This window comes from Heminiphilus faecis (genome assembly GCF_008728965.1).
Taxonomy (GTDB): Bacteria; Bacteroidota; Bacteroidia; order Bacteroidales; family Muribaculaceae; genus Muribaculum; species Muribaculum faecis.
Genome location: NZ_VSMC01000007.1, coordinates 1 through 57,671, shown reverse-complemented (window position 1 = coordinate 57,671; position 57,671 = coordinate 1). Strand labels below are relative to the sequence as shown.

Genomic DNA, 57,671 nt, shown 5'->3' with positions numbered 1-57,671 from the left:
TATCGAGGAGAGTGACGAACACTATGAGAGCGTCATGAACTGGATGCTCAATTCGGCCTCGATAGGCAATCTGCTAAACGATGCCAAAGACATAGGCGACATGATATTTCTTGAAGAGGTGCCATCGGCACGCGAACACCTGTCAATGGTAGTGGATTCGCTCAAAGAGCGCCGTCCTATCAAGTTTTCTTATCAGCCGTATACCCGTATCAATCCCACCCGCGACATAATACTTGAACCGTACTTCCTCAAAATATTCAAACAGCGCTGGTATCTGACTGGACGCAATATCAAGGAGGACACGATAAAGACCTATGCGCTTGACCGCATGATTGAACCGTCGTTGCAGACGACGACTTATGCCATTCCCGAAGACTTCGATGCCGAAGCCTACTTCCACGACAGCTACGGCATAATATTCGACGAAGGACAAGTAAAGCGAGTGGCTATACGTACCGACACGCGTCAGGCAAAATACTTCCGCTCCGTACCGCTGCACCATTCACAGCAGGAGGTACTCCATGACAGCTATTCGATTTTCTATTATAACATCAAAATCACTCCCGACTTCGTTCAGGAACTTCTGTCTTACGGACCTAACCTTACTGTGCTCGGTCCGCCCGAGCTATGCGGCATAATGGTCGATTCGCTTCGCAGAACCCTTGACAACTATATGAAGCCGTCAACATCTTCAAAAGCCTGACCCACCTTTATAATCAGTGTGCCTCCAGCCAGTTCTTACCGGTACCGGCCGACACCACAAGCGGCACACGCCCTTTGTAAGCTCCCGACATGAGCCGGGTCACAATCTCCTGTACTTGCGCAAGTTCATCGGGTACTACGTTGAATATCAGTTCGTCATGAACCTGCATTATCATCTTTGACTTCAGTCCTGTCTTGGCAAACTCGTCGGCGATATTGACCATTGCCAGTTTTATTATGTCGGCCGCCGAGCCTTGTATGGGAGCGTTGACGGCATTGCGCTCCGCATATCCGCGCACTACAGCATTGCGTGAATTTATATCCGGAAGCATGCGCTTGCGCCCCATTATGGTCGTCACATAACCTTCTGACCGGGCCTTCTCTATTGCATCATTTATATAGTCCTTTATATGTGGATAGGTACGGAAGTAACCGTCTATAAGCTCTTTGGCCTCATATCGCGGTATGCGCAGTCTCTGAGCGAGACCGAATGCCGATATACCGTAAATTATACCGAAATTGGCGGTCTTGGCACGGCGACGCTGCTCCTCGGTGACATCCGGCAGATTCACATGATATATCTTGGCTGCAGTCGACTGATGTATGTCTGCATTGGCCACAAATGCCTCTATCATGTCTTCGTCACCGCTTATGTCGGCTATGACACGTAGCTCTATCTGCGAGTAGTCGGCACTCATGATAAGGTCACCCTTGTCGGCTATAAACGCCCGTCTTATCTCACGTCCTTCTTCGGTACGTATAGGTATGTTCTGGAGATTTGGACTTACCGATGATATACGCCCCGTAGCGGTAACGGTCTGGTTGTAAGTGGTATGAATTTTTCCAGTGCGCGGATTAACGAGCGACGGCAACGCATCGACATATGTGGCAAGCAGTTTGCGCATACCCCTTATGTCAAGTATCAGCTCGACTATAGGATGGGCGTCGCGATACTTTTCAAGTATCTCTTCTGTTGTGGAGTAGGCCCCGCGCTTTGTACGTTTGGCATTAGGATCGAGCTTAAGCCGCTCAAACAACACACTGCCCACCTGCGTCGGTGAACTTACGTTAAACGCTCCACCCGCAAGTTCATATACACGGCGCTCCATCTCATGAAGACGGGCGGTGAACTTACGCGACAGTTCGGCAAGTACAAGCACATCCACTCTTACTCCGGTCCACTCCATATCGGCAAGCACCTTTATCAACGGCAATTCGATGTCGGTCATAAGATGATCGAGTCCCGAAGCGGCTATGTCGGCGGATAGCTTGCCATAAAGACGCAGTATGACATCGGCTGTTTCACAGAAAAGCATTATTTCTTCACCGGGCACTATCTTTCCCGCCGATTTTCTGCGTCCCGGCTCTTCCTCAGCATATTCGAGAGTCTTATAATCAAGATACGCGAGAGCCACACGCGGCAGCGAATGGTTCATTTCCGGTTCAAGCAAGTAGTGGGCCACCGAAATATCGTAGTACGGTGATGTCCAACCGATGCCCTCTCGACGCAGCAATATAATGTCACGTTTTACGTCATGGCTAACGACAGTAAGTGAAGGTGTAGTAAATAACGGCGTTATGGCATCCAATATCTGCCGTCGCTGATCAGGAAATACCGGCATGGCTATATATCGGGCTACGCCCGTTTCGGCAGTGACAGCAAGGCCCTGCCATGACGCGGTCATGGCCTCGGCACCAGCCACATAGAACGCCACACCTATACATGACGATTTTATAACCTCGCCTACAAACTGCGATACATCGTCAACAGACGAAAGTTCACGGTAGGAAACCCGCACATCAGCCAATGATGTCGTCGAAGCATCCTGTGTAGTGACAGCCTCGTCGATATTGTCAAACAACGACGGCATAACGCCGTCGCGTTTAGAAACTGCCGTATCTTTAATATTCTCATTCTCGTCATCACCCGATACGGGACCAAGTTTTTTAAGAAACGTGCGAAACTCGAGTTCTGTAAATACTTTACGCAAGGTATTAAGATCACGGTCACCGAGTTTCAGGGCATCCAAGTCAAGATCCACCGGCACATCGGTCTTAATCGTGGCAAGAAACTTCGAGAACTTTATCTGCTCGGAGTTATCGGTTATCTTTTTCTGCACCGCACCTTTGAGGTCATCGACATGCTTTATAAGATTTTCAACGCTTCCCCATATCGATATCAGTTTGGAAGCGGTCTTCTGACCCACTCCCGGACATCCGGGTATATTATCCACAGCGTCACCTTCAAGAGCGAGTATGTCTATGACCTGCAACGGAGTGTCTATTCCGTACTTGTCGCATATCTCCTTAGGACCGCATATCTCCATGTCGCTTCCGCGCTGTCCCGGCTTGAATATGAATACATTGTCGGTCACCAGCTGTCCGTAGTCCTTGTCGGGAGTCATCATATAGGTTGTAAGCCCGCTTTGCTCGGCCTTACGCGACAAAGTGCCTATCACATCGTCAGCCTCATATCCGGGCACCTCCACCACAGGTATGCCGTAGGCTTTTACTATCTCCTTGATATAAGGAAGCGACATCGTTATATCCTCGGGCTGCTTGTCGCGCTGCGCCTTATACTCCGGATACGCCTCATGGCGAAACGTAGGTCCCGGCGGGTCAAAACACACCGCTATATGAGTCGGATTTTCACGACGAAGCACCTCGTCGAGAGTGTTGACAAAGCCGAAAACGGCAGAAGTGTTGAAGCCATGGGCCGTAAGGCGTGGCGCCCTTATCAGTGCATAATAAGCACGGTATATCAATGCATAAGCATCAAGTAAAAACAGTTTGTTGTCAGCCATCAGGATATGTATATTAATATATCGATAATAAATTACAGCATAAATATAGCTATAAATTGTAACTTTTACTAATTTTGCACAACAATTTGCCGACATGACGATTTTAGACAACATCCAGCATACAATCGCACCTGAACTACGACAGCTTAACACGCGCATGGTCGATACGCTGTCCACATCCAATGAGATGATGAACGAGATAGTCGGCAACTATCTTAAGACAAAAGGAAAACAAATACGCCCCATACTTGTCATACTAAGCGCGAAACTGCTTGGAGACGTAAATGAAGTGACCATATCGGCGGCGGCGGCGATTGAAATGCTCCACAATGCATCGCTAATACATGATGATGTGGTCGATGACACCCACACCCGGCGCAACCGTCCCACAATAAACGCCATATGGGACAATCATATAGCCGTACTCACAGGTGACTTTTTCACTTCCTGCTCGCTAAGACAAGCTGTAGCGGCCAATGACCTGCGCATAATAAACACTATAGCAGACCTCGGACGCACACTGTCACTCGGCGAGATAGACCAGATAAGCAAGGCACGCCGTCACATACTTGACGAAAAAGCCTATCTTAATATAATAGGTAAGAAAACAGCATCGCTTTTCGTGGCATGCACAAAAATGGGGGGATATTCAGTCAACGCCTCCTGCAGTGACATAGACCGGCTTGGACGCTTCGCGTGGTTATTCGGCCAATGCTTCCAGATACGCGACGACATATTTGACTATTTTGCAGATGACAGCATAGGCAAGCCTACCGGCAACGACCTGCGCGAAGGCAAGGTCACACTGCCTCTGCTATATGCCCTCTCGCGCAATGATCTTCCTGAACGCGACAATATGTACAGGCTCGTTTGCAACGACTCACTCAGTTCAGGCGAGATAGCCCGTCTTATCGACTATGCCAAAGCCGCAGGCGGCATCGACTATGCTTATCGGCGTATGGAAGAGCTCCGCAACGAGGCTGTGGGCATAATCATGGAGTTTCCTGCATCGGAAATCCGCGACACTTTTGTGTCAATGTTTGATTACATCATTGCCCGAAACATGTGATTGCATCATCCTCATCCATAAAAAATGAGCGGCATAATGCATTTTTTAGCCTTAAATGTTGCATAATAAAAAATTTGAGTGTAATTTTGCATCGCAATTTCCGAAAAGTCGGAGATAAATTAATCTTTCAATGCTTCAATAGCTCAGTCGGTTAGAGCATCTGACTGTTAATCAGAGGGTCGTTGGTTCGAGTCCATCTTGAAGCGCAAAGGAAGGCAATTAACATACAAAGCTTCAATAGCTCAGTCGGTTAGAGCATCTGACTGTTAATCAGAGGGTCGTTGGTTCGAGTCCATCTTGAAGCGCAATTCCTTCCTAAGGTCCGTTCACAAAATGAACGGACCTTTTTTATGCCAATACAATCCTACTTTGACCTAATCATCTGCAAAGCAGGTCGAAATGTAAAAATAGGCAGAGTAGACTAACAATTAAATCGTGAATTATCGACTTCCGACCGATACTTTCTTGGAATTACCTCCGCACCTCACCACATATAAACCCGGAGTAAGCGATATCACGGTCTCATCCGGCGAGGCCTTTGTTTTGGCCACAAGCACTCCGCGCAGATCATATATCTCAACCACATCGCCGGCGACACCGCTCACAACAACGGCAGAAGCACGGCTGCACACTCTGAAGCCCTCATCGGCGATGATGTCTGATATACCTGTAACGGGCCCCTCGTTGCTATACACATATTTGCCGTCGGAAGTTACGGTCAGTGTCACAAAACACTGTTCAGACACAGGACATAACATACGCTCCCATCTGCCGGCCATACCCTTCCAAGCAGGATACACTTTGTAGCTTCCCGGCTGCAATCCGTTTACAATTGACACCGGCAAACCGATATTATAACCCGGCAGACTGCCGGTAGCCATATCAGCCGCGCCCCAATCTATCGACCCAGCAGTAACGAATACACCCGCACCCACGGCATTTGACTTAACGACCTCGACACCGAGCTCGCCCTTGAACGACTGCGGATAATAATTAAATACACCGTCAGAAGTATTAAACTTGTTATCGCCATAGGTAAACGCACCCCCGCTCAATATATATCCGTTACTTTTCCCTGTGCCGGAAGCCGCCGGCTTTATACCTACAATTATATCCTGACCATAATTAAATCCGCCGACATTGCCGCCTGTGCCTTGCCCTTCTGGATTAAGGGCCGACAATGCGAAATAATCGTCATAATATCCGCCCCAGCCCCAGTTGATATGAAACAGCCCATCGGCTCCGTACCCGTCACAGACAAATGCATGACCGGCACCGGCATCATTGGTACCGGAGTATAACACTGGACGGCCTTCCGAAATCTCTCTATAAACGATATCTTCCCATTCCGACGCATAATAATAATCACGCAACAGCATGCGCGTCGCACTGTCATACTTGAAATAATTAATCAGCGCATAAGGCACCGCAAATGAATATGCACCGCTTTCATCAGGCGAATATTTCATATGCACACCTACTCCGCAAGCAAGCATAAGGTTGGCTACAGCCATTTTCTGCGAAAATCCCGGATTACCCGCTGAATAATCGTCAAGCATATTGGCCCATGCAAAAGTAGTGGCGCTGTAATTAAACTGCACCTTTGAAGCCACTCCGTTCAGCTTAATAGTATACGAATATGTTCCAGCCCCGGTACCCTGCGGCCAGTTATGATAATTAACAATCTGTGCCATTGCCGTAGCCACGCAACCTGTTACCGACTTCCGGCCGAGAGACAAAGGGCATTGGTCATTATATGGAGCGGTCTGATTCCATATAGTCGTGACTAAAGGAGCCACCGTGTTACGCTCCGCACTCTCCGTGCGTTCAGGTTGCCGGATCAGCACCGCGCTGTTTTCATCCTGATTACATAAAAACGCGGCAATCTCACGAGCATACTCACCAAGCCACCATTTCATGTTAGGAGGAAGAGAATCCACATCAAATTTACCTACCGAAGCATAACCCAATACAGGACGCAATCTGTCGTCACCCGACACAATCACATAGCCGTCATCAGTACCGCGGTCAAAGACATAATATGCCGTCTCGTCAAGAACATCATCAGATACTGAGGCAGAATATACAAGCTTCATTTCAGCTATGGAGCTTCGCGAACCGTCATTTTTCACCAAATTATTTAAGACAAATCCCTCGGCAAGGGCTGTTGCCTCATCTACCGTAAGCTGACGCGCATAAACATTGATAGCAGCCGACAACAACACCGGCAAGGCCACTCCAACTAAAAGTTTTTTCATACTTCTTCCTTAAAATATACTAATCCACGGCAATATATATTGATTTCCGGACTATATATACGCAAAAGTAATGAATTTTTCTTAACATCGCTTGTCATTATTGAAAAAAGCAGTAACTTTGCAACGGGTAAGTCCTACACGACCAGCTCCCCGGGAACTCCGCCAGGCCTTGACCGGAGCAACGGTACCGGGTTGTAGCGGTGCGATGTAGTAAGCTTGCCCTTTTTTTGTATCCATACCCAACGGGGCCATCCGTCAAAACATACGTAGTACAGGCTGACCATATAAACGTGGCGTGCATTTTCACTTCGGCCCATCGTGGAAGCCATCAGACACAATCTTTAACTATTGCTAATTAAACAATAGTCCGATATGCAGCGTTTTACAGGCAAAGAACTGAAAGACAGCGAGAGATAGTAATCTCAAAACAGACGGATGAAATCGCCGTCGTCGATGTCTGAGTATACAGATATGAACAACGCGGTTGGCCGACGAGTCAATCGCGTTTTTTCAATCAAACAGTTCCTTCAATACCGCAATTGAATTAACCGATGACAGCGATGCGTAGTGCAACGTATAATAACGCATGACCACCTCAAGAATACGACGGCGCTGAACGCGGTTAAACCTGAAGTGCCTTATATTCTCCCAGTTCATACGCGAAAGTACATATACCGCAGCGGCATCGTCACCTTCCAGAAAATCGCGGTGAAGCGGTAGCGACACCCTGAACACACCGTCAACCATGTCAAACACACGCCCCGGAGCATAGGTAGACATATCAGGTTCGATACCTGTAAACCTACCGAGCCCATACATAAAAGCGACTGGAAAATTGGCGGTCGTCATATCATCAGCAGCATCAAGGACACCTGTTGCGTGAGCTATATAACTGAACAGCATGCTATCTTCCTGACTTTCACGAAGTATAACTCCGAGGACCTCCGCAAGAAACATCGCTACCGCCACCTTGACCGGATGACTGTATATATCATGGAGAGGCATGGACTGACGTACTTCGCGCATACTCAGAATATCACGCCCCGGCTTCACATCGGCTACGCACTCAAACAAAGACATAGGCATAGTCAATGCCCGCTGCCGCGATGCCTCCCGCGACCTACCGGCAGACACAAGCAACGACACACGTCCCTGCTCATGGCTGTAAACCGTGACTATATTATGGCGGTCACTGTACCTGACCGTGCGCAGCGCTATGCAATGAAGCGATTTAAACATCAGAAAATTTACTCTTAAGACAATGCCAATCGATGAAAAAACGATATGTCTCACAAATTTAGCAATTTCTATTCTAATCCGACGTGGCTTTTGTATGAATTAAGATTTATTGCTAAATTTGTTATGACGCCCTATTTTCATACATATTTATAAATAGATAACGAGTGTAATGACTCCACAAAACATACTTGACATAAATACTCGCGACGATTTCCGCAAATGGTTAAGCGAGAATCACGACACGGCAAAAGAGTGCTGGATAGCGGCAAAGCGCGGCAAGACTCCGCCCGAAGACACTTTATGGTATATTGATGCGGTAGAAGAAGCACTCTGCTTCGGATGGATTGACTCAACTCTTAAAAATGTAGACGGAGTAGTGCTGCAACGATTCGGCCCACGGTCAAAATCAAGCAATTGGACGGAGCTAAACAAAGAGCGTTGCCGCAGACTCGAAAAACTTGGCATGATGACCGATGCAGGCCGTGCCGCATGCCCCGATCTTGACAAAGAGTTTGTAATTTTGCCGGAAATTATCGCGATTTTCGAAACAGATCCCGAGGCGTGGGCCAATTTCACTTCATCGCCTCCATTATATCAGCGCGTAAGAATCGACAACATACAAAGGACTAAATCACGTAGGGAGCTCTTCGACAGCAGACTAAAAAAACTGATTGAAGCAAGCCGACAAGGCTACTTGATTGGAGACTGGCACGATTACGGCAGACTGTTGGACTACTGATTTGCACGGTTTATTCACTCTGTCCGGGCTAAAAAAGGGCCAAAATGAAAGCTATATAGACATAAATGAGTGATTTATTGAAAAATATTTGCGAGAGAAAAAAAAAGTATCTATATTTGCACTCGCTTTTGCGCCAAGCGCATTATCGGCCCATTCGTCTATCGGTTAGGACGCAAGATTTTCATTCTTGAAAGAGGAGTTCGATTCTCCTATGGGCTACCAAAATTATAATAACAACAAAACGAACTTTTTATAATGGCAAATCATAAGTCATCTATTAAGAGAATCCGTCAGACAGAGTCACGTAGACTCCGTAACCGCTATTACGCAAAGACTGCACGCAACGCCGTACGTCGTCTTCGCGCAATAACTGACAAGACAGAAGCTACTGAAACTTACAACAAAGTAAGCTCACTGCTTGACCGTCTTGCAAGAAAAGGTACTATCTCCAAGAACAAAGCCGGCAATCTCAAGAGCTCACTCGCTCGCCACATCAACAAGCTTGCCAACGCTTAAAAGGAGTATGTGTCCGCTCTGACGGAAGCACAACCTTTTACGGCCCATTCGTCTATCGGTTAGGACGCAAGATTTTCATTCTTGAAAGAGGAGTTCGATTCTCCTATGGGCTACCACAATCTCTACTTTGCTACCGGAAGCCACCGACGCTAATTGTCGGCGGCTTCTTTTTTGAATACAATCATAACACGGCGCAACATTATAACCCGGACCAGCGGGCGCACACAGTAAACGGATCAGCGGATTTGCTACCTTTTTAATAATTGTTTTTTATGTTATCCATATTACAAATGTGTGAACCTCATATTATGCTACTTTGTTGTGAAAAGTATAATCTTAATTAATAAAAACAATGGCACACGACAAGAAAATCACAACTGAAACAGCAGAGTATCCCACAAATGAAATGCCGGGACTTCAAGACAGCAAATATGAGGAGGCGACTCTCAAAAACGTAAAGCAGGAAGTAAATGAGCTCAATAACGTAGGAGCTCCCGGCGCTAAAATCCAAAAGTAAGAACTTACATCTGTCAAATCGGTATCTACGGCAAATACGAGCCGATGCCGATTCAATAAAAGCCGTGACCATAACGAGGCCGCGGCTTTTATCGCATATAGGGCCTACCCCTACAGAGTAAGCCCTATTTTGCGCGTGTGCATCTTCATAGATTAGCAATTATCAAATATATGGGTCTTTATTCGTTTGCATGTAAAACAATTCAAATACAGCTTTGTCACATACATACACCCATAATTGAGATTAATTCACACATGCCACTTAATTTAACGCCTGTTTAACGCAAATACGCGGCAATATGCCATTATATTGCCAATCTACTCGATGTCAGAAAGTATTTTTATAATAGCTTCGGGCGAAGCATCCTTCAAGATGACCTCATTGCCCGGCGAAAGCAGATACAAAGCAGGCATCTCACGGAAAGAATACAGCCCGGCGTCCTCAACCGATTCATCGGTACGGGCCGAGACCCATGTCGGTGGTATAGATAGTGCGTCAGCCGGCATATCGCTCTCGCTCGTGTCAACGGCCAGTATACGCAACGACTTCTCGTCAAGCCGACGGTTGACCGGCTCCGAACGTGATAAAAAATCAATCACCTGATGACAATGACGGCACTCGGGGTCATAAAACATAAGTATCGTATATCCGGCCCCCCACAGAGCATGAAGCGTGGACTCACGCCCGTTACTATCGGTATAAGGAAAGTCACCGGCAATGGTGCCCGGCAGATTCTTCGATACATCATCCATCTGATAACGATATCGTATAAGCCGCGCCTCATCAAGCACCTTGTCTTCGAGAAAACGGTTAAGAAACACTACATACAGCCTGTCATCCCTCATAGGCGACTCCGTGTCGTTAAGATACATAGCCGCGATATCAGCCATAACTTCATATGCCTCCGGATTATCACGCAACTTCTCAAACATAACATCGACAGCAGTATTGACAGAGGCCGCCGACGCATGAGGAAATACGCTGACAAAATTTACGAAATTCTGCTCCATAGCCGGTCCGTCGGTCACCCACACACTGTCGCTCCAGTCCATGCCGTCCCAAAAATGACACAATACATATCCCGCACGGTCCTCCGGAACCGTTATCTGCTTGGGAACCTCCGGCAAAGGCAACTCACGCACTCCGGCAAGCGAACTCAAAGACACCGATGCAAGCATCGCAGACACTAAAAATCTACATAATACGTTCATAAATATCATAAGTCAGTATGGATGCAAATTTACAATTATTTCATATCAATAGCTACATATTCATATAGACACTACAAAAAAATAAAAGTTAATTTGCATACGTGGATTTATGCCTACGCTTCCTAAAGCATCAGAACATAGAGCACAAAAGTCTATCTGAGATAACGGGAGAAGAAATCCCAAAGAATTCTGGCAGTGGCGACATCTTTGTCAGCCCAAGAATGCTTGCCGCCTTCAATTTCGTAAACAACGACGTCGCAGCCCGAAGGAGAGTCGCCATATACAGTACGTGTAACAATCCGTTCAGGGTCTCTCATTGTTGGAAACGTATCAACCGACATGGTCGTGCAACGGTTGCTGGCTGCCACGGCCGCCACGGCGAGAGGCACTGGTATATATGCACCCCAGCCTCCCGTGTTAAGGTGGTCGCCCTGCCACATGGAGGTCTTATCGGCATTGCCGTGAATTTCAAGAAACGGCACAGGCAAAGACAACGAATGGTTATTGTACAGCCACTCAAATGTCAGCCCGGCGACAGAACCGTAGGCCCGAAACAGCGATGGAGCGGTATAAGCAAGCTGATAGCATAGGTCGCCTCCATTGGACATACCGGCCATAAACACATTTTCGCGGCTAAGATTGAACTTAGATGTAACCTCGTCGAGAAGATGACGGAAAAAGTCGGCCTCGTCTATAACCATACTCTCCTGAGGCGGATAGCCTACCTTCCAGCCGTCCTTGCCACGCGAGTCGGGCATACCGTCGGGATAACACACGGCAAAGCCGCAACTGTCGGCCACGGCATTCATGTCGCGTCGCCATCGGGTCTTTGACCCGTAACCGTGGGTATAGATCACAAGCGGAGCACCCTCTCCTATACAGTCGGGCAGATACATACTGTAGGTACGCACCGTATCGCAATAATCCATCTTATATTTGACAGGGGCATCGGAAGCATATAATGCAGAAGCGGCAAAAATAAAGGCCGCAAACATAAAAAGCCGAGACATCATAAAAACCAAATTATTGATAAATAAACAAAGATTGAGATTGCGGCACACAAAAACGTCGAGACCGCAATCTCAATCTCAAACCTAACACATCCTAATCCCTAATCTGTAATAAAAAAGAACATCTATTTCTTACATTCTCCATCACAGCCCTTCAGCATTTTCTGAAGCAGCTCAGGCTCGTTGGTAGTTATAAAATCCACACCGCGGTCTATGCACCACTTCATATCTTCGGGAGCATTTACCGTCCACACGTTGACAAGCAGCCCCAGATCATGACACTGTGCTATCCATTCGGGATGCTTCTTCATGACCTTGATTGAATAGTCGATACCGGCACCACCCATAGCTTTGACCTGCGAGGGTATATAATCGCCATTAAGATAGTATACACCAGTGCCTTTGGGAGCATGTTTGACGAAATACGTGAAGGCATCCTTGGAAAACACTATGTAATCGACTTTATCACCGAGACCGTATTTTTTCACAAGCGCAAGTATGGCCTTGGCTGCGGCACGCTCCATAGAACGGCTGTCATGGGTTTTAAGCTCACACACTATGCGGGTATTCAGTTTGGACGCCTTGGCGAGATACGCTTCAAGCGTAGGCACATTCTCTCCGTTGGCAAGTTTTTGCGCAAGCACCTTTTTCGAGGAGGATGTTTCAATATGCACTCCGTTGACATCGGCATCATGATTCACGACAAGAACGCTGTCGGCAGTCATCCACACATCAAATTCCGAAGCGAAGCAGTGTATCGAGTCGGCCTTTACCAACGCACGTATAGAATTCTGTGCAGAGCCGTCGGTCTTCCAATATCCGCGATGGGCTATCACCTCTGGTTTTGCAGCCGTTGCCGAAAGGGCCACACAAGCCATCGCCAAGCCTAAAAATAAATGTTTTACCATAACAACTGATTTTTTTATATTGATTTATTATTTAATGTAGACACATATACATTGCCGAATGGATCGGTAGCCCTGAAGCTTACCATGCGCCATCCGTCAGAGGGTTTATAAAGAAACATATGGTCATTGGGGTCGGTAGGACGGGCACCTCCATGATTGGCCGGAATGCGGCCTTTTACAAGCGATTTGCGCACGTCGGGGTCCCAGCACTTCCCCCCGGACTTCTCGGGAATCAGCCGCGCCTCATCGGGCAGGCGCTTCCATCGCCGGCCGTCCTCGCTGACCTCGACAGTCCAATTATCATGCCAGCAGAATATATTGACGAGAATACTGTCATACGGTTCGCCCTGCTTTCGGCGTGGGTTCCACAACACGGCGTCCTCCGGTGGATAAATTTTCATCTGGTAGTCACGGTCACAGCCCGCTCCTACATAATATTTATCAACGAGCCTGTTGCCCTTGAATTTAAGAGCCGCATATCCTCGAGGCGAGCCGTCATGACACAAAGGATACCAGAAAGCCCCCATGACCGAGCCAAACGTAGTTTCGGTAATATTGGGCGCTATCGTGGTAGTAAAGTTATAGTGACTGTGTCCGGAAAGTATCTGTACATCCTTGAAACCGCGCACGAGGTCATACAAGGGCTTGTTGCTTGACACATGACCGGGAACGTTGCGGCGGGCGGTAGGTATATGAACTCCGATTATTATCATCTTGTCCTTCGGCACATAACTCAGATCCTTCTCCAGCCACACAAGCTGCTGCGGAGTCACATAGTCGGAATAGTCGTTACGTCCTTTCTCTGCCCTGTAATAGATATCGTCAAGCACCACAAGATGACAGTCGCCTATATTGACCGAGTAATATGTAGGGCCAAAAACGTCTCTGAAATCACGGTCGCTCTTCTTGTCATCCTTCACATGCTCGTTATGATCATGATTGCCTATCACGGCAAATACCGGCACGCCTGTAGACCCTATACGCTTCTTATAGTAGCCCAACAGCGAAGGTGTGTTCCAGACCAGATCGCCAAGTGTTATGCCGTAGACGTCGTCACCGAGCGTAGCCACAAACTCCATCAGCGGCGGCATTATATAACGCTCGAAGTCGCAGGTATCGCCTACTGCTACCTGCGGGTCGGCCATGGCAAGAAGTGTCCACTCTTTTTTCTCGGGTACTGATGTCAGCGAGAAGTCGTGACGGGCCACGGCATCCGGGCCGTATGTTATAGTCTGGTAAAATGCCGGAGCGCCATTGGCATCAACAGGCACTTTGCAATCGGACGGAACCGATAGAAACACATGCTGACGACCATCAGTAAGCATGCTGTAATACCCGTCAGCATCGGTAACGGTGACATTAATGCCGTCGCTGACCACCACTCCATTGCGGGGCTTCCCGTCAACCGTAACGCGGCCCATAAGATTGTCGCACTGCCGAAAAGCAGCTGTCTGCAGTGAAACAAACACAACTAACGCAGCCAGCAGTACATATCGTATATGATTATATAGTGTCATTTCAGGTTACTTTCTGTTGGTTCAGTATAGACTTATCAAAACGAAACAATAAAGTTTCATGGCGCAACGAAATTACATATTTATACACAATAAACAAAATAAATTTAGTTAAATAAATCCATCCTCGCACAACAACAGAAAGCCGCGGATAAAATCACGCGGCTACATAATATTTTCCAAAATACAAGCTTTCGGCACGTGCGGATAAAAGTCCGCACGCGTTCAATTAGAGGTATCGAGAATCGAGCGAAGCTCCTCGTCGGTAGCGGTCAGACGGCTGCGACACTCGGCGAGCAATTCTGTGGCACGCCTTGTATAGCATGCCAGCAGGTCAATATCAAGAGCGTCGCTCTGCATGCGCTTCATTATATCTTCAAGTTCAGCTATGGCCTGATTGTAGGACAATTCCTTGACAGGCACAAATTCGGGAGTTTCCACCATATTTATTACTAATGTATTGTTATTGTTTTACCGACACGATTGTTCCGGATGCCACCATAGTCTCAAGCACAGCACCGGCCGGCACTTCCGCGGCATCGGTCACGGCATGCCCGTTGTAACGCGTCACAGAATATCCGCGCCGCAGAGTTGCCTCTGGCGACAGCATGTCGAGCATCTCGCCGAGCGACTGCAACCGCGCACAGCGTCGTTCCATCACGGCAGCGAGCACAACCGGCAATGACGAGGCTACGGTATCAAGCCGCGAAAGCTGAGGACGTATACGACGGTCCGAAAGCTGCCCTACCCACATCATGCAACGGTCGAGTTTACCCCGCTGTCGGTCAACGACAGCCGAAGGCAGCGAAGGCAACGCACCTTCAATACGTCCGAGCTGCTCCTTGGCACCCGAGAGCCTGTCACCGGCAAGTCTTACAATCTCCCTGCCGATAACTCCAAGACGTTCCAGCTCGTTTTTGCCCCGCTCAATCAACCACTCCGCAGCTGCCGTAGGTGTTTTCACCCTCACCCCGGCCACATAGTCGAGTATCGTCACATCGCGTTCGTGACCTATGCCCACGATGACAGGAAGCGGAAATTGCGCCACATTGGCCGCAAGTTCATAATTCTCAAAGCCCAGAAGATCACTTGTGGCGCCTCCGCCGCGTATTATAACCACGCAGTCCCAGTCATCTTGCGACGCAGCAATATCGCCCAGCGCGGCTATGACTGTAGGTACCACACGGTCGCCCTGCATCATTGCCGGAAAAAGTTTTGTCACAAAACGAAGACGCAAAGCATTATCAGTCAGCTGCTTCATAAAATCGCCGTAGCCCGCCGCTCCTTCGGCCGATATAACGGCTATACGCAATGACGGCACGGGCCAAGGCAGCTCACGGTTCATATTGATTATACCCTCGCTCTTCAGCCGTGCAATCATCTCGTTGCGGCGACGCACTATGTCGCCCATCGTGTATTCCGGATTCACGGCATTTATGACCAGCGACATACCATAGACCGGATGCATGGACACCGATGCACAAAGCATCACTTTAAGTCCGGTACGAAAATCCTGCCCGGTAGCGGTCAGAAAACGCTGGCGTATGTCTACAAACCTGTTGGCCCATATGGCACCGCGCGCTTTCGCCACAGTAGCACCGCTTGCGGAGTCCTTCTGAAGCAATTCCATATAGCAATGTCCGCCACGTACAATGACGTCGCTCAATTCGGCGGTAATCCACACATTCTGTGTGGCACCCGTCATAACGAGCGACGCTATGCGTTTGTTAAGTTGCAGCAGTGTCAGCGACTCCATCAACAGCAGAAAAGACGGTTACTTACCCATCGGCTCCATCATCTTTCCCGTCCAGCGATACTTAAGTACGGGGTGTATTGAGGCCGACACCATCTTGTAGACATCGGGCGACAGAAATTCCTGAAGATTGTTGGTCAGAGTAAGCACGGCAGTAGCATTATCGTAATCATACTTTGCAAGCATAAACGGTATGAGAGCAGCGACATTGGATGCATCCTTATCGCCGTCGGAAGTAAGCCATGCGTCAAGGTCCGGAGCCTTGAACAGAGGGGCCGACATCTTCTCCCAGCGACGATTGTAAAACGATATATGGCTGTCATGAGCCGGAGCCGCCACAGTCTGTATGACCGCAATTATCGAGTCATTACCATAAGGCAGTATGGATATCTGATAGGATGACGCGTCGGTCATGGCTATCTTTATGTCATCCGGCGTCAATGCGGTCACACGCGACTTGCCCTGCAGGGCATTCTGTGTAGGAGTGGCCGAGCCGCTGTTGAAGTAATCGATCATGTCAAGACGTGCGTTCTTGTCAAGCAACGGAAACAACGGTGCCGGAGCATCGGCAAAAGCGCCTGCAGCCGTAAGCCGTGCCGATGCATTCTGCATTCCGGCCAACGACATAACCATGACAACGGCTATATTTATCAATCTTTTCATAATTGTCAGTGTTTACGGGAACCTTTCTTTCCTTTTTTAATGAATTTATCAAAACTTCCTCCGTTCTTATCCTCTTTCGAGTCGCGTTTGCGCCGTGAAGCCCGCGAATAATCTTTCTCCGGATCGGCTATCTCGGCGTAAAGTTTATGTCCGACAAAATCGAGGCCTGTCATGCCGTCCACTACCCTGCGAGCATCGGACTTTTTCACGTCAAAAAGCGAATAGCCCGGCATGAGGTCTATACGTCCTACATCGACTCGCGCTCCGTGTATGGCATGGTTAAGTATATCTATAAGATTTCCGGCATAAAAGCCGTCGTTCTTACCGGCGTTGACATATATACGCGCCATTCCGCGGTCGGCAGTACGGCGGTCCTTTTCTGCCGCGGTGCGCGGACGCGCCGGCTCTTTCTTCTCCTTTTTGGTTTTTTCGTCGATAAAATCTATGACCGGAGCATCTTTATAATACTCAAGCAGGCGGTTGAATTCAAGCGACACCACGCGCTTAAGCAGGTCCTCCTGCGACAACCAGCACAGTTTTCGGCTTACACCGGGTATATACTTCGCTATCTCCTCATCGTCGACCTTTACGCGCTCTATGCGGTCAGCAAGATTATACAACTGTTTCTCTATGATATGCTCAGGGGTAGGCACCTCCTTGCGTTCAAAGGTCTTGCCTATCTTCTTCTCTATGTCACGCAACTTATTGCGCTCTCGCGAATGAATAATGGCCACCGATATGCCGGTTTTACCTGCTCGGCCCGTACGGCCGGAGCGGTGGGTATAGGTGGCTATGTCATCAGGAAGTCCGTAGTTTATGACATGGGTAAGATTGCTCACGTCAAGACCGCGTGCAGCCACATCGGTAGCCACAAGCAGCGACAGCACCCCGTCACGAAATTTCTTCATCACCTGATCGCGCTGTGCCTGCGACAATTCTCCGTGCAGCGAGTCGGCGTTGTATCCGTCCTGTATAAGCCGGTCGGCAATCTCCTGAGTATCCTTACGGGTGCGGCAGAAGATGATGCCGTATATATTGGGGGTATCATCGGCAATGCGCTTAAGCGCAAGATACTTGTCGCGCGCGTGAACCATATAATACACGTGTCTTACATTCTCCGATCCGGTATTTTTCTCTCCCACCACAAACTCCTGCGGGTCATGCATGTATCGCTTGGCAATCTTGGCGATTTCATTGGGCATCGTAGCCGAGAACAGCAGCATCTTGCGGTCATCGGGCACATGTGAGAGTATATCGTTTATATCATCGATAAAGCCCATGTTCAGCATTTCGTCAGCCTCATCGAGAATAACGGTATGCACGTTGGAAAGATCCACAACTCCGCGTTTCATAAGGTCGAGCAGACGTCCGGGCGTGGCCACAATGACCTGAACGCCCTGTCGGAGACTGCGTATCTGGCTCTCAATGCTCGATCCTCCGTATACAGGCAGCACCCTTACAGCCGGCATGTACTTGGAAAAGTCGGCCAAGTCACTGCCTATCTGCAGGCACAACTCTCTTGTGGGAGCGATGATCAGCGCCTGAGGCACATTGGCCGAGGGATTAAGGCGCTGCAGCACCGGCAATCCGAAAGCGGCCGTCTTACCCGTACCTGTCTGGGCAAGCGCCACCACATCACCGTCCTCATTAAGCAAATGAGGTATAACCTTTTCCTGTACCGGCATGGGGTGTTCAAAACCCATCTCTTCAATGGCCTTGCGCAGATCACCGCGCACTCCCAATTCTTCAAATGTCTTCATTTTTCTGTTTTTTTGTTTTTACGACCTACTTCTCACGCATGTAAACGTTGATCGGCGTACCTGTAAAGTCCCATTTCTCTCGAATCTTGTTTTCCAGATAACGTCGATAGGGTTCTTTGACCCACTGGGGGAGGTTACAGAAAAATATAAATGTGGGAATTGGTGACTCCTTTAGCATGGTCACATATTTAATCTTGATGTATTTGCCTTTATTGGCCGGGGGAGGATAAGCGCCTATCACCTCCTGCATGTACACGTTGAGCTGCGAGGTGGGTATTATGCGTTCACGGTTTTTATACACGTCCACAGCAGTCTCGATAACCTTGAATATCCTCTGCTTGGTAAGCGCCGAGCCGAAAATGATGGGAAAATCGGTGAACGGAGCGAAGCGGTTGCGTATAGCCGCCTCGAAATGGCGTATGGCCTCCTGCGACTTGTCCTTGACAAGGTCCCATTTGTTGACACACACCACAAGCCCTTTCTTGTTGCGCTGAATAAGCGAGAATATGCTTACATCCTGACTCTCTATGCCGAGCGTGGCGTCAACCATGAGTATACATACATCCGACGCCTCGATAGCCCTTATGGAGCGTATCACGGAGTAGTACTCTATGTCTTCGTTGACTTTGTTCTTCTTACGTATGCCGGCAGTGTCGACAAGGTAGAAGTCGAAGCCGAATTTATTGTAGCGCGTGTATATGGAGTCGCGGGTAGTGCCGGCTATATTAGTCACAATATTGCGGTCCTCGCCTATAAACGAGTTTATAATCGATGACTTTCCCGCATTAGGGCGCCCCACGATAGCGAATTTAGGTATCTTCTCCAGTTCCTGCTCTTGGGAGTCATCCTCGGGCAGGTCCTTGACTATCTCGTCGAGCAATTCACCCGTACCCGACCCGTTGGCCGACGATATCGAGTATGGCTCGCCGAGGCCCAGCGAATAAAATTCGGGAACATTGAAGCGCGACTCCCCGGCATCGGTCTTGTTGGCCACAAGTATCACCGGCTTCTTGGAACGGCGAAGTATGTTGGCCACATGATCGTCGAGGTCGGTGACTCCGTTCATGGCGTCGACCACAAAAAGTATGACGTCGGCCTCTTCGATGGCAAGATACACCTGCTTGTTGATCTCGCTTTCAAAGATATCCTCCGAATTTACGACCCATCCGCCGGTATCGACAATCGAAAATTCCTTCCCGCACCAGTCTACCTTGCCGTACTGACGGTCACGGGTAGTACCGGCTGTATCGTCGACAATCGCCGTGCGTGTCTGTGTCAGTCGGTTGAAAAGCGTCGATTTACCCACATTCGGGCGTCCGACTATTGCTACAAGTCTTCCCATAATTATCTTTTAAACTGCAAATTTAACATTTTTAGCCCAATAATCTTCATTTACCGGGTCGATTCTCATGTCGCACCTTTATAATCACCGGTGTCAGACCTCTTCACTTTAAGCGGAGCACTGAACATAGTCGTGCCGCGCCGGCTGTTGTAACGCTGTACCAATCCGGTTATATACACCGTAAAAAGCGGAAACATCATCATACCCATACCGGCAAGTATCACGGCAAGTATCTTGCCCGCTACTGTCACCGGGTATATGTCACACCCTATAGTTGTAGCGTTCATACACGCCCACCATAGAGCGGCCCCGTAGTCAGGCACCATATTGTTGACCGGCTGCTCCTTTTCAAGAAATATCAGGCTCGCGAAATAAATCACTGACAACATTATGGCCAGATAAGAAAACAACAGCGACGACAATCTATTGGACGTCATGTAGCCTATCACTATCGACAAAGCGAGCGCCCCGCGCACCAGCGGCACAAAACGCAGGAAATACAACACCTCCCTCGAAAAATCAATATGCCACAGGCTTATAATGTTGAGATACGGTATCGACACCATGAAGAAAAACCAGCGCTGACGCATGTATCGCCATTTGTCATCAGCCATAAACAACTCTATAAAAAAGTCGGTCATAAACACCACACATACCAAGAGCTGAAAACGCATATAACTTTCGTTTTTCAGGAAGTCCACGCCGGTGAAAGTATCGATGGATATGTAAACGATAAGACCGAGCGACAGCAAAAACACCATCACATACAGCACCGTCTTTATATATCGTGTATCCCTCGTCGAAAGCTTCATGACAATACATACGTTATACTCTTGTATAACAATCATCATGCGGTTTTTGATTAAATAAAGATAGTATCGGTTTTACACAATACAATATTGTCTCGTAACGGTATTTATTCTTAAATTTGCGGCGCCAACAACCGAGCAGACAATGGAACAAGACCTCATAAAGCATCTGAACGCGGGCGACCGCCATGCATTTGACAGGCTCTACGGCCTGTATGCCGGACGCATAATGTCGTTTTGTATGAAGTACCTTAACTCGGCCGAAGATGCCGAGGACATAGTGCAGGATGTATTCATAGCGCTGTGGAACAATCGTAACAAGCTGAAAAACACCACAAGCGTAAAACCGTTTTTATACACCGCCGCCCGCAACCGCATAATCAACATATACAGAGCGAAGGTCAATTCGCCACTTTACGAAGACTATGTGGCCATACGGGATGAGCACGCACAGGAAGCATCGGGCTCGTCAGCCATTGAGTACAAGGAGTTTGAGCATATAGTCATGGACTGCATCAACTCCCTGCCCAAAACCCAGATGGCGGTAGTGACACTATCGCGTCTGTACAACATGCCGGTCGATGAAATAGCCCGAAGGCTTCAGCTTCGTCCACAGACCGTAAAAAACGCCCTGTCAAGCGGGCTAAAGACCCTGCGTCAGCGCCTGCTGCCTCTGTTGAAGTATGACTCTGTCATAATTTTCGCGTTTTTAAAAGTATTTATCGACAATATACGTGTCTAATAATATAGGAGTCCGAAACCAAAATTCAATATATCGCATGTCAATGGATGAATTATTTAACAAACTGAAAAATGACCGGCTTACGCCCGACGACCTCAGGCGTCTGAAAAGTCATATCAACTCTTCGTCCAACGATGAGCTCGCACAATACCTGAGTGAAGACACAGGCGACAACGCGTGCACCGATGACGATATGCTGCGCCGTATAAAAAAGAGAATAGACTCCCGTATAGATACGGATCAGCTTAAAGCGCGGCAGATACGCCGTTACCGCATAGCGCTAACGGCTGCATCCATACTGCTGCCTATATTCATAATAGCCTCCGCATATCTTTATTTTTCAGGGCGTGACATACCGGACGGCTCATCGGCCATGTGTTCCGTAAGCACGGCCGCAGGCGAAATATCCACCGTGACACTGCCCGACGGTACGGCAGTGACGCTAAACGGCGACAGCCGATTGGAGTTTCACGCTGATTTCAGCGTGAAAAAGCGCCGTCAGGTCACCTTTCACGGTGAGGCATACTTTGACGTGGCCAAGGATGCCGACCACCCGTTTGAAATACTCGCTCCCGAAATGACCGTAGAGGTTCTCGGCACAAAATTCAATATCGTAGCCGGCGATAGCGGCCACCCGTCCTCACTGACCCTTGAAAGCGGCAAGGTAGCCCTTACCGCTACAGGCTCGGATGAGAAAGTGACCCTGTCACCCGGTGAACGGGCCACACTGACCCCGGGAAGCGACAAATTCAGCGTAGACACCGCCGCTATCGACGGTAGCACACAATGGATGGCAAAAGAGCTGATTTTTGACGATGCATCGCCCGAAAGCATAGTGGCCGTGATAGAAAACCATTATGGCGTAAAACTAAATCCCGCGATTAAAAATAAAATCAACGAAAACTTCTCCGGAACCCTACCGGGCGGAAGTTTGTCGGAAACACTCGAAACACTCAGCTACATATACGGCTTCGACACATCAAACCCTACCGTAGAATAAAAACGCGACAACGCTTCTTGAAACCGATACGGTAAATTTCACATATGCAAGAATCACAAAATATGTTATAAAACATATAAATTTGTTGGTATAATAAACATAGGTCCGTGTCTTAACAACAGTATTCCCGATGGGATACCTATAATGAACCAAAACCTAAACCAATTATTAAACCAACAAGACAACTCATGAAAATGCAATGTGAAATCAGACATTGGATTGTAGCTATCATTATCGCTATGACGGCCGATTTGTGTATGTTCGCACAAGGCAAACCACCGGTAGCGACTATCGAGGCGCAAAACTCCACAGTCGAGCAAGTACTCCGATCCATTGAGTCGCAAACCTCTTATCGCTTTGCTTACAAGACAGCCCTTCTAAAACAGCTGCCCAAAGTCAACCTCAAATGTAAAGACACTCCGGTAAAAAATATTCTGGATAAAATTTTTGCAAACACCGCGGTGAGTTACCGCATAGTGTCGCCAAAGTCCATAATCATAGAAGCCAAGACAGCCGACAAGACTCCGGCAACGGCTCCCAAAAATATATCGGGCACCATAACCGGACCCGACGGAGAGCCTCTTATCGGAGCCACAATCATGGCCGATGGAGCACAGCAAGGCACAATAACCGACATAGACGGCAAGTTCAACCTTAGCGGGATAAAGGAGGGCCAGAGCGTAAGCGTGGCCTATGTAGGCTTTACTCCCCTGACCTTTACCGTCGGCAAGAACAATGTGTACAACTACAAGATGCAGGAGAACACCGAAAATCTTGAAGAGGTAGTGGTGGTAGGCTATGGCAGCATGAAAAAGCGCGACCTTTCGGGAGCTGTAGGTCAACTTAAAGGAAGCGACCTCATGAAGGGCAATCCGACCGACTTCGGCCGCGGACTTCAGGGTAAAATAGCCGGTGTCGAAGTGACACAAAACGACGGTGCGCCCGGCGGCGGTATCAGCATTCAGGTGCGAGGCGCCAACTCGTTCAGCACAAGCTCACAACCGCTCTACATAGTGGACGGTGTACCGTTTGACACCGGATCAGACCCGTCCCGCTCCGAAACCAACTACGACAGTAACAACAACAGCAACCCGCTGGCATTCATCAACCCTCACGACATAGAGTCGATTGAGGTGCTCAAGGATGCCTCTGCAGCAGCCATATACGGCTCGCGAGGAGCCAACGGCGTCATCCTCATCACCACCAAGCGCGGCGAAAAAGGATATGACAACGTAGAGTTCTCCGCCAACTTCTCGTTCTCTAGAATAGGCAAAAAAGTATCGACACTTGACCCGGTGACCTATGCCCGCTACCGAAACGAGCAGATGGAAAACGGCGCCATATACAACAACCGCCCATACTCCGACCTGCCGTTTCCCGGACAATGGTACTACAAGGAGGATGAAGACGGCAACATACTGTCAGGCGAGTATTCACCCGCTCCCGACGACTTTCTAAATCCCGAATGGTACACCGACGAAAACGGATTCAAGACATGGGTAGGAGGATCGGACTGGCAGGACCTCATATATCAGAACGGATTCTCTCAGGAATACAACATCACGGTATCGGGCGGTTCAGACCGAGGATGGTATTCATTCTCGGGCAACTACCTGAACCAGCGCGGAATAATAAAGAAGTCGGGCTTTACCCGATACTCCATACGCGCCTCGCTGGGACGCAAGATCAACAGCTGGCTCGACATGGGCACCAACATCAACTTCACAAATACCGATACCGACTTCTCCCGAACCAACTCCTACGAGTACGGTGTGATACGCTCCAGCCTCGTGTTCCCGCCCAACTACGACCCGCTGCACATGGACGACGTACCTGAAGAGGAATACAACTGGCTCGCATCCAACCCCTACGCCTACATCAATGACTCATACGACAACATACGCGCCGTAAACGTATTCACCTCATCGTACCTTGAGGCCACCATACTGCCCTGTCTGAAATTTCGCCAGAATATCGGTATCAGCTACTCGGGCCGTGACCGTGGCACATATTACGGACGTCAGACTCAGGAAGGATCGGGCAGTTTCGGAATAAACGGCAAAGGCTCAAAAGCCGACAACTGGTACAACAGCATAACAAGCGAGTCGCTCATAACATTTGACAAGCGCTTCGGCATGCACTCCCTCAACGCTGTAGGCGGATTCACGGCTGAAAAGATAAGCTGGGGCAGCAAGTCAATGTCAGCCACCGACTTTCCCAACGACAATACTCTGTATCATGACATGAGCCTCGGCAAAAACCAAGGCAAGCTCGAGAGCGACCGTGGCGAGTCGACAATGGCCTCATTTCTCGGACGCGTCAACTATATATTCAACGACCGCTACATACTCACGGCATCATACCGTGCCGACGGGTCGAGCAAATTTACCGAAAAGAACAAGTGGGCACATTTCTTCTCGGCGGCCGTGGCATGGCGACTTAGCGAGGAGAAGTTCATACGCGACCTCGGCCTGTTCAGCAACCTCAAGCTGCGACTAAGCTATGGCGAGACCGGCAATCAAAGTATAGGCAGCTACCGCACACTGCCCATGCTGTTTGCGGCCCAATATCCGTTCGGAGGCTCGCTATCAAACGGGTTCGCCAATGTCGAGTGGCGTGGCCCGGCATCAGGCGATCTGCGCTGGGAGACCACCCGTCAGTTTGACATAGGTATCGACATGAGCTTCCTCAACAACCGCATCAACTTCACAGCCGACTACTACCGCAAAAAGACCCGCGATCTGCTTCAGGAAGTCATCATAGCCCCGTCCAACGGCTTCAACCGCAAGATGGTCAACAGCGCCTACGTAACAAACGACGGTCTTGAACTGAGCGGCAGTTTCGTCATACTCGCCTACACTCCCGTAAGGTGGAACATGAAAGCCAACATATCGTTTAACCGCAACAAGATCGGAGGACTTCCGTTAGACCAGTACGCCACCCGCCTGTGGCACGCGGCCGACCAAGTGTTCATACAGCGCAACGGCTACCCCATAGGCGCCATATACGGCTACGTGGAGGACGGTTTTTACGACAATCTCGCCGAGGTAATGGCCGACCCCGATCCGGCCATACGTAAAAAAGGGCTGGCCATGGTAGGCGAAATAAAATACCGCGACCTCGACGGACAGCCCGGCATCACCGCATCGGACCGCACTATAATCGGTGACACCAACCCCGACTTCGTCTACGGCATAACCAACAATTTGGAGTGGAAAAACTTCACCCTCAGCATCTTCTTTCAAGGAAGCTACGGCAATGACATATTCAACGGCAACCTGATGGACGTTCAGATGGGAAATATCAACAACATTCCGGTATTCGCCTATAATGAACGGTGGTCAAAAGACAATACATCAGGCGCCCGGTGGCCCAAACCGGTTCAGGGCTACGAACGGGAATGGAAAATCTCTGACCGGTATGTCGAGGACGGCTCCTACCTTAAGCTGAAAGACCTTACCATCGGATATAACCTTAACAATCCGGTAAAAGGCATAAAGGGCATAAAACTTTACGCCAGCGCGTCCAACCTTTTTACAATCACCAAATACCGGTGGTTTGACCCCGAAGTAAACTCATTTGGCTCCGACGCATCGCGCCGCGGTGTAGACTGCTACTCATATCCGTCAAGCCGCACCTATTCGGTTGGCCTGAATGTGTCATTCTAAAATTAAAAACTACAACACGATGAAATCAAACAATCTCATACTGCACACAGCACGCGCGGCTGTAGTCATGTTTTCACTTATTATGGCCTATGCCTGCTCCGATTTTCTGGAAGAAAAGCCTTATGCCTTCGTAAAACCGGGTCAGGTCGGCGACAGCAACGAGGCGGCCCAGCAGTGGGTGACAGGCACTTACAGCAAAATGCTCGATGATATGGCCCGCTGGAGCTACTTCCCCCGTGTACTTGAGATGGACTGCGACTACACAAGCGGTCCCGACTGGGCATTCTCATCGGTAGGAGCGGGCAACTTCCAGAGCGACGAGATTATCGACAGTTTCTGGAAAGGCTTCTATAACCTCGTATTCCGCACCGCATATTCCGAACATTATATAAGCCTGATGTCAAACGTCGACAGCGATGTCAAAGACAACTGCATAGGCGAGATGCGGTTTCTCAAAGCATTCTCTTACTTCATGCTCACACGCGCATATGGCGAGATACCTCTGTTCTCGACACAAGAGAGCGTGGCGGTGATGAACGATGGCGAATCACTGAACAAACCCCGCGCCGCCATCAAAGATGTGTATGCCGAGATAATACGTCTTCTTGCCGGCGAAGGCGAAGAGCACGGAGCCATAGACCTGCTGTTCAGCAATACCGATTCAAAATTTGTAGAAGGACATGCATCAAAAGGCGCGGCCGCAGCGCTTCTGGTAAAAGTGTACGCTACAATGGCATCGGCGTCAATGCCGGCCGGAACGGAAATAACGGTAAAGACCGGTGAGGCATATCATTACGACGCTTCCGGCGTAAAAGCTCCCACAAGCATCGTGAACCGCACATTCGCCAAGACCGCCGTGGCAGGATACGACTTCGACTGGCAGGAGTGCTATACTAAAGCCGCCACTTATGCCGAGAATATAATAGAAGGCCAATACGGCAACTACAGCCTGCTGCCGTACGACAACCTTTGGAAGCGCGGCTTCTACAACAAGACCGAGCACATGTTCATGCTCTGCTCGGTAAGCGGCGATGAAAAATACGGCACCCACATACACCGCTACTTCAGCGGACAGCAGGACGGCGCCGGCAACGTAAGCAGCGGTATGTGGATAGGAAGCCGCTGGCACTGGTATCAGCTCTTCGAGTCGACCGACTATCGTGTGCTCAAGGGCGTAAAGCACCGCTTCCGCTATACCGATGACGTGTCATGGAACGGCGGCAGCTACTATCCCGGCACCACCGAGTATGAACGCATGGCCAAAGGATACACCGATGATGACGGAACTGTACATAATCCGGTGGCGCCATATAACGACGGAGTAAGCTACGGTTATGAATTCGGGTCAAGCCGCTGCATGGCGTTTACCACAAAGTACGATGACGTCACCGATCCGAAAATAGAGCGCACCGACGCCTACTGGCCTTTCCTGCGCTACGCCGACGTACTGTTACTATATGCCGAAGCCAAGTGCGAGCTTGACGGGGGCGTTTCGGCCGAGGCTGTAGCACGTCTTAATGAGGTACGACGCCGCAGCAATGCCACCGAAGCCACCGTGTCGGGCAACGGAGCCATTACATCGCAGGCTGCGTTACGCTCGGCCATCATCGAAGAGCGGGCCAAAGAGTTCGCCATGGAGGGCGACCGACGCTGGGACCTCATACGCTGGGGCATATATCGATGCCATGAACGCTATCGGCGGCATAAACAGCGACGGTTCACAAACCCGCTACGATGAGAACAACATATATAAATACCGCGAGAGCAAACATCTGCTGTGGCCGTTGCCCGTATCGGAGATAGACAGCAACACATCGATAGCCACCAACAACCCGGGCTGGTCATAAAACAATCATTAACCACAAGCACAAATACAATGTACAGATACTATTTCAAACTCTTGTGCGCAGTCATCGGCATAATGACGGTGACAGCGTCATGCAACGATATTGTCGACTATAACGACAACTACGATGACGGCATGACCTCTTACGGACCGCCCGTCATAACCGGGGTCTATGACGCAAATGACACCGAACTGACAGAACCGCTCGAAGCGGCCGACTTCGGACGCTTCATAATGCTGCGGGGCAAGAATCTGAGTAATATAACTAAAATAATGCTTAACGACATCGAGATAGTTGTCGATGACGTCTATGCCACCTCTACCGGCGCATGGCTCGAAGTACCCGCCAAAGCGCCCGAAGTGATAAGCAACAAGATATATTATACGACAGCCCTCGGCAAGACAGAGTATGACTTCACGGTCATCATACCTGACGTGCAGATAAAAGGACTGTATAACGAGATGGCTCTTCCGGGGTCGCTTGCCAAAGTATCGGGAGCATACTTCGACCTGCACGGGTTCGGACGCAAGGAGACTTCCAAAGTCATCATGAACGGCGAGGAACTTGCCGTACAGGACGTCACCGACTCCGAAATGACAATAGCCATACCAGAAAACGCGACACCGAACTCGACCATAAGATTTGAATGGATCGGCGTCAACGGACAGTCAGCCGTCACTGTTCCCTATGCCCGCAAAGACGACCTTATATTTGCCGACTGGACCGGCATGTACTGGGGCGACGGAGTGTTGGTAAGCCAACCTGAGGCCGGTCAGCCTCCCCTGCTGTGCGGACCATACTTCTACATAAAGAAACCGTTCGGCGCATGGGAGTGGTACACGGTATTCGGCGCCGGGTTCGGAATAGCCGATGACATAGCCGACAATCCTGAGGACTACGTATTTAAATTCGAGACATGCTCCAACATGAACACTCCGTTCCCCGACTGCGGCGACTTCGGCTATCTTATCACATTTGTCAACGACACCAATAAGTATTGCTGGAATCCGTCGTCAGAAAAGAGTTTCAACACGTTCGGCGAATGGTGTACGGTAAGAATCGAGTTCGCTGACCTTGTAGCCACGCAGAAGCCGGCCGGATGGTGCGACTTCCGCATGAATTTCCAGCCTTCCATGGAGGTGGATATAGAGCATTGTTTCAGCGGATTCCGCATCGAAAAGAAATTAACTGACTGAACGCCATGAAGCATATTACTATAGGGTTGTTTTTGCTGACTGCCGTCGCCGCACAGGGCGCCGGCGGTCAGGACATGGTGCTCGACATAGACCTTTCCTCGCGTCAGGCCGAAGTGTCGCCTGCCATGTACGGTATCTTCTTTGAAGAGATAAACCATGCCGGCGACGGAGGGCTGTATGGCGAAATGCTCATGAACCGCAGCTTTGAGGAACGTGTGATGCCCGAAGGCTATCATGTAGAAAACGGAGCTCTCGTGCCACCGGTGGTAGACAATTATATCACGGGCGAACCCACGACCAAAAGTTACCGGTGGGGTGATGACCCGTTTCCGGGCTGGGAGATAATAAAACGTGGCAATGCCGCGGCAGAGGCCCGTACGGTTACGGACAATCCCAATTTCGCCACCGCGCCCACATCCCTGCGCCTGACTGTCAAGAATCCCGGAAAGGGAGTGGCGCTTGTCAACAAGGGCTATTGGGGAGTTGCATTACAAAAAGACGCCCGTTACCGTCTGCGCATGTATGTACGCACTGCCGACGGCGGCAAGGATATGACTGTCAGGCTGACCGGAGCTTCGGGCGAGGAGCTCGGCAGCGTGCCCGTGACACTCGACACCGACGGGGAATGGCACGAATACAAAGCGGTGCTCCAAGCATCAGACACAACCTCCGACGGCCGTCTGTCAATAGAACTTCCCGGAGCCGGCACCTACTACTTCGACTATGTGTCGCTGTTTCCTGAAGACACCTACAAGGGCCGCGAGAACGGCATGCGCAAAGATGTGGCTCTCATGCTCGAAGAGCTGCACCCCGGCTTCGTAAGATGGCCCGGAGGATGCGTGGTCGAGGGCATAACGCTCAATAACCGGTTTGACTGGAAAAAGACTCTCGGCGATCCGGCATCACGCCCCGGAGAGTATGACACATGGGGCTACCGCACCACTTACGGTTTCGGCTACAAGGAGTTTCTCGACTTCTGCGAGGACCTCGGAGCCAAAGGCATGTATGTGTGCAATGTAGGGCTCGCATGCTACGGTCGCTCAGGTGAATACTGTAGCGACGAGGAAGCGCTGTACTACATACAGGATGCATTGGATGCCATAGAATACGCCATAGGCGACACCGACAGCCGATGGGGCGCCGTGAGAGCGGCCGAAGGACATCCCGAGCCGTACCCGCTCGCCTACGTGGAAATAGGCAACGAGAACTTCGGCCCGATATACGACCGACGCTACAATATGTTCTACAAGGCCATAAAAGAAAAATATCCTGACCTCACACTGATATCCAATTACGGCCTTGAAGGAAGCGAAGGAGCCGACACGATCGAAATGGTCGACCCGCACTGGTATGTGGAGCCCAAGCACTTCTTCAATACCACACGCCTCATAGACAACTACGAGCGCGGGAAACACGACATATATGTCGGTGAATATTCATGTAACCAGAATGTAGGAGGCGGCAACATGTTGGCGGCGCTAAGTGAGGCGGCATTCCTCACAGGCATAGAGCGTAACGGCGATATAGTGAAAATGGCTTCTTACGCACCGCTAATAGAGAACCGCAACGACCGCGCATGGCCCGTAAACCTTATATGGGTTGACAATGACCAAGTAGTGGGCAGGTCATCGTACTACGTGCAGAAAATGTTTGCCCAAAACCGTCCCGACTACAACCTCAAGGTCAACGCCGACATAAAGTCGGCCGACTCGGCACCGCTCATAGGCGTCGACAGCTATATCGGCTTAGGCACATGGAGTACGCAGACACAGTTCCGCAACCTGAAAGTGACCGACGCAAACGGCAATGTCATAAAAGCCGACATGAATGACGACACACAGTGGGTAACTCCGCGCGGCCAATGGACACGCGGCGACGGAGTTGCCTCACAGACAGGCATTGAAAACCGCACAGCCCTTATATGGACAGGCGGCCGGGCAACGGACGGCTCCGTAATCGAATTTGAGGTCAAAAAGACCGGTGGTAATGAAGGCTTTTTATGCTTCTTCGGCCTGCAGTCGCCCGATCTTAAAAAAGGATACATGCTTAACGCGGGAGGCTGGAACAATACGGCATCGGCCATAGAGGGTCTGGAAGACGACAATTCATCGCCGATATCACTTGTTGTGCCTGACAGACTCGACTCAGGCCGTTGGTGCAAGGCTCGCATAGTGCTCAGACACGGCAAAGCCGAATACTATCTTGACAATAAACTGAAAGTGACCTACGCGACCGAGCCTATGGAACGCAAGTTCTATGCAGCCGGATATGACGAAGCATCGGGTGAAGTAATACTTAAGATTGTCAACGCCACTCCTGAAAAGTGTAAAGCGCGGATAACATTTACAAACGGCGACGTAGAGCATACCGGACGTGTCATCGTACTTAAAGCCGATGCAGCCACCGATGAAAACTCCTTTGACGAGCCGCTGCGCATATCGCCGCAAGAGCATACATACCCGGGCTTCTCCTCGAAATTCGATTACAATTTCGAGCCCAACTCACTTACCGTAATAAGACTGACAAAAAAATGATGGTTGTCATCATGAGCAGATAAAACATACCGTCATTGCATCGGAGAGGACGCGGAGCGACACAAGCCGCGTCCTCTCCTTTTTTATATTCGGGAAAAGCAACTTTAATCCGACATAGCTTGTTTTTGATTACACAATGTATTAATTTTGTATACTAAATAATATCAATATGGATTTAGCACTTGAAAAGAAAGCCCATGTATTCCGTCTGCCTGTTTATCTTCTTGACGCCTTAAAAGAACTTGCAGCCAAAGATCGTCGCAGTTTGAACAATTATGTAGAATGTCTTCTGCTCGACGCAGTTTATCATGAGCCTAACGAGACGACCAAGGCCGCATTAAAAGAGGCAAAATCAGGTAAACTTGACGGACCGGTTGACACGTCAAGCGTAGAATCCATGCTTGGCTCAATAGGTTTATGATAGAGCTAAGATACACCGGCCAATTTAAGAAAGACTTAAAGCGTATTCTTAATCAACCCCAAAAGCTAAAAGCCCTCAATGAAGTTCTACGGATGCTCAAGAATGAGATAAAACTTCCGGAGAGATACAGGCTTCATGAGCTGATCGGAGAATACAAAGGATGCTTTGAATGTCATATAGAGGGCGATTTTTTATTAATTTGGTTCAATGAGGAGACCGATACTATTGCCTTGCTCAGGTTAGGTTCCCATTCTGAACTGTTCAAAAAACAATCATTAACACAAGACTCGATAACGATATGAAATATGTAGGAGCACACGTGTCGGTAGAGGGCGGAGTAAGCAAAGCGCCCCTCAACGCCCGTGCCATAGGAGCCGAAGCATTTGCGCTGTTTACCCGCAATCCGTCGCGCTGGAAATCCAAAGAGATATCCGACAAGGAAGCCGAAGCGTTCAAGAAAAACTGCGAGGAGTGCGGCTACACTCCGGCACAGATATTGCCTCACGACAGTTACCTTATAAATCTCGGACAGGCCGACGCCGCCAAGCTCGCCCAGTCGCGAGAGGCATTTCTCGACGAATTTCGCCGCTGCGAACAACTCGGCTTAACCATGCTTAACTTTCATCCGGGCAGCCACCTCAATCTCATCGCGGCCGACGACTGCCTCGACCTTATAGCCGAGTCTATCAACATGACCCTTGACAATACCACCGGCGTAAAAGCGGTCATAGAGAATACCGCCGGACAAGGCACCAATCTCGGGTTTACCTTCCACCACCTCGCCCGTATTATCGACAAGGTTCACGACAAGTCGCGCGTAGGAGTATGTATCGATACATGCCACGCCTTCGCCGCCGGCTATGACTTGGCCACCCCCGAAGGCTACGAAGCGGCATGGAAGGAATTTGACGACACGGTAGGCATGCAATACCTGTCAGCCATGCACATCAACGACAGCAAAAAGGGTCTCGGCTCACGTGTGGACCGCCATGAGAGCCTCGGCAAGGGAGCCATAGGTCACACTCTTTTCACGATGCTCATGCAGGACCAGCGCATGGAAGGCATTCCGCTCATTCTCGAGACTCCCGACTGGGACATCTGGGCCGAGGAAATAGCATGGATGTACTCGCAGGTCAAGGCGTAATTTCATAAAAGTTATGTGTATGTGTGGGATTATTTGTAATTTAGCGGTATATTTCAATAAATTGCAATGAAAGACAATAGAAAAATAAAGATAGGCATCACCCACGGCGACATAAACGGCATAGGCTACGAGGTGATTTTAAAGGCCCTCGAAGACCAGCGCATGACCGAATTATGCACTCCCGTCATATACGGCTCGGCCAAAATAGCGTCGTACTACCGCAAAGGCGCCGACCTGCCCCAGTTCAATATGGTGCAGATACAATCGCCCGAAGAGACTCGCGACGGCGAGGTCAACATAATAAACGTAGTGCCCGAGGACACAAAGATAGAGCCCGGAGTAGCGTCGAAAACAGCCGGCGAAGCAGCGTTTGCCGCTCTCGAACGTGCCGTGACCGACCTTCGCGCCGGAGATATAGACGTACTCGTGACAGCCCCCATAAACAAAGACACCATACACAGCGACACATTCCACTTCCCGGGTCATACCGAGTACCTCGAAGCATCGCTCGGCGACGGCGACAAAAGCCTCATGGTGCTGTGTACCGACGAGATAAGAGTGGCACTCGTGACAACACACCTGCCCATAGCCAAAGTGGCCGCGGCCATAACAAAAGATGCCATTAAAGAGAAACTCGGGATATTCAACCTGTCGCTGAAACGCGACTTCGCCATCGACGCTCCCCGCATAGCCGTACTGTCGCTCAATCCCCACTCCGGCGAAAACGGGCTGCTCGGCAACGAGGAAAAAGACATAATATCACCAGCCATCGAGGAGGCGCGGCAAGAGAAGGTGCTGGCTTTCGGACCCTATGCCGCCGACGGCTTCTTCGGTTCCGACGCCTACACGAAGTTTGACGGCATACTCGCCATGTATCACGACCAAGGCCTTGCCCCGTTCAAGACTCTGGCCATGGACTACGGCGTCAACTTCACCGCCGGATTGCCGTTTGTGCGCACATCGCCCGACCACGGTACCGGTTTTGACATAGCAGGCAAAGGTTTGGCATCACCCGAGTCCATGCGTCAGGCCATATATATGGCTATCGACGTATACCGCAACCGCATAAACTACTCGCGTGCACGGCGCAATCCGCTGCGCAAGCAGTACTTCGAGAAAGGCAAGGACAACGTGGTGCTTGACCTGACAAAAGACGACACCGAACAATAACCCCCTCACTCACGAAGCATGAACTACGCCATAATTGCCGCCGGCGAGGGATCGCGGCTCGCACAGGAAGGGGTGGCACGCCCCAAGCCTCTTGTACTACTCAACGGAGTGCCCATGATAAAGCGTCTGATCGACATAATGATGTCGTGCAATCCGGAATCGCTGTCTGTTATCGTAAACGAACAGATGACCGAAGTACGCAGCTATCTCGAAGGACTTGAGTTGCCCGTACCGTTCAATCTCGTCGTCAAATCGACTCCGAGTTCCATGCACTCTTTCAGAGAGGTAAGCCGCGAGTTCCCCTCAACCGGCAAATTCATACTCACCACCGTCGACACAATATTCCGTCAGGAAGAGTTTGCCGACTATGTAAAAGCATTCGAAGAAAGCGACGACGCAGACGGATATATGGCCGTCACCTCATTTATAGATGACGAGAAACCGTTGTACATAGATGTCGACGCCAACATGACTATAACCGCATTTCGCGACAATCCGTGGGACGGAGTGAAGTACATATCAGGTGGCATATACGGCCTCACACCTCCCGCGCTCGACATACTCGACAGCTGCATGGCCAAAGGCGTAAGCCGCATGCGCAACTACCAGCGCTCGCTCGTCGAAGGCGGTCTGAAGCTGAAAGCATGCCCTTTCAAGAAGATAGTCGATGTGGACCATGCAGGCGACATAGCCACAGCCGAGAAGTTTATCAACGGCGACTGACAGGCAACGCGGTCCACCGGCCAATATAACAAAACCGACCATACACTACAACCAATCATGACAGATATAAAAATCGCCGGCATCATGAGAGCCGGAGCATACTCGCCCAATCATATAGGAAACGACGCGGCCATATTCAACGCCACCGCCGACCAGCTGCGCAAGCGCGGGTGCATAGTAAGCATCTACAGCGAGGAGCAGTTCATAGCAGGCGAGGTCAAAGAGGATATCATAATCAACATGTGCCGCGAAATGAAATCCATACACCTGCTGCAGAAACGCGAGGACGAGGGTGCGCTTGTCATAAACTCGGGCTACGGCATAGAGAACTGCACCCGCGAGCGCATGACCCGTATTCTTGTAGGCTCTGGCATACCGTATCCTGAAAGCCTTATCGTGAATACGAACGAGGGGGTGACCGCCGCACTGAAAAAAGGCAATTTCACCCGATGCTGGATAAAACGCGGCGACTTCCACGCCATGCACAAGGAGGACGTAAGCTACGTACGCCACCCCGAGGAAGCACAGGAAGTGCTTCAGGAGTATTTCCTGCGCGGCATAAAACGGGCTGTAATAAACCGTCATCTCGAAGGCGACCTCATAAAGTTTTACGGCGTTCAGGATACTTCGTTTTTCTTTTGGTTCTATCCTTTCGATGCCGGTCACTCTAAATACGGCCACGAAGCCATCAACGGAAAGTCGCAGGGCATCGGTTTCGACAAGGACAACCTGCGCGACATATGCCGGCGCGCCGGCGAAGCACTTGACGTGAAGATCTACGGAGGCGACTGCATAGTAAGCCCCGACGGCACCATACGCATCATCGACTTCAACGACTGGCCCAGCTTCGCTCCGTGTCGTCAGGAAGCCGCCCCTTACATAGCAAAGTGCATACTCAACACCATCAAGGACCGTAAATAGACCGCACGATGAACAACGACAATAAACCGGCCTCGACCAACTACCGCGACACCCTGAAGTCGATGGACACCGAGGAACATATCGATCTGGCTTTTTACCGGCCAATAGGATATGCATGGGCATGCCTCGCAAAAAAACTCGGAGTCACCCCCAACGCCATAACCATAGCATCGATATTTCTCGGCATTGGCGCAGGCATAGCATTTTACTTCAATGACATGTGGATCAATGTCGCCGGCATGCTCCTGCTTGTATGGGCCAACTCGTTTGACTCGGCCGACGGACAGCTCGCACGCATGACCCGGCAGTACTCACGCATAGGACGCATACTTGACGGACTTAGCGGCGACCTGTGGTTTGCCACCATATACGTAGCCATATGTCTGCGCGAGAACTACAGTTCCGAATTTTTCATGGCTCACCCGTGGCTCATATGGGTCATAGCCGTGGTGACCGGCATATGTCATGCCAAACAGGCGGCCATGGCCGATTATTACCGGCAGTTTCACCTGTACTTCCTTAAAGGCGAGGAGGGCAGCGAACTGGAAAATGCCGACAATCTGAAAAAGAAACTTGCCGAACTGTCATGGAGCCGCAACTTCTGGAAAAAGCTCACAATGACGTTCTACACCAACTATACGGTAAATCAGGAAGCCACCACCCGCTCCATGCAGGAACTCCGTGCCGAATTGCGCAGGCGTTTCCCCGACGGAGTCGTTCCGCAGTCGTTCCGCGATGCATTCCGCATCAAGAGTCTGCCGTTGATGAAATACACCAACATATTGTCATTCAACTGGCGCACGATAGCCCTGTTTACATCGCTGTTTCTGCAGATGCCATGGCTATACTTCGCCTTTGAGCTGACAGTGCTCAATATTCTCCTTATATATATGGTAATTCGGCACGAAAAGATATGCAAGACGTTTACAAACCAATTGAAAGATGGCAAATACTGACATAAAAGGCATTATATTTGACTACGGCGGCACGATAGACAGCCGCGGCACCCACTGGAGCGAAGTCATATGGGACGGATACCGCGCCTCCGGCGTGGACATAGACAAATCTGCATTTCGTGACGCATACGTTTATGCCGAACGCGAACTCGCCAAGACTCCCCACATACTCCCCGACGATAACTTCTACGACCTTCTGCTAAAAAAAATGAAGATTGAGCTCGGCTATCTTGCCGACAAGTCGTTCATAAAGACATCGGAAGCCGAACTCCTCGCACCCGACATTGCCAGTTATTGCTATGAACGCGCCCGTGAATGTGTAGAAGAAGCGCGCCCCATACTTGACCGTCTCGCCGGCAGCTATCCCATGGTGCTCGTCAGCAACTTTTACGGCAACATCGAGTCGGTACTCTCCGACTTCGATCTGCTCCGCTACTTCCGCAGCATCATAGAGAGCGCTGTAGTTGGTGTACGCAAACCCGACCCGCGCATATTCGCCCTCGGCGTGGAGGCACTTGGCCTAAATCCGTCGGAAGTACTTGTTGTCGGCGATTCTTATAAAAAGGACATAGTTCCGGCCGAAAGCATAGGCTGTAAAGTGGCTTGGCTCAAAGGAAAAGGCTGGACCGCCGATGAAGACGCAGTCATGCACCCGGCAATCATAAAAAGCCTTGCCGACCTGCCCGAGGTAGCATTATAGCATTTTAACAAACGCTCCATATATCACATTTATTATTAACCCATTTAAACTAAAAAGGCTTATTTTTAATTATTCTTCACGAAAAATAATAAAAGTTAGCTGAAAAATCTTTTTACGTTTGAAAAATTAAGACTACTTTTACGCGATTTTCCCTTTGAAAGAGAGAATCATCGTAGTGAAAGAAGTATAACTAATATAAGAATTTAATTTACTATCACAAACATGAACCAGAATGACGTAAAGAAGGCCGAAGGTAAACTTGGCATTCTCGTTGTAGGACTCGGTGCTGTAAGTTCTACATTTATCACCGGTGTATTGATGGCCCGCAAAGGCCTTGCCAAGCCCGTAGGCTCTATGACACAGTACGACATAATGAGAGTAGGTGAAGGCGCCGACAAAAAATATCTTAAATACAATCAGATTGTTCCTATCGCCGACCTCAGCGACATCGTATTTGGCGCATGGGACGTATATCCGGCCAACGCTTACGAATCAGCCATAAACTGCGAGGTTCTTAAAGAAAAAGATATCAACCCCGTAAAGGACGAACTCGAAAACATCAAGCCCATGAAGGCTGCTTTCGACCATAACTACGCCAGCCGTCTTGACGGTGACAACGTCAAGGACTGCAAGACCCGCTGGGACATGGTACAGGAGCTCAAGAAAGACATTCGCGAGTTCAAGGAAGCCAACGGCTGCTCACGCATAGTTGTACTCTGGGCTGCTTCGACTGAAGTCTACGTTCCTGTAAACGAACAGATCCACTATAACCTCGCCGACCTCGAAAAGGCCATGAAGGAAGATGACCGCGAACACATCGCTCCCTCGATGTGCTACGCTTACGCAGCCCTTACCGAAGGTGCTCCTTTCATCATGGGCGCTCCCAACACCACTGTTGACATACCCGCCATGTGGGAACTTGCCGAAAAGACCAAGATGCCTATTGCCGGCAAGGACTTCAAGACCGGCCAGACACTTGTAAAATCAGGCTTTGCCCCCATCATCGGAGTACGTTGCCTCGGACTCGCCGGATGGTTCTCAACCAACATCCTCGGCAACCGCGACGGTCTTGTGCTTGACGAGCCCGCCAACTTCCGCACCAAAGAGGTCAGCAAGCTCTCTACGCTCGAGTCAATCCTCGTGCCCGAAAAGCAGCCCGACCTGTACACCGATTACTACCACAAAGTACGCATCAACTACTATCCCCCGCGCAACGACAACAAAGAGGGATGGGACAACATCGACATCTTCGGCTGGATGGGCTATCCGATGCAGATCAAGATCAACTTCCTCTGCCGCGATTCTATCCTCGCCGCTCCCTTGTGTCTCGACCTGTGCTTACTTTCTGACTTGGCGGCACGCTGCGGACGTTACGGCACACAGCGCTTCCTGAGCTTCTTCCTCAAGAGCCCTATGCACGACTACACCAAGGACGAAGTGCCTGTAAACAACCTCTTCGAACAGTACGTAATGCTCAAGAACGCTATTCGCGAAATGGGCGGTTACAAAGCCGACGAACTCATCGACTAACAACGATAGCTCAAGAATAAAATCACCGACGGGAGGCTGCTTATGCTGCAGCCTCCCGTTTTTTACAATCGACCAAAATCCGATAAATGAAAAAAACGGTTGTCAGTCGCATTTACAAAAATCTAATATAAAATGGGAGAGCGGGAGTCTTAAACAGACTCCGCAAGAGAGATGGGAATCCATACCGGAGACTGCGCCGACCAAAGGCCGTCTTGTCCCCGGCTAACGGGCAGCAGACGACTTTCAGTCGTCCCGGATGCCTGTGGGGAGGTGGAACGGCAACTGAAAGTCAGTAACCGGATCAGCGTGGAAACAACGTGCAGCGACTGAAAGTCAGCAACCGTATCAGCGTGGAAACAACGTGCAGCGACTGAAAGTCAGCAACCAGATCAGCGTGGAAACAACGTGCAGCGACTGAAAGTCAGCAACCGGATCAGCGTGGAAACAACGTGCAGCGACTGAAAGTCAGCAACCAGATCAGCGTGGAAACAACGTGCGGCGACTGAAAGTCAGCAACCAGATCAGCGTGGAAACAACGTGCAGCGACTGAAAGTCAGCAACCAGATCAGCGTGGAAACAACGTGCGGCGACTGAAAGTCAGCAACCGGATCAGCGTGGAAACAACGTGCAGTGACTGAAAGTCAGCAACCGGATCAGCGTGGAAACAACGTGCGGCGACTGAAAGTCAGCAACCGTATCAGCGTGGAAACAACGTGCAGCGACTGAAAGTCGGCAACCGTATCAGCGTGGAAACAACGTGCGGCGACTGAAAGTCAGCAACCGTATCAGCGTGGAAACAACGTGCAGCGACTGAAAGTCAGCAACCGTATCAGCGTGGAAACAACGTGCGGCGACTGAAAGTCAGCAACCGGATTAGCGTGGAAACAACGTGCAGCGACCGAAAGTCAGCAACCCGATCAGCGTGGAAACAACGTGCAGCGACTGAAAGTCGCATGCTGTCGTTAGCCGGGTACGCAGTGCCCGGAACCGGGAGCCCGACCAAATTTTGAGTCTGAAAGACTCAAGCCAAACATAATATTTTAACGCAATGCCGATATAAGAAACCATTTAATGACCTTTTAATTATTGCGATACCCGAAAACATGTAGCTTAATACTTTTGATTCAGAAACGCTTGCTTATTCACTCTTGATTTTCTCAGGATACTCAACCAAAGATAATGGCAATGTATCTCACGTATTCTTTTTTATTTAAATCCGCATAGGTCTGTAGCGAAACAATACCATATTGCGGTGGTCTTTCGACTCTGCTCCGCGTGGTGCACGCACATAATAAGATAAAGAGTTTAAAATAACTATAATACGTCCAAACACATAAAAACACGGACAGCATGGTATACATGTCCGTGTTTTTATTTTACACAAGTTTAGAGGGCGTTTATTAACAGCCTAAATTCATTTAATCAAGCTTTTAGCGCGTGACGTTTTTGCCAGTTGAGCCACCATGCCTTGCATGCTCCGATGAAGAAGGGTACGGCTCCGAACAATATGAATACCACATCGCCCGGCATACGCATCCACCCTGTAGTGCTCATGGCATCGCCGGTGACAAACTCAATCGAGCGTGCATGCCAGTATCCGTTGTGTATTACATCCCAAAGCTGTATGAAACCCGACGGGAGCAGACTCAGTACGATCATCATGGCCAGTCCGATATTGAAACCATAGAACGAGCATTTGATCCAAGGTTTGATTTTTGACCACTGGGCGTCATCGGTATTCTTGCGCATGGCGTAAACGCACATTCCCAGCGACAGGAAGCCGAATACACCGAACATTGCCGCATGACCGTGGTTAGGAGTGAGATAGGTGCCTATTTCAAAATAGCTTACGATAGGCATATTGATAAGGAAACCGAATACGCCGGCTCCAATGAAGTTCCAGAAACCTACCGACATAAAGAAATTGAATATCCACTTGTGCTGTTGTGCGAGACCCGGCTCTCCTCCAGTACGGGAAGCGCGGTAAAAACGCCATCCTTCAAGACATAGCAGCACAAGAGGCACGACCTCCATAGCGGAGAAGCATGATGACACGGCCATATTGAATGTGCTCTGACCTTCGAAATACCAGTGGTGTCCCGTGCCGATTATACCACCCATAAATGTCAGTATGGCTTCGAGAATTATTATTTTTGAAGCTCTTTCACGGCTTACAATACCCATCTCCACAAATACCATCGCTACCATAGTAGTAGCGAAAGCCTCAAAGAATCCTTCAACCCATAGATGTATGACCCAGAAGCGCCATGTGTCAACAACCGTATAGTTGGTCATGTCGTCAAAGAATATGGCCGGAATGTAGAATACGGGAACGCATATGGCAAATATGAGGAAGAGCCATCCGAGAAATCTCTTACCGGGCACTTTCAGCGCCGGCATCGTGTTGCGTATCAATACATATGCCCATACAAGGAAGCCGACAATCATCAGCAGCTGGAAGCCGCGGCCCATTTCGATGTACTCCCATCCCTGACTGCCGAGCCAGAAGGAACCGTCGCCGTTGCCCCACCATCCGGCAAGGCCTGCCCATTCAGCTAATAGCGAGCCGAATATGACCACTCCGAATGCCCCAAACAGGAAATAAGTCATCTGCATGAGCCCTTTCCACTCTTTGCCTCCGAATATACGCGATATTATCAGACCGCCGATAACAAACCCGGTGGCAATCCAAAGTATGGCAAGTTGTATGTGCCATGTCCTTACAAGCTGGCTGGGAAACACCGATGACAGGTCAAGACCGTAGAACGATCCCGGGTCGGCACGATAGTGCGCTACTGCGCCGCCGACTAAAGTCTGACCGAGCAGCAGTAAACCTACAATGACTACAAATTTCAGCAATCCCCTTACCGATGCGGGCTGTTCGCCGTCGGCTGTCATAGCCGGGAATGCCGGCGATGCGGCTTTCCAGTCGGCCTCCTTGTCACGTCCTGCAAACCACATGCAGGCTCCGATTCCGACAAGCAAGAAGATAAGCGACGCCACACTCCATACTATGAGCGGGTCAGAGGGGCCTTGCCCTATCTCCGGCTCGTAAGGGAAGTTGTTGGTATAAGAGTAGTCTTCGCCGGGGCGGTTGGCCGAGCATGCCCATGCCGACCAAGCAAAAAAAGCACTCAGCTTATGCAGCTCGGCCCGGTCCGTGATAAGGTTGCGCTGTAGACCGCCGTTGTTTGACGGGTCGCTCAGGTATTCTTTCCAATAGTCAGGTGCCTCTGCGAAAACGGATGTCTGAGCATTATCCAAGACAAGACGCCCGGTAGCGGAGTCATATCGATTGGTCTTGGCGATTTTGTTGATTTGTTCAGTTGATTTGCCGGGGTTTAACTCCCGTGTCGCCATAGCCACCTGATGCAGATAATCGGCTGAGAAGTCAGGACCGAGATATGCGCCGTGTCCCCATACCGAGCCGTTGTCATGAAGTCCGTAACGCAGAAATACGGATTGACCTTCGCGTATGTCGTTGCCGGTAAAGAGCAGATTGCCTTCACTATCAGTGACGGTTTCGGGAATTGGCGGCCTGCCGTCATACGCTTTGTACGTGACGGTAATCAGCACTGCAAAGCCATAGATAAGCACAAATGCGAGTACAAGTATCCACCATCTTGAGATAAGCGGCGACGAGTAATCCTTTTCAAATTGCAGGTTTGGAGTGTCCATTGTGAATAGAATTTATTAGTGAATTATATGTAGGCTTGGAGCGAATCTGATAGCTTTGAAGACGTTTGTAAAAATTAAATATTTTATGCTTAATAAAACAAAGCAGATATTATTAATGTTTAAAATATGATAAATTACTATTAGCACCTGACATAACTGCACCTACTAAATAAGTACACTCTCTATAACTAAAAATTATACTAATATGAAGATTGGTTTTTTCGTGCCTTGCTATATTGATGCTATACATCCGCAGGCAGCCATCTCCACTTACGGACTCCTGAAAAAACTGGGCCTTGATGTGGAATTCATCGAGCGGGGAGCCTGTTGCGGCCTACCGGAGCTCGATATGGGCTACATCAAGCACTCGTGTACCCTTGAAAAGGGAATTGCACCTTACGTTGCCGATAAAGGATATGATTACGTAGTGGTGCCTTCAGGTATATGTACTGACCAGTTCCGCGACCATTTCACCGGAGTCGAGCAGACTCCTGAAGTTGTACACTTCCGCAGTACCGTACATGATCCCGTAGAATTTTTACATGACGTATTGAAAATCACGGAACTTCCCGGTAAACCTCGTTTTCCCTACCGCGTGGCTTTGCATAACGGATGCCACTCACTCCGTTATTTAAATGAAGCACGCCCTTCCGAACTGATGATCAAGCCGTTTGATAAATGTGCCGATCTTCTCAGACTTGTTGACGGCATTGAGGTGGGCTATGCTACAAGACGTGACGAATGCTGCGGTTTCGGCGGCACTTATGCTATCTGGGATCCGGAGTGCTCCGGTCAACAGGGCCGTGACAAGGTCAGCGACTATACAAGAAACGGCTTCAAATATGTGACATCGCAGGACATGTCCTGTATGCTTCACCAGCAGACCATAGCCCGTAAAAACGGTCTTGACCTGAAAATGTTTTATATTACTGAAATTTTAAATGGAGATGCAAAGCCATGAAACAGGTAAATCAAGTTAAGCTCGGAGCCGAGTATATAGCAAAACGCGACCACCGCGAGATGCACGACCGTTGCTTATGGGCTGCCCGCATGAGGCGCGACAAAGTAGCGGCATCCATACCGGAATGGGAGGAGATGCGAGAATTGGCGTCACAGATAAAACTTCATACACTTTCCAATCTTGATAAATATCTTGAGCAGTTCGTGGCCAATGCAGAGGCCAACGGTATTCATGTACATTGGGCCCGTAACGCCGAAGAACACAACGAGATTATATTGAAGATATTTCGCGACCACAATGTGAAAGTAGTCACAAAAGGCAAATCCATGACTATGGACGAGTGCGGAATGCGCGAGTTCATGGGCAAGCACGGCATCGAAATCAACGAGGCCGATTTAGGTGAGAGAATACAGCAGCTCGACAATCAGCGTCCGTCACATATAGTCATGCCGGCCATACACAAACTGCGCAGCGACGTCGCCGACCTTTTTGCCCGCACACTCGGTTCTGACAAAGACATTGACGACCCGCACTATCTCAACAGTGTGATGCGTGCCGATATGCGCAAGAGGTATGTAAAGGTCGACGCCGGTATGTCGGGAGTGAATTTCGGCATAGCCGAGACCGGCGGCATAGTAGTATGCACCAATGAAGGAAATGCCGATATAAGCGCAAATCTGCCGCCGCTATATGTGGCGACAATGGGCCTCGAAAAGCTCATACCCCGTCAGAGCGACCTGCCGCTGTTCATACGTCTGCTGTCGCGCAGTGCGCTTGGGCTTGATATGACACAATATACATCGCACTACCACGGTCCGAGGAAAGGACAGGAGATGCACCTTGTCATTCTCGACAACGGACGAAGCGAGCGTTTGGCAGCCAAAGAATATTGGCCCGTGCTGAAGTGCATAAGATGTGGAGCATGTATGAATACATGTCCGGTATTCCGCCGCACCTCCGGCATCAGTTATGATGCCATTTACATGGGACCCATCGGCATTGTGCTCGAACCGAGTTATGACCTTTACAAATATGCCCGACTGCCTTATTCGTGCACCCATTGCGGATCATGCGGCGATGTGTGTCCGGTTAAGGTACCTATACCGGAACTGGTGTTTTTCTGGCGTTCGGAAGTTGTCAGGCACGGTTATGGTCAGCTGTCGCACAATCTTGAAGAGGGTATGGCGGAGCCCTTGCTTAAAAGCAGCACCAATCTTGCTATTGCCGAGAAAATGGGGCTATGGGCGCTGCGCAACATTCCCGAGTCGATAGCGGAGTCGCCTCTCAATCCGTGGGCCAAGGAGCATAAGGATCCGGAACCTCCGCAAGAGACATTCCGTCAGTACTACAGACGTGTCATAAAGCCCGAAGAGGATGCTGCCGGCACCTCGGACAATAAACAATAAATAAGTGTTTACGATTATGGATCAGCAAGAAGTAAAAGATCAGATACTCGCTCGCATAAGAGCCGGTAAACCCGCATTACACCCGCTGCCCGATGTGCCGATGTACGGATATTCCGGTAATCCGACAGAAAATTTCATCAGCCATCTGCTGAGTTTCGACGGAAAAGCGGTGACGTTCAAGACACGTGCCGATGCTATAGCATGGCTCGGAAAACAGCCCGAAATGGATGCGTCAAAGAATATAATCTACTCTTCAGCCAAAGATGTCGCCGGCAATATACCCGAGGAGGAGCTGGCGGACCTGCATAATGCCCACCGTATAGAGACTTGCGTCACCGAAGGTGAACTCGGAGTGGGTGAAATGGGGTCGATATGGGTGACAGACGACAGTCTCGGGCATGCCGCATGTGCTCTGTTGTCACGCCGGCTGTTTGTGTTTCTTGACAGCAAGCGCATATTCGGCGGTCTGCATGAGGCCTATGCCAACATCAAACTCCGCGATCATCAATACGGCTCATTCTATACCGGGCCGTCGGCAACCGCCGACATCGAAGCCGTCCACATAACCGGGGCGCAAGGTCCGCTTTCGTTGACGGCATTGATATACAACTGCGACGAAGCACCTGCACAGCCGCAACTGATGGTCAACCCGAATGCCGACACGTCGGTGTGGCAATAAACAATCTGCTTAACCAACGAAGAGTGTATCGAAGCAATCCATTCGGTACACTCTTGTTTTTTATGTTCAGGTTTAAGACATATATAATATTAATGTATTGGCTGGTCGGGATATGACGAAAAATTAGTAATTTTGCACTTGTTAAAATCATAATATCACGTCGTGAATGCAATTGACATTTTTCTGCTGGCTGTAATAGGCATAGCTCTTGCTTACGGGCTTTACAAAGGGCTTGTGCGCCAGATAGCATCATTGGGCGGTCTGATATTGGGCATTATTGCGTGTCGCCTGTTTTCACGCGACTTCGCCAACGTGCTTATCGGTTGGTTCCCGTCGACATTTACCGACAGCACCGCGGCAGTTGTCGTAGCCGCGGTAATCATCTATCTTTTGGTGTATTTCTCGGTCGGGGCATTGGCCTCACTTGCCCACAAACTCACTCACGCCCTTATGGTAGGATGGCTCGATCATCTGCTCGGAGCTGTATTCGGAGTTTTTAAATGGTTGCTTATCGTGAGTATACTGCTCAATCTATGGCACATCATAGCTCCGGAAAGTCCGGTGTTCACCTCCTCGGCTCTCATGGGCGGCAAATTGTTTAACTACGTGATAAGGTTGGCTCCTGAACTGTTCGGTGTGGTCTCAGACCATATAAGCGGTGAGGTGGCCAATATATTTTAACGGTACAACTTTACAAAACCGGTAGTTGTTAATACCGGACAGAATAACAAAAAGGAAATGACTGAAGACAATCAAGATAAAAGACAACAGCTTCCCGGCGACGACATAATAAGCGACGTCACCGGCAGTGAATACAAATACGGTTTTGTAACCGATATAGACACCGACGTCATACCGCAGGGACTTAACGAAGATGTCATAAGGCTTATATCGGCCAAGAAGCATGAGCCAGAGTGGCTGCTTGAGTTTAGACTCAAGGCGTATCGTCACTGGCTCACACTCAAGATGCCCGAATGGGCGCACCTCGACATTCCGCCCATTGACTATCAGGCCATAAGCTACTACGCCGCCCCGAAGAAGAAAGAGGGGCCCAAAAGCCTCGACGAAGTGGACCCGCAGCTTCTTGAGACATTTGACAAACTCGGCATACCGCTTGAAGAGCAGAAAGCATTTGCAGGAATGGCAGTTGACGCAGTCATGGACTCTGTGTCGGTAAAAACCACACATAAAGAAAAACTGGCCGAGCTCGGAGTCATATTCTGCTCATTCTCTGAAGCGGTAAAGGATTATCCCGATCTCGTACGACGTTATCTCGGTACTGTTGTAGGCTACCGCGACAACTTCTTTGCCGCATTGAACTCGGCGGTCTTCTCCGACGGCTCTTTTGTCTACATACCGAAAGGTGTGCGGTGTCCTATGGAACTGTCGACATATTTCCGCATTAACGCCGCGGGTACCGGCCAGTTTGAACGTACTCTTATCGTGGCCGATGATGACGCTTATGTAAGTTATCTTGAAGGGTGCACCGCTCCCATGCGCGACGAGAACCAGCTCCATGCTGCCATAGTGGAGATTGTTGTCGAGGACCGCGCCGAAGTCAAGTATTCCACTGTCCAGAACTGGTATGCCGGCGACAAGGACGGCAACGGAGGTGTATACAACTTTGTCACCAAACGAGGTCTGTGCCGTGGCGACTACTCCAAACTGTCATGGACGCAGGTGGAGACCGGCTCTGCCATAACATGGAAGTATCCCAGCTGCATACTTCAGGGCGAAGGTTCGGTCGGCGAATTTTACTCTGTGGCTGTCACAAAAAACTACCAGCAGGCCGACACCGGCACCAAAATGATACATGTAGGGCGCAACTCCCGCTCGACGATAGTCAGCAAGGGCATATCGGCCGGACACAGTCAGAACTCCTACCGCGGACTTGTCAAGGTCGTGCCCAAAGCCGACGGTTGCCGCAATTATACACAGTGCGACAGCCTGTTGCTCAGCTCGACTTGCGGTGCGCATACATTCCCCTATATCGATGTACTTAACGATACCGCCGTTGTCGAGCATGAGGCTACGACATCGAAGATAAGCGAGGACCAGATATTTTACTGCAATCAGCGCGGCATACCTACCGAAGACGCCATAGGGCTTATAGTCAACGGATATGCAAAAGAGGTCATGAACAAGCTCCCTATGGAGTTTGCAGTCGAGGCGCAGCGTCTGCTTCAGGTAACCCTCGAAGGCTCGGTAGGATAACACACTTTTCACAATGCATAAATAACAACCCAAATGGATAACAATATATTGCTTGACATACGCGACCTCCATGCTTCGGTCGACGGTAAAGAGATTTTGAAAGGTATCGACCTTCAGGTGCGCGAAGGCGAAGTTCACGCTATAATGGGCCCTAACGGTTCGGGTAAGTCGACTCTGTCGATGGTGCTCGCAGGCGCTCCCGGCTACTCGGTTACCGCGGGGGAAGTTGACTTCCACGGCACACGTCTGCTTGAGCTGTCGCCCGAGGACCGCAGTCACGAAGGATTGTTCCTGTCATTTCAGTATCCGGTAGAGATACCCGGTGTGTCCATGGTCAACTTCATGCGTGCCGCAGTCAACGAAAAACGCAAATATTTCGACGAGGCGCCTCTGTCGGCCAGCGACTTCCTGAAACTGATGAGACAGAAACGCGCCATAGTCGAACTCGACAACAAACTTGCCTCTCGCTCGGTCAACGAGGGTTTTTCAGGCGGCGAAAAAAAACGCAACGAAATATTTCAGATGGCCGTGCTCGAACCGCGGCTGTCGATACTTGACGAGACCGACTCTGGCCTTGACATAGACGCTCTGCGCATAGTGGCCGGCGGTGTAAACAAACTTAAGACCGACCGTAACGCCACTATCGTCATCACCCACTACCAGCGGCTTCTCGACTATATAAAACCCGACTATGTGCATGTGCTTTACAAAGGACGCATCGTAAAGACCGGCGGACCGGAACTGGCTCTTGAACTGGAAGAAAAGGGCTATGACTGGATCAAGCAAAACAATGAAAACTGACATTATGAACAGTCTTGAACAATATATCGATATATACCGCGAAAACAGCGAGGCTATCGACGCACATTCGGCGCCGGTCATGAACGCCGCGCGGCCGCGTGCCCTTGCTTCGCTTGAAGGCCGGCGCCTGCCCGTACTCGGCGACGAAGGTTATGAGAAGACGTCGGTCGACGACATGATGGCGGCCGATTACGGACTTAACTTCAACCGTGTGGGTATTCCGGTCAATGTAGCGGCATCATTCCGTTGCGGAGTGCCTAACATGAGCACCCTGCTCGGTGTAGTCGTAAACGACGAGTTTCATCCATCCAAGAATCTGGACGAGAAGTTGCCCGACGGGGTATTGTACATGTCGTTGAAAAAAGCTGCCGAACTATACCCGGAGCTTGTCGCTCCTTATTATGGACGAATCGCATCGACCGATAACGTACCCGTCGCCCTCAATACGCTTTTAGCACAGGACGGAGTGTTTGTCTACGTACCAGCCGGAGTAAAGGTCGAAAAACCGCTTCAACTTGTCAACATATTCAGCTCACCGACACCGCTTATGGCCGTACGCCGCATGCTTGTCGTGGTCGGCGACAGCGCTTCGGTACAACTGCTCGGCTGCGACCACACTCAGGACTGCGGCCAGAACTATCTTGCCCTACAGGTGACTGAGATCGTACTCGGTCGCGACAGCCGGCTCGATTATTATGACCTTGAGGAGTCATCTGAAAATACCGCACGCCACTCTCAGATATTCGCCAGTCAGGATAGCGGTTCTTCGCTTCTTGTCAACGGCATGACGCTTACCTGCGGCACGACCCGCAACGACTACTTCATTGACATTACCGGTGACGGATGCGACACTCTGCTCACCGGAATGGCGATCGGCTCGGGCCGTCAGCACATCGACAACAGTTCGGTGGTGGTGCATACAGGCACACACTGTCACAGCCGTCAGCTGTTCAAGTATGTGCTTGACAACGAATCGACAGGTGCTTTTGAAGGATGTATACGCGTCGACGAGGGCGCATGTTTCACGGAAGCTTATCAAAGCGACCGCAACCTGCTCGCTTCATCAGCCGCCCGCATGCACACCAAACCGCAGCTGCTTATATACTGCGACGACGTCAAGTGCAGCCACGGAGCCACTACCGGACAACTCGATCAGGACGCTTTGTTCTATATGCGTTCGAGAGGCATTTCTGAAAAGACCGCGCGGACCATGCTCATGGAAGCTTTCATGGCCGAAGTGATCGACACCGTGCGTATGGACGGCTTGCGCGAGCGTCTGCGCATGCTTGTCGAGAAGCGTTTCCACGGTCAGTCATCGTTCTGCGGCGACTGTTCGGGTGCATGTATCGACACAACTTCTCTTCAATAACAGCCTATTGATGTCAGCTATGAAAGAGACTTATGACCTGTCGGCTCTGCGACATGACTTCCCTGCTCTTGACAGAGCGGTATACAAGCATCCGCTCATATATCTGGACAATACAGCCACATCACAGACTCCATCCTGTGTGATCGACGATATAATCAAGGCATATTACAATACAAAGGCCAACGTGCACAGAGGCGTACACCTGCTTTCGCAGGAGATGACCGAACTTCAGGAGGCGGCGCGCCGCTCCGTGAAAGAGTACATAAACGCATCGTCAATACAGGAAATCATCTTTACCCGCGGCACCACCGAAGCTATAAATCTTGTAGCCTCGTCGTGGGGCGACATGCTGCATGACGGCGACGAGATCATACTCAGCGTGATGGAGCACCACTCCAACATAGTACCGTGGCAGTTGCTGCAGCGCCGCAAGCGCATCACTATAAAGGTCATACCCATGGATGACTCCGGAGTTCTCGACATGGATGCCTATCGCCGGCTCTTTAATGAACATACGGCTTTTGTGTCAGTGACCCATGTTAGCAATGTGCTCGGCTCTGTCAATCCGGTCAAGGAAATTATCGCGGAGGCGCACCGCCACGGAGTGCCCGTACTTGTCGACGGCGCTCAGGCCGTGGCCCATCAGCGTGTCGACGTCATCGGCCTCGATTGCGATTTTTATGCATTCTCATCGCACAAAATGTATGGCCCAACAGGAGTAGGCGTACTTTACGGCAAGAAGGAACTGCTTGAAAAAATGCCTCCATATCAAGGCGGAGGAGAAATGATCGGCAACGTCACGTTTGAACACACGACATTCGCCGAGCTTCCGTTCAAGTTTGAAGCGGGCACCCCCGATTTCGTCGGCATATCGGCTCTTCGCACGGCCATAGACTATATAAACGGCATAGGTATGGAACGCATCGCCGCTCATGAAAAAGAATTGCTCGAATACACCACAGCCCGCATGATGGAGATACCCGGCATGCGCATATTCGGTACCGCTCCGGGCAAGGATGCCATAATATCTTTTCTTATCGGCAACGCCCACCACTACGATACCGGCATGTTGCTTGACAAACTCGGCATAGCCGTGCGCACCGGCCATCACTGTGCGGAACCGCTTATGCACCGCCTCGGCATAGAGGGCACTGTACGGGCCTCATTTGCGCTATATAACACCAAAGAAGAGTGCGACGCATTCATAACCGCGCTCCGTCGTGTGGCCTCGATGCTATTGTAGCCAGCACTCCGGCATAAGCATAAATAATCGGTAAATAATCCTGCAGACCATCTATGGGCCTATGGATAAAATGATTATTTTTGCAAAAATACATTGTCATGCCACTCAACAGAGCCACTCTTATACGCATATCAACCATCGACCGGTGCCTGCAAAACCACCACAGGCGGTGGACCATCAACGACCTGATCGATGCCTGCACCGATGCTTTGGCAGAGTATGAGGGACGCATCTGCCCTATAAGCCGCCGAACATTCCAGAACGACCTCGCGCTGATGCGCAGCGACCGTCTGGGCTACAATGCTCCGATCGTTGTGCGCGACAACAAGTATTACGAGTATGAAGATCCTGACTACAGCATCACCCATCTGCCGCTGAATGACGAAGGTCTTGACGCTCTCAATTCGGCTCTCGACATCCTGCGTCAGCTTCAGTGCTTTCCGCAGTTGGCATCGTCGATCGACACCATAAGCAAACTCAACGAGCAGATTTCACGGCATACCGGCTCAAATCCACCGGCCATGGACATGGAACATGTTCACGACTATCGTGGAGCGCAGTTTATAGGCATTATATATGACGCGGTACGCAAACACCAGACCATAATCATCGAGTATCAGTCGTTCAAGGCACAACAACCGGAGGCATTGACAGTATATCCGTATCTGCTGAAAGAGTATCGCAACCGATGGTTTCTGATTGCGGAGAAAGCCTCCAACCGCACTCCGAAAGTCAATATATTTGCTCTTGACCGCATCCATTGCGTCAAGATTGACAAGGAGCATCCTTTCAGAAAATGCGTGGCTTTCGACGCCGAGCACTTTTTTGACGACACAATAGGGGTGACACGTCAAATAGGTGACAAGGCGAAGCGCGTAGTCGTCAAGATTGACCGGCAGCAGGCACCATATGTCGAGTCCAAACCCTTCCACAAATCGCAGAAAGTCGAGCAACGGCTTCACGACGGCAGCATACTGCTGTCGCTGAAAGTAGTGATCAACAACGAGCTGGAGCGCCTGATACTCGGCTATGGCGGCCATGCCGAAGTCATGGCTCCGCCGGAATTTCGCGCAAAGGTAGCCGAAAGCATCAGCCGCGCCAGCTCCAATTACGGGCTTCGGCCTGAGGAGTAGGCTTATATTTAAACGATTTTCTGAATACCCTCCTCAATGCAGGGAAAATACGACTCCGAACAACGGCACAAAACCTCTTCGCCGCCGTCAAAAGTATGGATTATGGTTCATGACATTGTAGTACAGATTTAATAAGTCAAGATGTACATAGATTATTCGCTAACTCCGCTGTGATTTTGCTGGCATCCCGAAAAAAAAATAAATATCTGAAAAATAATTACAGGTGCGCAAAATGGTTGCGCAACGGCTATCTAACTTTGTCGGCGTAAGGAGTGGCAAACCACCATTTAGTATAAACCAAATAAACTCAAAATCATGAAGACCATTGACGGATACGACGTGAAGATTTTCACAGACAACATTGAAGAGAACGCCTTGGAGCAGATCAGGACGCTGCTGTCAATCGACGTATTTGCCGACAGGAAAATACGCATCATGCCCGACGTTCATGCAGGAGCAGGGTGTGTAATCGGGTTCACAGGCGACCTCGGCGACAAGGTCATTCCAAACATTGTGGGCGTCGACATAGGATGCGGCATGCGCATCCTGAAACTCGGCCAACTCGCCGACATCGACTTCCACGCATTCAATGAACATATACGCGCAAATGTGCCGTCGGGCATGATTGTACGCGAGGACCGTTTCGGCTTCAAACCTCTCGTAGGAGAGGAAATGGACATTTATCGCGAGGCCAAGCGGCTTGTCACTGAACTGTACTGCTATCGTGAACTTAAAGACTCCGGACGCATCAAGAAAGCCATAGGGTCACTTGGCGGAGGCAATCACTTCATCGAGCTTGACAAGGACGATGAGGACAACATATATCTTGTAATCCACACCGGTTCACGCAATCTCGGCAAGCAGGTGGCGGAGATTTATCAGGCAAAGGCCGTCAGGCACCTAACCGCGGGAGCCGATGAATTTGAAGCTGCTGTCAGCCGCACTATCGAGGAATACAAAGCAGCCGGACGCCGTTCGGAATTACAGGACGTAATCAAGAAGATGCATAAAGAGTATAAGGAGGCCGAGCCTCTGCTGCCGGCCGCTCTATGCTATGTCGAAGGTGAAGCCCGCGGGCAATACCTCCATGACATGCGCCTGTGCCAGAAGTGGGCCGTGCTCAACCGCAAACTCATATCTCTTCTGCTAATGAAGTTTTTTACAGGCGTTGAAGTCTCGGAAGAGTTTGAATCGGTCCACAACTATATCAGCGATGACAACATCATACGCAAGGGGTCGATATCGGCTGCCGAAGGTGAGCGTTGCATCATACCGCTGAATATGCGTGACGGATCTCTGCTATGCACAGGCAAGGGCAATCCCGACTGGAATTGCTCGGCACCCCACGGAGCCGGCCGGGTATTGAGCCGCACACAGGCTTATGAAAAGATAACAATGGCGGATTTCGAAGCATCAATGACCGGCATATACTCCGAGTCGGTCAACGACTTCACCCGCGATGAATCGCCTATGGTGTACAAGCCCGCCTCGGAGATAATCGCCAATATAGGCGACACAGTCACCATCGACACCATAATCCGTCCGATTTTTAATTTCAAGGCTTCAAAATAAAAAGTGCCTATAAAGTGCAGCGGGCCCACATTATTTTGAATGTGGACCCGCTTTGTGCCGTCATAGTCTCTTTGGCCATACCACAGCGCACAAGGTCGAAATAGCATTCACCTTCAAGGGCTTTTTCAAGCCGCATTTCTGTACGCAGAGCCTTGCGCGCATAGTCCTGCGTCCACCCCGCCGCCGGATATAATCCTATTTTACAATTAGCCGCATTTTTATGCGGAATCATTGAAGTCTTTGACGTAAAAGCTGTTCATGGCACATTGGCGTATCTGGTTGATTATAGCACTGGCTTCGTCAAGATCTTCGCCAATCTCGATAAGGGCCTCGGCCTTGTAGAGAAGGAAGTCGGCGTAACGTATTATCTGCCAGTCGAGTTGCGAGGCTCCCCACGGCCATCCATGATACATGTCTGATGACTCGGGCGATACACAGAACCGCCTGCACCAGTTGACACGTCCGGCGTCGGGCCGGCGACTCATTCACTGCAGCGTTCATCTCGTCATTACTCAAAAAATGCGATGTGGCGGAAGCTCACCTTGTAGCCGTCGAAATACTGGTATATATATGTATGCACTCAGAATGGCACCATGCCCGTACTGCCTGACAAATATACAGCACTGCGACAGATTGGTCTGGTAAAATAGGTTAAAAACATCCGGCATTGGCGATTGCCTATTGCCATTTCCGGATGTTTTGCTTAAATTTGCGGGCTTATCGCACTTATACGGGGCTGACCGGCTTTGACAGCGTGTAGAGGTGGTGTGTAAGCATGCAGAGCAATGATGGCTACGCTCTATAATCTGGGACATCACAATTTTAAATGGCGAAAACAACTACGCTCTTGCTGCTTAATCGAAGTACAGTAGATTAGCTTAATCTCCGCCACAGTGGTGGAGACAAGACATCGCCCGATTGTCCTTTTTCCGAGACGGATCGACAAGGCGGTGCAGATAAATCGGAAATAGGAAGCCAAGAGCCTTGCGCGGCTTCCGAAATCTTAAAGGCTAAGGCGACGGTTGGTGGTCTTGATCCTGTCGGCGCCCTACAATCAAGTCAAGACTAAGCATGTAGAAAGCTCATTAGTTCCACGTTTGGACGAGGGTTCAATCCCCTCCAGCTCCACTTGACGGGTCGGACAGATTCCGGCCAACAAAAGTCTAAACAAGACTAAACCGCACAATATCAACTTATTGTGCGGTTTTTTAATGCCTAAAAATGACGACTCAGGACCGTCATCGGACAGAAAAAAGACTGAACAAGACACCCATTGGTTGCAAATCTGCTACACAAAAATCGTGAGATGCCAAATGTAGCAGTTGTGTAGCAGTAAGTGTCGTAACTATGTTTTGTGCAGCACTTTACGAAACCGAAACTCTGACATAAGTCGGAAAATAGCGGCCAAAATCGGACATCTGATGGCACACAAGAAATGGAGTCCGGTGGCATAGTCCGAAGCTTACATTTGATACCTAATTTTCTATTCCCATGCACTCCGTCAGAATACGCAGGACATCATGTCCGCTATTCGTCCTCTATTGGCCGAGGTGAGTCTAAGCAAAATTAAGTTTAACTCGTTATGAATTTTGCAAGGGGGTAAAAACCCTGCGCAATCATAACCACCAAATCCAAATGTAAGATGAAACAGAACACATTTAAGATTCTGTTCTATCTCCGAAGCAATCATGTCAACAAGGATGGTACATCCGCCATCATCGTGCGCGTGTCTATTGACGGAGAAAGACAGGACTGGAGCACAAAATTGGTTTGCGAGCCAGAAAGATGGGATGGGAAAGCCGGTAAAGCCACCGGTCGTTCATCCAAGTCTTTTGAGATCAATAACCATCTTCAGGATATTCAGACTATTCTGACCAATCATTTCTATGACATCCAGCGTCGTCACGGCTACGTTACCGTAGAAATGGTGCGCAACGCCTACATGGGCATCACCCAGCGGGAGGAATCACTCCTGAAACTCTATGAGCAGCATCTGGAGGACACCAAGAAGCTCGTCGGACTCAGCAAAGCCGACCCCACCTACCGCAAGTACGAAAGAATGTACCGCCGCGTGGTGGAGTTCATGAAGAAGAAGTACAATATCACCGACATTCCCCTGAGAGAGATAAAGTATCAGTTCATCGTGGACTTGGAGTTCTTCCTCCGTACCGAGTATAAATACTCGCAGAACACCACCTACAAGTGCATGAAGTTCTTCAAGCAGGTAATCAACAAAGCCATCCGCGCCGGACTGATAACCGTTGACCCCTTCAACGGCTACAAAATCTCCATCGAGCGTGTTGACCGTGGCTATCTTACCGAAGACGAGCTTTGCAAGATGATGCAGAAAGAGTTTGCCTCCAAGCGACTGGAACAGGTGCGCGACATCTTCATCTTCGCCTGCTTCACCGGGCTGGCATACATCGACCTCGCCCACCTCCGTGTCGACAACATCCAGAAGATGTTCGACGGTCGCTTGTGGATAGTCACCCACCGTCAGAAGACCAACACGAAGGTAATGGTACCCCTACTTCCGCCGGCCCTGAAAATCCTCAACAAATATGAGGGCTGCTACACCGACGGCCAGCTCATGCCGATAATCACCAATCAGAAGCTCAACTGCTATCTGAAGGAGATAGCCGACATCTGTGGCATCGAGAAGAACCTGACGTTCCATCTCGCCCGGCACACCTTCGCCACTACCATGACCCTCGGCCGTGGAGTGCCCATCGAGTCGGTATCAAAGATGCTCGGCCACACAAATATCCAGACCACACAGATCTACGCGAGAATTACCGCCGACAAAATCGGAAAGGATATGGACATTCTTTCCAAAAACCTCGGCAATCTCGATTTCTAAGCTGAACATTCCATAAGCCTCTTGCGAGTGCCGTTCGGGAATGCTCGGACGGCACTCGCTGTGTCCTGACGTGAGATTTTCAAAAAAATTTCCACAAATTTCTACTTTAACATTCATTAAGAGTATTTGTATAAGTCGCTGTTATTCAACGATGAATTATTGCGGATTTTAGAAAATCAAGCGTTTTTTATCCTACACTTATCCCAACTCTATCCCGGAGTTATCATAGATGCACCTCCTTTTCCCGAAGTAACTTTGCATCTGGAAAAGCCACTCTACTTTGACCCTTTTGGCCAAACAGAATTCACCCCTTTGGCCATAATATGATTGACCCTTTTGGCCCAAATAACATTAACCGCTTAACACAAGAGTTATTAGAGATTTTTTGT

The 57,671-nt window shown here is 49.9% G+C and carries 48 protein-coding genes, 4 tRNA genes and 2 other RNA genes (1 of these 54 running past the window's edge); 38 read left to right on the top strand and 16 right to left on the bottom strand.

From position 1 onward, the window contains the following. Positions 1-703, top strand: the 3' portion of a protein-coding gene (locus FW767_RS04405; RefSeq protein ID WP_121698659.1) for a helix-turn-helix transcriptional regulator. 215 nt of this gene lie to the left of the window's left edge; only the last 703 of its 918 coding nucleotides appear in the window; the start codon falls outside the window, past its left edge; its stop codon occupies positions 701-703. A gap of 13 nt (positions 704-716) precedes the next feature. On the opposite strand, the gene polA is transcribed toward FW767_RS04405, so the two are convergent. After that, positions 717-3,506 (bottom strand): DNA polymerase I, encoded by a 2,790-nt coding sequence (gene polA, locus FW767_RS04400; protein ID WP_121698658.1) that lies wholly within the window; start codon positions 3,504-3,506, stop codon positions 717-719. 94 nt (positions 3,507-3,600) lie between these two features. Between polA and FW767_RS04395 the strand changes: the two genes are divergently transcribed. The 3 genes from FW767_RS04395 (at position 3,601) to FW767_RS04385 (ending at position 4,880) form a co-directional block, all read left to right on the top strand. Beyond that, positions 3,601-4,575: a polyprenyl synthetase family protein gene (locus tag FW767_RS04395; RefSeq protein ID WP_121698657.1), complete on the top strand. Its 975-nt coding sequence runs from the start codon at positions 3,601-3,603 to the stop codon at positions 4,573-4,575. Positions 4,576-4,707: 132 nt separating this feature from the next. Continuing rightward, positions 4,708-4,781, top strand: a tRNA-Asn gene (locus tag FW767_RS04390). A 25-nt stretch (positions 4,782-4,806) separates the two neighbouring features. Beyond that, positions 4,807-4,880 (top strand) — tRNA-Asn (locus tag FW767_RS04385). A 135-nt stretch (positions 4,881-5,015) separates the two neighbouring features. Here FW767_RS04385 and FW767_RS04380 read toward each other — a convergent pair. After that, a complete protein-coding gene (locus FW767_RS04380) occupies positions 5,016-6,833 on the bottom strand; it encodes a thiol protease/hemagglutinin PrtT (protein WP_121698656.1) in 1,818 nt (605 codons plus the stop codon). Positions 6,834-6,958: 125 nt separating this feature from the next. Here FW767_RS04380 and ffs point away from each other — a divergent pair. Then, positions 6,959-7,058: signal recognition particle sRNA small type (gene ffs, locus FW767_RS04375), an RNA gene on the top strand. A gap of 285 nt (positions 7,059-7,343) precedes the next feature. On the opposite strand, the gene recO is transcribed toward ffs, so the two are convergent. Next, positions 7,344-8,072: a DNA repair protein RecO gene (recO, locus tag FW767_RS04370; protein ID WP_121698655.1), complete on the bottom strand. Its 729-nt coding sequence runs from the start codon at positions 8,070-8,072 to the stop codon at positions 7,344-7,346. A 169-nt stretch (positions 8,073-8,241) separates the two neighbouring features. On the opposite strand from recO, the gene FW767_RS04365 reads away from it, so the two are divergent. From FW767_RS04365 to FW767_RS13115, 5 genes are all read left to right on the top strand, one after another. After that, positions 8,242-8,811 carry a YdeI/OmpD-associated family protein gene (locus FW767_RS04365; RefSeq protein WP_121698654.1) on the top strand — a complete coding sequence of 190 codons (570 nt, stop codon included), beginning with the start codon at positions 8,242-8,244 and terminating at the stop codon, positions 8,809-8,811. A 147-nt stretch (positions 8,812-8,958) separates the two neighbouring features. Next, positions 8,959-9,033: transfer RNA gene (locus tag FW767_RS04360), tRNA-Glu, on the top strand. 33 nt (positions 9,034-9,066) lie between these two features. Beyond that, positions 9,067-9,327 carry a 30S ribosomal protein S20 gene (gene rpsT / locus FW767_RS04355; protein ID WP_121698653.1) on the top strand — a complete coding sequence of 87 codons (261 nt, stop codon included), beginning with the start codon at positions 9,067-9,069 and terminating at the stop codon, positions 9,325-9,327. Between the two features lie 41 nt (positions 9,328-9,368). Next, positions 9,369-9,443, top strand: a tRNA-Glu gene (locus tag FW767_RS04350). 236 nt (positions 9,444-9,679) lie between these two features. Next, on the top strand, positions 9,680-9,844 hold the full coding sequence (locus FW767_RS13115; protein ID WP_205523807.1) for a hypothetical protein: 165 nt from the start codon (positions 9,680-9,682) through the stop codon (positions 9,842-9,844). A gap of 317 nt (positions 9,845-10,161) precedes the next feature. Here FW767_RS13115 and FW767_RS04345 read toward each other — a convergent pair whose 3' ends face one another. From FW767_RS04345 to FW767_RS04300, 10 genes are all read right to left on the bottom strand, one after another. Next, a complete protein-coding gene (locus FW767_RS04345; RefSeq protein WP_205523806.1) occupies positions 10,162-11,055 on the bottom strand; it encodes a DUF5106 domain-containing protein in 894 nt (297 codons plus the stop codon). 152 nt (positions 11,056-11,207) lie between these two features. Continuing rightward, the gene (locus FW767_RS04340; protein WP_121698651.1) at positions 11,208-12,068 is read right to left on the bottom strand and encodes an alpha/beta hydrolase family esterase; all 861 of its coding nucleotides are present in this window, start codon (positions 12,066-12,068) and stop codon (positions 11,208-11,210) included. Positions 12,069-12,190: 122 nt separating this feature from the next. Beyond that, positions 12,191-12,973 (bottom strand): glycerophosphodiester phosphodiesterase family protein, encoded by a 783-nt coding sequence (locus FW767_RS04335; RefSeq protein ID WP_235898041.1) that lies wholly within the window; start codon positions 12,971-12,973, stop codon positions 12,191-12,193. A gap of 14 nt (positions 12,974-12,987) precedes the next feature. Next, positions 12,988-14,490: a calcineurin-like phosphoesterase C-terminal domain-containing protein gene (locus FW767_RS04330; RefSeq protein WP_121698649.1), complete on the bottom strand. Its 1,503-nt coding sequence runs from the start codon at positions 14,488-14,490 to the stop codon at positions 12,988-12,990. 222 nt (positions 14,491-14,712) lie between these two features. Then, entirely contained in the window at positions 14,713-14,931 is a 219-nt protein-coding gene (gene xseB / locus FW767_RS04325) for an exodeoxyribonuclease VII small subunit (protein WP_121698648.1), read from the bottom strand. 19 nt (positions 14,932-14,950) lie between these two features. Next, entirely contained in the window at positions 14,951-16,243 is a 1,293-nt protein-coding gene (gene xseA, locus FW767_RS04320; protein ID WP_121698647.1) for an exodeoxyribonuclease VII large subunit, read from the bottom strand. Between the two features lie 18 nt (positions 16,244-16,261). Continuing rightward, complete coding sequence (locus FW767_RS04315; protein ID WP_121698646.1) at positions 16,262-16,903, bottom strand: DUF3256 family protein; 642 nt, start codon at positions 16,901-16,903, stop codon at positions 16,262-16,264. Between the two features lie 5 nt (positions 16,904-16,908). After that, positions 16,909-18,663, bottom strand: coding sequence for a DEAD/DEAH box helicase (locus FW767_RS04310; RefSeq protein ID WP_121698645.1), 1,755 nt, complete (start codon positions 18,661-18,663; stop codon positions 16,909-16,911). Positions 18,664-18,688: 25 nt separating this feature from the next. Continuing rightward, on the bottom strand, positions 18,689-20,005 hold the full coding sequence (der, locus tag FW767_RS04305; protein ID WP_121698644.1) for a ribosome biogenesis GTPase Der: 1,317 nt from the start codon (positions 20,003-20,005) through the stop codon (positions 18,689-18,691). Between the two features lie 65 nt (positions 20,006-20,070). Then, positions 20,071-20,817: a potassium channel family protein gene (locus FW767_RS04300; RefSeq protein ID WP_121698643.1), complete on the bottom strand. Its 747-nt coding sequence runs from the start codon at positions 20,815-20,817 to the stop codon at positions 20,071-20,073. A gap of 142 nt (positions 20,818-20,959) precedes the next feature. Between FW767_RS04300 and FW767_RS04295 the strand changes: the two genes are divergently transcribed. The 16 genes from FW767_RS04295 (at position 20,960) to FW767_RS04225 (ending at position 39,366) form a co-directional block, all read left to right on the top strand. Further along, positions 20,960-21,556 carry an RNA polymerase sigma factor gene (locus tag FW767_RS04295; protein ID WP_121698642.1) on the top strand — a complete coding sequence of 199 codons (597 nt, stop codon included), beginning with the start codon at positions 20,960-20,962 and terminating at the stop codon, positions 21,554-21,556. 43 nt (positions 21,557-21,599) lie between these two features. Further along, the gene (locus tag FW767_RS04290) at positions 21,600-22,556 is read left to right on the top strand and encodes a FecR family protein (RefSeq protein ID WP_205523805.1); all 957 of its coding nucleotides are present in this window, start codon (positions 21,600-21,602) and stop codon (positions 22,554-22,556) included. A gap of 188 nt (positions 22,557-22,744) precedes the next feature. Then, on the top strand, positions 22,745-26,224 hold the full coding sequence (locus tag FW767_RS04285; RefSeq protein ID WP_235898040.1) for a TonB-dependent receptor: 3,480 nt from the start codon (positions 22,745-22,747) through the stop codon (positions 26,222-26,224). 19 nt (positions 26,225-26,243) lie between these two features. Beyond that, complete coding sequence (locus FW767_RS04280; RefSeq protein ID WP_235898035.1) at positions 26,244-27,962, top strand: RagB/SusD family nutrient uptake outer membrane protein; 1,719 nt, start codon at positions 26,244-26,246, stop codon at positions 27,960-27,962. Then, positions 27,910-28,071: a RagB/SusD family nutrient uptake outer membrane protein gene (locus tag FW767_RS13310; RefSeq protein WP_235898033.1), complete on the top strand. Its 162-nt coding sequence runs from the start codon at positions 27,910-27,912 to the stop codon at positions 28,069-28,071. Before FW767_RS04280 ends, FW767_RS13310 begins: the two co-directional genes overlap by 53 nt. 29 nt (positions 28,072-28,100) lie before the next feature. Further along, positions 28,101-29,267 (top strand): glycan-binding surface protein, encoded by a 1,167-nt coding sequence (locus FW767_RS04275; RefSeq protein WP_147438721.1) that lies wholly within the window; start codon positions 28,101-28,103, stop codon positions 29,265-29,267. A 5-nt stretch (positions 29,268-29,272) separates the two neighbouring features. Further along, positions 29,273-31,801 (top strand): alpha-L-arabinofuranosidase C-terminal domain-containing protein, encoded by a 2,529-nt coding sequence (locus FW767_RS04270; protein ID WP_150980367.1) that lies wholly within the window; start codon positions 29,273-29,275, stop codon positions 31,799-31,801. A gap of 169 nt (positions 31,802-31,970) precedes the next feature. Beyond that, positions 31,971-32,222, top strand: coding sequence for a toxin-antitoxin system protein (locus tag FW767_RS04265; RefSeq protein WP_121698638.1), 252 nt, complete (start codon positions 31,971-31,973; stop codon positions 32,220-32,222). Next, complete coding sequence (locus FW767_RS04260; protein ID WP_121698637.1) at positions 32,219-32,524, top strand: type II toxin-antitoxin system YafQ family toxin; 306 nt, start codon at positions 32,219-32,221, stop codon at positions 32,522-32,524. The genes FW767_RS04265 and FW767_RS04260 overlap by 4 nt, the downstream gene beginning before the upstream one ends. Then, entirely contained in the window at positions 32,521-33,366 is an 846-nt protein-coding gene (gene nfo / locus FW767_RS04255; RefSeq protein ID WP_121698636.1) for a deoxyribonuclease IV, read from the top strand. The genes FW767_RS04260 and nfo overlap by 4 nt, the downstream gene beginning before the upstream one ends. A gap of 66 nt (positions 33,367-33,432) precedes the next feature. Continuing rightward, positions 33,433-34,536 (top strand): 4-hydroxythreonine-4-phosphate dehydrogenase PdxA, encoded by a 1,104-nt coding sequence (pdxA, locus tag FW767_RS04250; RefSeq protein WP_121698635.1) that lies wholly within the window; start codon positions 33,433-33,435, stop codon positions 34,534-34,536. An 18-nt stretch (positions 34,537-34,554) separates the two neighbouring features. Beyond that, the gene (locus tag FW767_RS04245) at positions 34,555-35,259 is read left to right on the top strand and encodes an NTP transferase domain-containing protein (RefSeq protein ID WP_121698634.1); all 705 of its coding nucleotides are present in this window, start codon (positions 34,555-34,557) and stop codon (positions 35,257-35,259) included. Between the two features lie 57 nt (positions 35,260-35,316). Continuing rightward, the gene (locus FW767_RS04240) at positions 35,317-36,180 is read left to right on the top strand and encodes an ATP-grasp domain-containing protein (RefSeq protein ID WP_121698633.1); all 864 of its coding nucleotides are present in this window, start codon (positions 35,317-35,319) and stop codon (positions 36,178-36,180) included. 8 nt (positions 36,181-36,188) lie between these two features. Next, positions 36,189-37,136 carry a CDP-alcohol phosphatidyltransferase family protein gene (locus tag FW767_RS04235; protein WP_121698632.1) on the top strand — a complete coding sequence of 316 codons (948 nt, stop codon included), beginning with the start codon at positions 36,189-36,191 and terminating at the stop codon, positions 37,134-37,136. After that, positions 37,123-37,836 (top strand): HAD family hydrolase, encoded by a 714-nt coding sequence (locus FW767_RS04230; protein WP_121698631.1) that lies wholly within the window; start codon positions 37,123-37,125, stop codon positions 37,834-37,836. The genes FW767_RS04235 and FW767_RS04230 overlap by 14 nt, the downstream gene beginning before the upstream one ends. Positions 37,837-38,058: 222 nt before the next feature. Then, on the top strand, positions 38,059-39,366 hold the full coding sequence (locus FW767_RS04225) for an inositol-3-phosphate synthase (RefSeq protein ID WP_121698630.1): 1,308 nt from the start codon (positions 38,059-38,061) through the stop codon (positions 39,364-39,366). A 1,422-nt stretch (positions 39,367-40,788) separates the two neighbouring features. On the opposite strand, the gene FW767_RS04220 is transcribed toward FW767_RS04225, so the two are convergent. Next, entirely contained in the window at positions 40,789-43,044 is a 2,256-nt protein-coding gene (locus FW767_RS04220) for a nitric-oxide reductase large subunit (RefSeq protein ID WP_150980365.1), read from the bottom strand. A 205-nt stretch (positions 43,045-43,249) separates the two neighbouring features. Here FW767_RS04220 and FW767_RS04215 point away from each other — a divergent pair, with 205 nt between their 5' ends. From FW767_RS04215 to FW767_RS04170, 10 genes are all read left to right on the top strand, one after another. Beyond that, entirely contained in the window at positions 43,250-44,005 is a 756-nt protein-coding gene (locus FW767_RS04215; protein WP_121698629.1) for a (Fe-S)-binding protein, read from the top strand. Continuing rightward, complete coding sequence (locus FW767_RS04210; RefSeq protein ID WP_121698628.1) at positions 44,002-45,411, top strand: lactate utilization protein B; 1,410 nt, start codon at positions 44,002-44,004, stop codon at positions 45,409-45,411. The genes FW767_RS04215 and FW767_RS04210 overlap by 4 nt, the downstream gene beginning before the upstream one ends. Before the next feature lie 16 nt (positions 45,412-45,427). Continuing rightward, a complete protein-coding gene (locus FW767_RS04205) occupies positions 45,428-46,090 on the top strand; it encodes a LutC/YkgG family protein (protein ID WP_121698627.1) in 663 nt (220 codons plus the stop codon). A gap of 162 nt (positions 46,091-46,252) precedes the next feature. Beyond that, positions 46,253-46,771, top strand: a complete 519-nt coding sequence (locus tag FW767_RS04200) for a CvpA family protein (protein ID WP_121698626.1) — start codon at positions 46,253-46,255, stop codon at positions 46,769-46,771. A gap of 57 nt (positions 46,772-46,828) precedes the next feature. Beyond that, positions 46,829-48,304 carry a Fe-S cluster assembly protein SufB gene (sufB, locus tag FW767_RS04195; protein WP_121698625.1) on the top strand — a complete coding sequence of 492 codons (1,476 nt, stop codon included), beginning with the start codon at positions 46,829-46,831 and terminating at the stop codon, positions 48,302-48,304. A gap of 48 nt (positions 48,305-48,352) precedes the next feature. Continuing rightward, a complete protein-coding gene (sufC, locus tag FW767_RS04190) occupies positions 48,353-49,105 on the top strand; it encodes a Fe-S cluster assembly ATPase SufC (protein WP_121698705.1) in 753 nt (250 codons plus the stop codon). Then, entirely contained in the window at positions 49,095-50,474 is a 1,380-nt protein-coding gene (sufD, locus tag FW767_RS04185) for a Fe-S cluster assembly protein SufD (protein ID WP_235898031.1), read from the top strand. Before sufC ends, sufD begins: the two co-directional genes overlap by 11 nt. 10 nt (positions 50,475-50,484) lie before the next feature. Continuing rightward, positions 50,485-51,717: an aminotransferase class V-fold PLP-dependent enzyme gene (locus FW767_RS04180; protein WP_235898030.1), complete on the top strand. Its 1,233-nt coding sequence runs from the start codon at positions 50,485-50,487 to the stop codon at positions 51,715-51,717. Positions 51,718-51,815: 98 nt separating this feature from the next. Next, positions 51,816-52,850 carry a helix-turn-helix transcriptional regulator gene (locus FW767_RS04175; RefSeq protein WP_121698623.1) on the top strand — a complete coding sequence of 345 codons (1,035 nt, stop codon included), beginning with the start codon at positions 51,816-51,818 and terminating at the stop codon, positions 52,848-52,850. Between the two features lie 315 nt (positions 52,851-53,165). Beyond that, entirely contained in the window at positions 53,166-54,422 is a 1,257-nt protein-coding gene (locus tag FW767_RS04170) for an RtcB family protein (protein WP_121698622.1), read from the top strand. Between the two features lie 7 nt (positions 54,423-54,429). Here the strand turns inward: FW767_RS04170 and FW767_RS13305 are convergent, their stop codons facing one another. Continuing rightward, the gene (locus FW767_RS13305) at positions 54,430-54,654 is read right to left on the bottom strand and encodes a hypothetical protein (RefSeq protein WP_235898028.1); all 225 of its coding nucleotides are present in this window, start codon (positions 54,652-54,654) and stop codon (positions 54,430-54,432) included. Next, a complete protein-coding gene (locus FW767_RS13300; protein ID WP_369863490.1) occupies positions 54,641-54,907 on the bottom strand; it encodes a RagB/SusD family nutrient uptake outer membrane protein in 267 nt (88 codons plus the stop codon). The genes FW767_RS13305 and FW767_RS13300 overlap by 14 nt, the downstream gene beginning before the upstream one ends. A gap of 247 nt (positions 54,908-55,154) precedes the next feature. On the opposite strand from FW767_RS13300, the gene ssrA reads away from it, so the two are divergent. Together ssrA and FW767_RS04155 are read left to right on the top strand one after the other, a co-directional pair. Continuing rightward, positions 55,155-55,553: a transfer-messenger RNA gene (gene ssrA, locus FW767_RS04160) on the top strand. A gap of 511 nt (positions 55,554-56,064) precedes the next feature. Further along, on the top strand, positions 56,065-57,282 hold the full coding sequence (locus FW767_RS04155; protein WP_150980362.1) for a site-specific integrase: 1,218 nt from the start codon (positions 56,065-56,067) through the stop codon (positions 57,280-57,282). Positions 57,283-57,671: the final 389 nt, after the last annotated feature.

Excerpts from the sequence above, each read along its gene's own strand:
- FW767_RS04155 (WP_150980362.1), top strand. The coding sequence starts at position 56,065 with ATGAAACAGAACACATTTAAGATTCTGTTCTATCTCCGAAGCAATCAT.
- FW767_RS04345 (WP_205523806.1), bottom strand. The coding sequence starts at position 11,055 with ATGAACGTATTATGTAGATTTTTAGTGTCTGCGATGCTTGCATCGGTG.
- FW767_RS13305 (WP_235898028.1), bottom strand. The coding sequence starts at position 54,654 with ATGATTCCGCATAAAAATGCGGCTAATTGTAAAATAGGATTATATCCG.
- FW767_RS13300 (WP_369863490.1), bottom strand. The coding sequence starts at position 54,907 with ATGAGTCGCCGGCCCGACGCCGGACGTGTCAACTGGTGCAGGCGGTTC.
- FW767_RS04275 (WP_147438721.1), top strand. The coding sequence starts at position 28,101 with ATGTACAGATACTATTTCAAACTCTTGTGCGCAGTCATCGGCATAATG.
- FW767_RS04260 (WP_121698637.1), top strand. The coding sequence starts at position 32,219 with ATGATAGAGCTAAGATACACCGGCCAATTTAAGAAAGACTTAAAGCGT.
- FW767_RS04215 (WP_121698629.1), top strand. The coding sequence starts at position 43,250 with ATGAAGATTGGTTTTTTCGTGCCTTGCTATATTGATGCTATACATCCG.
- FW767_RS04205 (WP_121698627.1), top strand. The coding sequence starts at position 45,428 with ATGGATCAGCAAGAAGTAAAAGATCAGATACTCGCTCGCATAAGAGCC.
- FW767_RS04295 (WP_121698642.1), top strand. The coding sequence starts at position 20,960 with ATGGAACAAGACCTCATAAAGCATCTGAACGCGGGCGACCGCCATGCA.
- FW767_RS13310 (WP_235898033.1), top strand. The coding sequence starts at position 27,910 with ATGAACGCTATCGGCGGCATAAACAGCGACGGTTCACAAACCCGCTAC.
- rpsT (WP_121698653.1), top strand. The coding sequence starts at position 9,067 with ATGGCAAATCATAAGTCATCTATTAAGAGAATCCGTCAGACAGAGTCA.
- FW767_RS04270 (WP_150980367.1), top strand. The coding sequence starts at position 29,273 with ATGAAGCATATTACTATAGGGTTGTTTTTGCTGACTGCCGTCGCCGCA.
- FW767_RS04395 (WP_121698657.1), top strand. The coding sequence starts at position 3,601 with ATGACGATTTTAGACAACATCCAGCATACAATCGCACCTGAACTACGA.
- xseB (WP_121698648.1), bottom strand. The coding sequence starts at position 14,931 with ATGGTGGAAACTCCCGAATTTGTGCCTGTCAAGGAATTGTCCTACAAT.
- FW767_RS04315 (WP_121698646.1), bottom strand. The coding sequence starts at position 16,903 with ATGAAAAGATTGATAAATATAGCCGTTGTCATGGTTATGTCGTTGGCC.
- nfo (WP_121698636.1), top strand. The coding sequence starts at position 32,521 with ATGAAATATGTAGGAGCACACGTGTCGGTAGAGGGCGGAGTAAGCAAA.
- FW767_RS04300 (WP_121698643.1), bottom strand. The coding sequence starts at position 20,817 with ATGAAGCTTTCGACGAGGGATACACGATATATAAAGACGGTGCTGTAT.
- FW767_RS04230 (WP_121698631.1), top strand. The coding sequence starts at position 37,123 with ATGGCAAATACTGACATAAAAGGCATTATATTTGACTACGGCGGCACG.
- der (WP_121698644.1), bottom strand. The coding sequence starts at position 20,005 with ATGGGAAGACTTGTAGCAATAGTCGGACGCCCGAATGTGGGTAAATCG.
- FW767_RS04380 (WP_121698656.1), bottom strand. The coding sequence starts at position 6,833 with ATGAAAAAACTTTTAGTTGGAGTGGCCTTGCCGGTGTTGTTGTCGGCT.
- FW767_RS04335 (WP_235898041.1), bottom strand. The coding sequence starts at position 12,973 with ATGGTAAAACATTTATTTTTAGGCTTGGCGATGGCTTGTGTGGCCCTT.
- recO (WP_121698655.1), bottom strand. The coding sequence starts at position 8,072 with ATGTTTAAATCGCTTCATTGCATAGCGCTGCGCACGGTCAGGTACAGT.
- FW767_RS04280 (WP_235898035.1), top strand. The coding sequence starts at position 26,244 with ATGAAATCAAACAATCTCATACTGCACACAGCACGCGCGGCTGTAGTC.
- sufB (WP_121698625.1), top strand. The coding sequence starts at position 46,829 with ATGACTGAAGACAATCAAGATAAAAGACAACAGCTTCCCGGCGACGAC.
- FW767_RS04225 (WP_121698630.1), top strand. The coding sequence starts at position 38,059 with ATGAACCAGAATGACGTAAAGAAGGCCGAAGGTAAACTTGGCATTCTC.
- FW767_RS04235 (WP_121698632.1), top strand. The coding sequence starts at position 36,189 with ATGAACAACGACAATAAACCGGCCTCGACCAACTACCGCGACACCCTG.
- FW767_RS04210 (WP_121698628.1), top strand. The coding sequence starts at position 44,002 with ATGAAACAGGTAAATCAAGTTAAGCTCGGAGCCGAGTATATAGCAAAA.
- FW767_RS04240 (WP_121698633.1), top strand. The coding sequence starts at position 35,317 with ATGACAGATATAAAAATCGCCGGCATCATGAGAGCCGGAGCATACTCG.
- FW767_RS04290 (WP_205523805.1), top strand. The coding sequence starts at position 21,600 with ATGGATGAATTATTTAACAAACTGAAAAATGACCGGCTTACGCCCGAC.
- FW767_RS13115 (WP_205523807.1), top strand. The coding sequence starts at position 9,680 with ATGGCACACGACAAGAAAATCACAACTGAAACAGCAGAGTATCCCACA.
- FW767_RS04175 (WP_121698623.1), top strand. The coding sequence starts at position 51,816 with ATGCCACTCAACAGAGCCACTCTTATACGCATATCAACCATCGACCGG.
- FW767_RS04170 (WP_121698622.1), top strand. The coding sequence starts at position 53,166 with ATGAAGACCATTGACGGATACGACGTGAAGATTTTCACAGACAACATT.
- FW767_RS04265 (WP_121698638.1), top strand. The coding sequence starts at position 31,971 with ATGGATTTAGCACTTGAAAAGAAAGCCCATGTATTCCGTCTGCCTGTT.
- xseA (WP_121698647.1), bottom strand. The coding sequence starts at position 16,243 with ATGGAGTCGCTGACACTGCTGCAACTTAACAAACGCATAGCGTCGCTC.
- pdxA (WP_121698635.1), top strand. The coding sequence starts at position 33,433 with ATGAAAGACAATAGAAAAATAAAGATAGGCATCACCCACGGCGACATA.
- polA (WP_121698658.1), bottom strand. The coding sequence starts at position 3,506 with ATGGCTGACAACAAACTGTTTTTACTTGATGCTTATGCATTGATATAC.
- FW767_RS04340 (WP_121698651.1), bottom strand. The coding sequence starts at position 12,068 with ATGATGTCTCGGCTTTTTATGTTTGCGGCCTTTATTTTTGCCGCTTCT.
- FW767_RS04180 (WP_235898030.1), top strand. The coding sequence starts at position 50,485 with ATGTCAGCTATGAAAGAGACTTATGACCTGTCGGCTCTGCGACATGAC.
- FW767_RS04330 (WP_121698649.1), bottom strand. The coding sequence starts at position 14,490 with ATGACACTATATAATCATATACGATATGTACTGCTGGCTGCGTTAGTT.
- FW767_RS04245 (WP_121698634.1), top strand. The coding sequence starts at position 34,555 with ATGAACTACGCCATAATTGCCGCCGGCGAGGGATCGCGGCTCGCACAG.
- FW767_RS04310 (WP_121698645.1), bottom strand. The coding sequence starts at position 18,663 with ATGAAGACATTTGAAGAATTGGGAGTGCGCGGTGATCTGCGCAAGGCC.
- FW767_RS04285 (WP_235898040.1), top strand. The coding sequence starts at position 22,745 with ATGAAAATGCAATGTGAAATCAGACATTGGATTGTAGCTATCATTATC.
- sufD (WP_235898031.1), top strand. The coding sequence starts at position 49,095 with ATGAAAACTGACATTATGAACAGTCTTGAACAATATATCGATATATAC.
- FW767_RS04365 (WP_121698654.1), top strand. The coding sequence starts at position 8,242 with ATGACTCCACAAAACATACTTGACATAAATACTCGCGACGATTTCCGC.
- FW767_RS04220 (WP_150980365.1), bottom strand. The coding sequence starts at position 43,044 with ATGGACACTCCAAACCTGCAATTTGAAAAGGATTACTCGTCGCCGCTT.